Below are 56374 nucleotides of genomic sequence, written 5' to 3' on the forward strand. Positions count from 1 at the left end.
CCGAAGATGAAATTCGCGCGTTCTGCCAGGATCAGATTGCCCACTACAAAATCCCGCGCTACATCCGCTTCGTCAGCGAAATGCCCATGACCGTGACGGGCAAAGTGCAGAAATTCATCATGCGCGCATCGATGGTCGACGAGCTCGGCCTGACCGAGAGCAAAACCGCCTAGCGCTGACCCGCCGACGGCACCCGGCCCCGCGCCGAGCGGGCCGCCGGCAGGGCACCGCCACACATCAGACGCGAACCGGCGCCGGCCCAACTTGTAACCATCTGTAAAGATGCTGTTACTCGTTTGGCGGCGCCGGCATAGTACCCCCCATGTCTTAAGAAATTTTTTTCAGCCGCGCCTAAAGTTTCTCCAGCGCCGGCCGAAATACAGACATCGCTTCGCGCGGCGCGCGGACAAACCAGTCTACTGCGCGGTCGCTGCGCATCACGGGCAAAGCGGTTTTTGCCGCGACTCGCCCGCTCAGGCCCTCCCATCAAGGCTTTTCAGCCTGTCGGGAGATTTTTCCTATGCTTGTAGGAAAAATGCCTACACAAAATTTCCGAAAAACTTATAGCCCGAGCGGATGAATCTCTGATTTTTTTCCGCCGCGGATCGCTGCAAAATTGCAACCGAGATTGGGCCAGTGTCGCCAAAACCACAATCTACGGGGGTTACATGAGTAACAGCGAAACACTCAACGAGATTCGGGAAATTAACCTTTCCTATCTGGTGCTAGCGCAACGTCTGATTCGCGAGGATCGCGCTGCAGCAATGTTCCGTCTGGGTGTCAGCGAAGAGTTGGCCGATGTTCTGGGCCGCCTTACGCTCGCGCAACTGGTCAAACTCGCCTCATCCAATTTGCTGCTGTGCCGCTTCCGTTTCGACGATCACGCGATCCTCTCGAATCTGACGCATACCGCCAAGGACATCGCCGTGCAGCAGTCGCACGCATCGATCCTGCTGGCGAGCCAGCCGGTCGAAGCGATCGGTTGACACGGCCACAGTCAGTCAAGGCCGATCGAGTGCGGCGAAAGGAATATTGATTCGTTTGTTGCAGGAATAAGCACTATGCGCAGCAAAAGCGTGGTTCACGAAGCCAAGCAGATTCAACTGGCCATCGAACTGGTCGAGTTGGGGGCCCGTCTCCAGATGCTGGAGGCGGAGACCACGCTAAGCCGCGATCGGCTGATCAAGCTCTACAAAGAACTCAAGGGCGTCTCGCCGCCCAAGGGTATGCTGCCGTTCTCCACCGACTGGTTCGTCACCTGGTTGCCGAACATTCACTCGTCGCTGTTCTACAACATCCATCAATTCCTCACGCAACAGGCGCGTTGCGAAGGCATCGACGCGATCGTCAAAAGCTACCGCCTTTACCGCGAGCACGTCGAGCTGCACGCCTGGGAGCCGGTGCTGAGTTTCACCCGCGCGTGGACGCTGACGCGCTTCTTCGACAGCAAAATGCTGCAAATGACCCCCTGCACGCGTTGCGGCGGCCATTTCGTGGCGCATGCCCACGAACCTCGAAATCATTTTGTCTGCGGTTTGTGTCAGCCGCCGTCACGCGCCGGCAAGACGCGCAAGAGCAAGGCCGCCGCCGAACAGGCCGAAGCCCAGCAAGGATGCCTGGCGCTTTGAGCGCCGCAACGCATTTCGTCCTTCCGGTTCAACTTCCTCCCTTCAGTTTTTCCCTCGCACTGCCGTAATACCTCTGAGAGAAAAATATTGTCCGCATGGCTTTAGGCGTGTTTGGCGAGCGATTCCCTGAATGCCCTGAATTTGCAAGAGGAACCCGGAAGTGCTGGTTTTTATTGGATATGCGATCGTTCTGGGCGCGGTGTTCGGGGGATACGCCTTGGAAGGCGGGCACCTGGGTGCACTATTTCAGCCCACTGAATTGCTGATGATCGGCGGAGCCGGTATCGGCTCCTTCCTGGTCGGCAACAACGGCAAGGCGATTCGCGCCACGCTACGCGCGCTGCCGCCGCTCTTGCGCGGCTCCAAATACACCAAGGCGCTCTACATGGAGCTCATGGCGCTGCTCTATGTGCTGCTGGCCAAAGCACGCAAGGACGGCATGCTGGCCATCGAGGCCGACGTCGACGATCCCGCGGCCAGCCCCATCTTCAGCCAATACCCGCTGCTCGCGCGCGACGCCCGCATCATGGAGTTTCTCACCGACTACCTGCGCCTGATGGTCAGCGGCAACATGAACGCGTTCGAAATCGAGAACCTCATGGATCACGAAATCGAAACGTACAAGCATGAAGGCGAGATGCCCGCGCACTGCATCTCCAAAGTGGGCGACGCGATGCCGGCCTTCGGTATCGTGGCCGCGGTGATGGGCGTGGTGCACACCATGGCGTCGGCCGACAAGCCGGCGGCCGAACTCGGTGCGCTGATCGCCCAGGCGCTGGTCGGCACCTTCCTCGGCGTGCTGCTCTCATATGGCTTCATCGGCCCGCTGGCCTCGCTCATCGAGCATCGCGTGGCCGAGTCGAGCAAAGTGTTCCAGTGCATCAAGGTCACGCTGCTGGCCAGTCTCAATGGCTACGCGCCGGCGCTGGCGGTCGAATTCGGCCGGAAAGTGCTGTACTCCAGCGAGCGGCCGTCGTTCGCGGAACTCGAAGACCACGTGCGCCAGGTCAAGGCGCGTTAGGTCGGTGCCCAGGTGAATCATGAGCGACAAGGGCACCCACCCCATCATCGTCAAGCGCAGCATCAATGCGCCAGCCGCCCATCACGGCGGCGCCTGGAAGCTCGCCTACGCCGACTTCATGACGGCCATGATGGCGTTCTTTCTGTTGATGTGGCTGCTCGGCTCGGTCAATCACAACGAACTGGCGGGCATCGCGCAATACTTCCGCACGCCGCTCAAAGTCGCGATCATGGGCGGTAAGCGCGCTGCCGACAGCGCCGGCGTGATCGACGGCGGCGGGCCCGACATGACGCGCACCCAAGGTCAGATCGCCCATGGCGCCAATCCGCCGCCGCCCACCCGCAGCGCGGCCAGTGGCCAGCGCAACGAGGCCGAGCAGCTGCGCCGGCTCAAGGCACGCCTGCTGCAGGCCATCGAGTCGAATCCGGCGCTCAATCAATTCCGCAAACAGCTGCTGATCGACATCACCAAGGAAGGCTTGCGCATCCAGATCGTCGACACCCAGAACCGGCCAATGTTCGCCAACGGCAGCGCACGGGTCGAGCCCTACATGCGCGACATCCTGCACGAGATCGGCAAGGCGCTCAACGACGTGCCCAATCGCATCAGCCTGTCCGGGCACACCGATGCCACCCGTTACGCCACCGGCGACAAGGACTACAGCAACTGGGAGCTGTCGGCCGATCGCGCCAATGCCTCGCGACGCGAGCTGATTGCCGGCGGTATGGACGCCGACAAGGTCGTGCGCGTGCAGGGCCTGGCCTCGACGTTGAACCTCGACAAGGAAAACCCGGCCGATCCGATCAATCGGCGCATCAGCATCATCGTGCTGAACCATCAGGCGGAAGCCGCCCTGGAGCGCGAGAACGATGCGGCCACGGTCGATGCTCCGGATCAGAAGGGCGCCGCGCAGAGTGCGGTGCAAGCGGCGGCGCGCGCGGCTGACACCGCCGCTGTGCCAAAGCGATGACAAGGCAAGGAAATGACGCACATGACGCAATCCATTTTGTCGGTCGATGACTCCGCAGCCATGCGGCAGATCATCTCGGCCAGCCTGAGCGAGGCTGGCTACCGGGTGAACACCGCCTGCGACGGCGCCGCCGCGCTCGAGCTCGCGCGCGGTGAACGCTTCGATCTGGTGCTGACCGACCAGCATATGCCCGGCATGGACGGCCTGGCGCTGATCCGTGCGCTGCGCGCGTTGCCCGGCTACGGGAGCGCACCGATCCTGGTGCTGACCACCGAGGTCGATGGCGCCTACAAAGAGGCGGCGCGCGACGCCGGGGCCAGCGGCTGGCTGCTCAAGCCGGTCGATCCCGCGATGCTGATCGAAGTGGTCGGTGCGCTGCTGGGGGCGTCGGCCGCGTCAATTCAAGCCAATAACGAGCGGGGATAACGGTGGATATAACGCAGTTCTACCAAACCTTTTTCGACGAAGCCGAAGAGCTGCTCGCGGAGATGGAGCATTTGCTGCTCGCGCTCGACGTAAGCGCACCCGACGCGGAGCAGCTCAATGCGATCTTTCGCGCTGCACACTCGATCAAGGGCGGCGCGGCCACTTTCGGATTCGCGGCGCTGACCGAAACCACGCATTTATTGGAAAACCTTCTAGATCGGGCGCGGCGCGGCGAGTTGGCCTTGCGCACCGAAATGATCGACACTTTCCTGGAAACCAAAGACGTGCTGCACCAACAGTTGAATGCCTATCGCTCCTCGAGCGAACCGGATCCGGAGGCCATGGCGCGCATCTGCGCCGTGCTGCAGGCCCTGGCTCTCGAACAACAGACCGGTGCGCCCGCCGCAGCTGCTGCGCCGGTTGCGCCAGCCGTGCCGTCAACGCCTGTGGCGCCGGCCGCGGCGGGCCTGCCCGAGCCGTCCAGCGACCATCAGCGCCTGCAAGTCACGCTCAGCGGCGTGAGCACGAAAGATCAGGACTTGCTGGCCGAAGAGCTCGGCAATCTGGGCGAAATCGTCGCGCGCAGCGCCACCGACACCTCGCTCACGCTATGGCTGGATACCACCTGCGACGCCGACGACATCATCGCCGTGTGCTGCTTCGTGATCGAGCCAGGGCAGATCGACGTCAAGACCTCGGCATCGACACCGGAGGACGCCGACCACGCGCGCGCGGCACCGGCCGCGCCCGATGCCGCGCCTGCCGGCGAACCCGCCCAGGCTGTCGCCGAGCACGCCGAACTCGCCGGCGCGTTGCCGTCCGGCGCGGCCGGCCAGCGCCAGGCCGCGGCGGCTGCCCCCGGCCACGAAAACAGCTCGATCCGGGTCGGGGTCGAAAAAGTCGATCAATTGATCAACCTGGTGGGAGAGCTGGTGATCACGCAGGCCATGCTTGCGCAAACCGCCAGCTCGCTCGACCCGGTGCTGCACGACCGCCTCTTCAACGGCATGGGGCAGCTCGAGCGCAATGCGCGCGACCTGCAGGAAGCGGTCATGTCGATCCGCATGATGCCGATGGACTACGTGTTCAGCCGCTTCCCGCGCGTGGTGCGCGATCTGGCCAACAAGCTCGGCAAGCAGATCGAACTGGTCACCTTCGGGCAGGCCACCGAACTCGACAAAAGCCTGATCGAGCGCATCATCGACCCGCTCACCCACCTGGTGCGCAACAGCCTGGACCACGGCATCGAATTGCCGGCGGTGCGCGTCGCGGCGGGCAAGGAGCCGGTTGGGCAACTGGTCATGTCGGCCGCGCACCAGGGTGGCAACATCGTCATCGAAGTCAGCGACGACGGCGCCGGGCTGCAGCGCGACAAAATCCTCGCCAAGGCGATCCAGCAGGGCTTGCCGGCCAGCGAGTCGATGAGCGACAGCGAAGTCTGGCAACTGATCTTCGCGCCGGGCTTCTCCACGGCCGATGCGATCACCGACGTATCGGGCCGGGGCGTCGGCATGGACGTGGTCAAGAACAACATCCAGGACATGGGCGGCCACGTCGAAATCCAGTCCACGCGCGGGCGGGGCACCACCACGCGCATCGTGTTGCCGCTCACGCTGGCAATCCTCGACGGCATGTCGGTCAAGGTCGGCCAGGAGATTTTCATCCTGCCGCTGAACTTCGTCATGGAGTCGCTGCAGCCGGCGGCGGCCGATATTCGCCCGGTGGCCGGCGAAGGCCAGGTCGTATTGGTGCGCGGCGAATACCTGCCGCTGGTCGAGCTGCATCGCACCTTCCAGGTGCCCGCGGCGCGCGTCAACCCGACCGAGGGCATCGTCGTCATCCTGCAAGCCGAGGGCCGGCGCTTCGCGCTGCTGGTCGACGAGCTGGTCGGTCAGCATCAGGTGGTGGTGAAAAACCTCGAGACCAACTATCGAAGAGTGCACGGCATTTCCGCCGCCACCATTCTGGGCGACGGCAGCGTGGCGCTGATCGTCGACGTGGCGGCCCTGCAACGCAATAACCGCCAGCTGGCGGCGATTTCTTCTTGATCCACGGGAGCATGGCGAATATGGAAAATCTTCAGCAAGAAGCGGGAGCCTCCCGCCACCACATGGCGATGCAGAACGACGGCGACGGCCAGGAGTTTCTGGTGTTCACGCTGGGCGACGAGGAGTACGGCATCGACATCCTCAAGGTGCAGGAAATCCGCGGCTACGACGCGGTCACGCGCATCGCCAATGCGCCCGACTTCATCAAGGGCGTGATCAACCTGCGCGGCATCATCGTGCCGATCGTCGACATGCGCATCAAATTCAACCTCGGCCGCGTCGAGTACGACACGCAGACGGTGGTGATCATCCTGAACGTCGCCAATCGCGTGGTCGGCATGGTCGTCGACGGCGTCTCCGACGTGCTGACGCTGGCGCGCGGCGACATCAAGCCGCCGCCCGAGTTCGGCGCGACCCTGACCACCGAATACCTCACCGGGCTTGGCACCGTCGAGGGGCGCATGCTGATTCTGATGGACATCGAAAAGCTCATGACCAGCAACGACATGGCGCTGATCGATCGCGTCGCGAGCTAAGGCCGGGGTACGGGGGCGATACGGGTAACAGCACGGGCAACAGCACGGGCGACGCCGCGCGTCGCAGGTGAAAAGATCAGCCGGAAAGAGAGAGACCGATGAGAAACAACCAGCCGGTGACCGACAACGAATACGTTATCAGCGAGACGGACTATCTGATCTCGCGTACCGACCTCAAGGGGCGCATTACCTACGCCAACCCGTCATTCATCGAGGTCAGCGGATTTTCGAAAGAGGAATTGATCGGTGCGCCGCATAACATCGTGCGCCATCCGGACATGCCGTCCGAGGCATTCGACGACCTCTGGAAATCGCTCAAGGCGGGCCAGACCTGGACCGGCCTGGTGAAGAACCGCCGCAAGAACGGCGACTTCTATTGGGTGCTGGCCACCGTCAATCCGACGCTGGAGAACGGCAAGGTGGTCGGCTATACGTCCCTGCGGCTCAAGCCGCGTGCCGGCGAAGTCGAGGCGGCCACCGCCGCCTATGCCAAATTCCGTGCGGGCCGCGCGCGCGGCCTGCGAATCCGGCAGGGGCAGTTGCAGCGCACGGGCCCGCGCGGCTGGATCAGGCTGCTCAAATTGACAAGCATCAGCGCGCGCCTGACCGGCATGATCGTCACCGGTGCGCTGCTGCTGCTGGCCGTGGGCGGCCTCGGTCTGTTCGGCATGCAGGCCTCCAACCAAAAGTTGGCCAGCGTCTATCACGGGTCGATGGTGCCGGTCGGGCTGCTCAATACCATCGGTGCCAAGCTCGACCGCAACGCAGTGTTGATGTCCACCGCGATCAGCAATCCCAACTTCAATGTGCAAAAGGACAATGCCGACGAAATCGTCCAGAACAACAGCGACATCGACCAGCTGTGGGCGCAGTTCGCGCCCACCGTGTCGAGCGATCTGAAGCCGGAGGCCGATCGCTTCAACGTGATTCGCAAGCGCTTCAACCAGGACGGCGTGCTCAAGCTGGTGGCGGCGCTGCGCTCGGCCTCGCCGCAAAGCGAGCAGTTGTACACGCAGGCGGTGCAGCCGGCCTATGGGCCGTTGCGCGACGAGCTCAATTCGCTGGTGCGGCTCGAGCTGACCCAGGCCGACTATCTGGACGGTCAGGCGCAGCGGCAATTCCGCCTCACGCGCGCGATCATGCTCGGCGGCGTGCTGGCCGGCGTGGTGCTGCTGGTCCTGCTTGGCACGATCCTGCGCCGCTCGATCGTCAAGCCGCTGGCCCAGGCGCTCGATGCCAGCAAGCAGATCGCCACCGGTAATTTGCTGGTCTCGATCGCGTCACAGCGGCGCGACGAAGTCGGGCGGCTGCTGTTCGGCATGGGGGCAATGAAAAACAGTCTGCTGAATATCGTCAGCGACGTGCGCGGCGGCATCGACGCGATCGACACGGCGGCGCGGGAGATCTCGGCGGGCAACACGGACCTGTCGGCGCGCACGGAGCAGCAGGCGGCGTCGCTGGAGGAGACGGCCTCGAGCATGGAAGAGCTGACGGCGACGGTCAAGCAGAACGCGGACAACGCGAAGCAGGCGAGCCAGCTGGCGGTCAACGCGTCGGAGATAGCGGGGCGCGGCGGAGTGGTGGTGGGCGAGGTGGTGGACACGATGCACGGGATCTCGGGCAGCTCGAAGAAGATCGTGGACATCATCAGCGTGATCGAGAGCATCGCGTTCCAGACGAACATTCTGGCGCTGAACGCGGCGGTGGAGGCCGCGCGCGCCGGAGAGCAGGGTCGTGGCTTCGCGGTGGTCGCAGGCGAGGTACGCACGCTGGCGCAGCGCAGCGCGGCGGCGGCCAAGGAGATCAAGGAGCTGATCGAGGACTCGGTGGGCAAGGTGGAGAGCGGCTCGCAGCTGGTGGAGCGGGCGGGCCAGACGATGGAAGAGATCGTGCAGGCGGTCAAGCGGGTGACGGACATCATGGGGGAGATCTCGGCGGCGTCGGCCGAGCAAAGCAGCGGGATCGAGCAGGTGAACAAGGCGGTCACGCAGATGGACGAGGTGACGCAGCAGAATGCGGCGCTGGTGGAGCAGGCGGCGGCTGCGGCGGGCTCGCTCGAGGAGCAGGCCCATCGCCTCAAGGGCGCTGTCTCGGTGTTCATGATCGGAAGTGCCGGCGACATAGCCCAGGCCCATGCGATCAAGAAGGCCTCCGACGCACATCCGACCGAGCCGGCCAGCGCCGCCGTTGCAAACGAAGCGGCCGGGGCGGCCGACCCGCGCAAGGCGGTCGAGTACCCGGCCAGAGCGCGGGGGGCGAGGCCCGGGCGCGGCGCGGCGGCGAGCCCGGCAGCCAAGCCGGCGCGCGCCGAGGCTCAGCCGGCGCACGACGAAGCACGCGTGCTGCCGATGAGCGCGCATCGCGCCAATGCCCCGCGCATCGTCAAGAGCGCTGCCAGCGTACCGGCCGGCGACGAATGGGAAGAGTTTTGAGCTGCGCGGCGCGCGAGTCTCCAAACATACAAGCTAACTTTTTATCGATCACATTATGTTCAAGAACCTGACGATCCGCGCCCGCCTGACCATGGCGCTGGGGCTATTCATGGTGCTGCTGGTCGTGGGCGCCGTGCTCGGCATCTACTCGCTCAAGCAGAGCAACGATTCGCTGAACCAGACCTACTCCGTCGACGCCGGCTCGATAGCCAATCTGGGACAGACCTCGAATCAATTACTGCAAGCCCGGCTCACGCTTGCCCGCATCGAGTTCATTGCTGATCCGGGTGACGTCAAGCAGGCCATCGATCTGGTCCAGGACGACATCAAGGCGTCCGACCAGGCCTGGGCGCGCTACCAGGCGGCGCCCAAGGGCGCGGAAGAAAAGTCGCTTGCCGACAAGGTCGCGGTGGCGCGCCAGGCGGTCGTCGATCAAGGGCTGATGCCGGCGCTCAAGGCAATCGAAGCCAGTGACATCGCCGACTATCACTCGAAATCGGTGATGGACATACCGCGCCTGTTCCTGCCTTACGACAGCGCCATCGCCAAGCTCTCGGCGATGCAGTTCGCGCGCGCCAAGGCCCGCTTCGAGGCATCGCAAGCGCGCTACCGGACGCTGCTGTGGCTGGTGAGCATCGGCCTGCTGATCGGCCTGGCGCTGGGCCTGATCACGCGCGTGGCCCTGACCCGCGCGGTGGTCCGGCCGATCGACGACGCCATCGATCATTTCGAGCGCATCGCCGCAGGCGACCTGAGCGCGCGCATCGACGTGTGGAACGATACCGAGACCGGGCGTCTGTTCAAGAGCATCAAACATATGCAGGACAGCCTGAGCCGCACCATCCGCGATGTGCGTGAGGGTACCGACGCGATCGACACGGCGGCGCGGGAGATCTCGGCGGGCAACACGGACCTGTCGGCGCGCACGGAGCAGCAGGCGGCGTCGCTGGAGGAGACGGCCTCGAGCATGGAGGAGCTGACGGCGACGGTCAAGCAGAACGCGGACAACGCGAAGCAGGCGAGCCAGCTGGCGGTCAACGCGTCGGAGATAGCGGGGCGCGGCGGAGTGGTGGTGGGCGAGGTGGTGGACACGATGCACGGGATCTCGGGCAGCTCGAAGAAGATCGTGGACATCATCAGCGTGATCGAGAGCATCGCGTTCCAGACGAACATTCTGGCGCTGAACGCGGCGGTGGAGGCCGCGCGCGCCGGAGAGCAGGGTCGTGGCTTCGCGGTGGTCGCAGGCGAGGTACGCACGCTGGCGCAGCGCAGCGCGGCGGCGGCCAAGGAGATCAAGGAGCTGATCGAGGACTCGGTGGGCAAGGTGGAGAGCGGCTCGCAGCTGGTGGAGCGAGCGGGCCAGACGATGGAAGAGATCGTGCAGGCGGTCAAGCGGGTGACGGACATCATGGGGGAGATCTCGGCGGCGTCGGCCGAGCAAAGCAGCGGGATCGAGCAGGTGAACAAGGCGGTCACGCAGATGGACGAGGTGACGCAGCAGAATGCGGCGCTGGTGGAGCAGGCGGCGGCTGCGGCGGGCTCGCTCGAAGAGCAGGCTCATCGCCTCAAGGATGCCGTCTCGGTGTTCAAGGTCACTGCCGTCGACGAGTTCGCCGACGCGCGCATGACGGCGCCGGGCACGGCGGCCGTCGAGCCCTCGACAGTGCCCGAATCGGTTGCCGCGATCGAACCGGCGGTGATGCCGCTGCCGGCGGCGAAGAACCGCACGCGCAAGCCGGCGGTCGAGGCGGCGCGCGCGCCTGTGCGCACCGGCACCGATAACGGTGCCAGTGACTGGGAAACGTTTTGAAATGAAGCAAGCAAGCCACGCCGGAAATACAGGTCAACTACCCAACGAGGAGCCGAAAATGCAGCGGTTAAGTTTGAATGCGAAATTGTGGTCCGCTACGGTCGTCATGCTGGTGGGCATGTTGGTGCTGGTGGTCTGGGGGGCGCTGCAAACGCGCAACACCATGCTCGAGCAACGCAAGGCCGAGCTCAAGCACATCACTGAAGTTGCCGTGGATATCGCCAAGCTCTATGCGCAACAGGCGGCCGATCACAAACTCAGCGAGGCCGATGCGCAGCGCGAGGCGATGGAAAAAATCGGTGCCATGCGCTATGGCGCCGACGGCTATTTCTCGATCAACAATTCGCACAGCGTGATGCTGATGCATCCCATCAAGCCGCAGCTCGTGGGCAAGGATCTGACCGGCTTCAAGGACCCCAACGGCAAGCTGCTGTTTCCGGCCATCGCCCGCGCCGGCAAGGAGGGCGGAGGCTACGTCGGTTACCTTTGGTCCAAGCCCGGCAGCGAGCAGCCCGTGCCTAAGCTGAGTTATGTCGGCTATTACCAGCCGTGGGACTGGGACATCGTCACGGGCGCCTATATCGACGACATCAACACCGCGTTTTATGCCAACCTCGCGCGCTACATGGCCGTGCTGGTAGTGGTCGGCGCGCTCGCCTCGGCAGTCATGCTGCTGATCATTCGCACCATCAAGCGCAGCCTGGGCGGCGATCCCGAATATGCGGCCGGCATCGCCACCCAGATTGCCGACGGCAACCTGAATGTGAGCGTCAAGGTGCGTGCGGGCGACAACCACAGCCTGCTCCACGCGATGCAACGCATGCAGCAGCAACTGGCCGGCACGATCGGCCGGATCCGCAGCGGCACCGATGCGATGACCGTGGCGGCGCGCGAGATCTCGGCGGGCAACACGGACCTGTCGGCGCGCACGGAGCAGCAGGCGGCGTCGCTGGAGGAGACGGCCTCGAGCATGGAAGAGCTGACGGCGACGGTCAAGCAGAACGCGGACAACGCGAAGCAGGCGAGCCAGCTGGCGGTCAACGCGTCGGAGATAGCGGGGCGCGGCGGAGTGGTGGTGGGCGAGGTGGTGGACACGATGCACGGGATCTCGGGCAGCTCGAAGAAGATCGTGGACATCATCAGCGTGATCGAGAGCATCGCGTTCCAGACGAACATTCTGGCGCTGAACGCGGCGGTGGAGGCCGCGCGCGCCGGAGAGCAGGGTCGTGGCTTCGCGGTGGTCGCAGGCGAGGTACGCACGCTGGCGCAGCGCAGCGCGGCGGCGGCCAAGGAGATCAAGGAGCTGATCGAGGACTCGGTGGGCAAGGTGGAGAGCGGCTCGCAGCTGGTGGAGCGAGCGGGCCAGACGATGGAAGAGATCGTGCAGGCGGTCAAGCGGGTGACGGACATCATGGGGGAGATCTCGGCGGCGTCGGCCGAGCAAAGCAGCGGGATCGAGCAGGTGAACAAGGCGGTCACGCAGATGGACGAGGTGACGCAGCAGAACGCGGCGCTGGTGGAGCAGGCGGCGGCTGCGGCGGGCTCGCTCGAGGAGCAGGCTCATCGCCTCAAGGATGCCGTCTCGGTGTTCCGCATCGGCCAAGGTGCGGCCGACGTCGTTGCCTTGCGGCAGCCGGGAAAACCGGTCAGCGACGACCGCCGCGACCGCGAACCGCAGCATGCCCCGGCGCGCAAGCGCGCGCTGGGTTGATTGCGCGAGAAGCACATGAGCTCGCCGCGCAACCCGCCGCTTTCGTCGCCCCCGCCGGGCCTGCCGGCAAGCGCGCGCCCGGCCAGAACGGCCGGGGGCGACTCGGTGCCGGCGCTCGACAGCGGCCGCGACTTCGTTTTCACCGTCGCGGACTTCGCGCGCATTCGCGACATGATTTACCAACGGGCCGGCATCGCGCTGGCCGAGCACAAGCGGGAAATGGTCTACAGCCGTCTGGCGCGCCGCATGCGCGCGCTCGGGCTGATGCGTTTTAGCGATTATCTCGACCGGCTCGAGGCCGAGCGCGACTCCGGCGAGTGGGAAGCCTTCACCAATGCGCTGACCACCAACCTGACCTCGTTCTTTCGGGAGGCGCATCACTTCCCGCTGCTGGCCGAGTTCGCCCGCTCGCGCGCCAGGCCGCTGTCCATCTGGTGTTGCGCCAGTTCGACCGGCGAAGAGCCGTACTCGATCGCCATGACGCTGCTCGATGCGCTGGGCCCGCGCGCCCAGGCCAGCGTGCTGGCCACCGACGTCGACACGCAGGTGCTCGCGCGCGGCGCGGCCGGCACCTATGCCGCCGAGCAGGGCGGCAAACTGCCGCCCGAATACCTGCGCCGCTTCTTTCTGCGCGGCACCGGTGCGAACGCCGGCAAGATCAAGGTGCGGCCCGAAGTCGCCGCCCTGGTGTCGTTCGCGCAGCTCAACCTGCTCGCGCCGCAATGGCCGGCGCAGGGTCCCTACGATGCGATTTTTTGCCGCAATGTCATGATCTATTTCGACAAGACCACGCAGCGTCGCATCCTCGAGCGCTTTGCTCCGCTGCTCAAGCCCGGCGGCCTGCTGTTCGCCGGGCACTCCGAGAACTTCACCTACGTCACGCAGCAATTCCACCTGCGCGGCCAAACCGTCTACGAACTGGCTCGAGCCGAGGAGCGCGCACCATGAATGCCCCGGTGCTGGCCAAATCGCTGGCGACCAACCTCTATTTCGACCAGCAGTTCGGCTGCCAGGCAGTCAAGCTGCTGCCCAGCGAGTACTACGTTACCAATGCCGACATGATGCTGGTCACGGTGCTGGGCTCGTGCGTGGCGGCCTGCGTGCGCGATACCGTAAGCGGCATCGGCGGCATGAACCACTTCATGCTGCCCGACGAAAACGACAGCGACCGCCTGTTGTCGGCTTCGATGCGTTACGGCGCTTATGCGATGGAAATGCTGCTCAACGAGCTGATCAAGGCGGGCGCGCGCCGCGAGCGGCTCGAGGCCAAAGTGTTCGGCGGCGGCGCGGTGCTCGCCGGCATGACCACGCTCAACATTGGCGATCGCAACGCACAGTTCGTACTGCGCTATCTCGAAGTCGAGCAGATCAAGGTAACCGCTCAGGACCTGCTCGGCGCGCAACCGCGCAAGGTTTGCTTCATGCCGCGCAGCGGCAAGGTCATGGTCAAGAAATTGGGTCAGCGCGGCGACGACGCGATCGTCGTCAAGCGCGAGCAGGATTACGCCCGGCAGTTGCGCGGCAACCAGGTGCGCGGCGCGGTCGAGCTATTTTCCTCGCCGGCGCGCGCCGCGCGCCAGGCGAGTGTGGCGGAGGAAACTTGAAAGAGAAAATCAAAGTCCTGTGCGTGGACGACTCGGCGCTGGTGCGCAGCCTGATGACCGAGATCATCAATGAGCAGCCCGACATGACGGTGGTGGCGACCGCGCCCGATCCGCTGGTCGCGCGCGACCTGATCAAGCGCCACGACCCGGACGTGCTGACGCTGGACGTCGAGATGCCGCGCATGGACGGGCTCGACTTCCTGGAAAAACTCATGCGCCTGCGCCCGATGCCAGTGGTGATGGTGTCGTCGCTGACCGAGCGCAATTCCGAAATCACCCTGCGCGCGCTCGAGCTGGGCGCGGTCGATTTCGTCACCAAGCCGCGCCTGGGCATTCGCGACGGGCTGCTCGAATACGGCGAGATGATTGCCGACAAGATTCGTGCCGCGGCGGGCGCGCGCATCAAAAGCGCGGTGCCGCGTTATCTGAAGCCTGCCGCCAGCGAGGAAGTGCCGCTGCTGCGCAATCCGCTGGTCAGCACGGAAAAACTGATTATCATCGGCGCCTCGACCGGCGGCACCGAAGCGATCCGCGAAGTGCTGCTGCCGTTGCCGCCGGATTGCCCGGCGATCCTGATCACCCAGCATATGCCGGCCGGCTTCACGCGCTCGTTCGCGCAGCGCCTGAATTCGTTGTGCCGGATCACCGTCAAGGAAGCCGAGCACGGCGAGCGGGTCTTGCCGGGGCACGCCTACATCGCGCCGGGCGACACGCACTTGCGGCTCTCGCGCAGCGGCGCGAACTATGTCGCGCTGCTCGATCAGGGGCCGCCGGTGAACCGGCACCGGCCGTCGGTCGATGTATTGTTTCAATCGGCGGCCGAACATGCCGGGCGCAACGCGGTCGGGGTGATCCTCACCGGCATGGGGCGCGACGGCGCGGCCGGGCTGCTGAGCATGCGTCAGGCCGGCGCGCATACGCTGGCGCAGGACGAGGCCAGTTGCGTGGTGTTCGGCATGCCGCGCGAGGCGATCGCGCTGGGCGGCGCCGACGAGATCGTGCCGCTGAGCCAGATGGCGCGGCACGTGATGCAGCAAATCGCGAAATTCGGAGAGCGGGTGCAGCGCGTATAGTGTGCCAATGCGGGTGAGCCAAAACGGGTGAGCCAATACGGCGCTGCCGGGTAAGTTGGGCCAGTTAGCAATAGTGGAGTGATGATGGTGGACAAGAACATGAAGTTTCTCGTGGTCGACGATTTCCCGACGATGCGGCGCATCGTGCGAAATCTCCTCAAGGAACTGGGATTTTCGAATGTCGACGAAGCCGAAGACGGCGTCGTGGGGCTGGCCAAGCTGCGCGGGGGCTCGTTCGAGTTCGTCGTGTCGGACTGGAACATGCCGAACATGGACGGGCTGACCATGCTGCAGCAGATCCGCGCCGATCCGGCGCTGGCCAAGCTGCCGGTGCTGATGGTCACGGCCGAGGCGAAGAAGGAAAACATCATCGCCGCGGCGCAGGCCGGCGCCAGCGGCTACGTCGTCAAGCCGTTTACGGCCGCGACGCTGGACGAGAAGCTCAATAAGATCTTCGAAAAAATGGAAAAAGCGGGGGCCTGAACGTGAGCGAAGACGTCACTCTCCACCCGCCGGGCGAACCCGACGGCGGCCACGTCCCGAGCGACCACGAGCAGGCCGAGCGCATGCTCAACCGCATCGGGCAATTGACCCGCATGCTGCGCGACAACCTGCGTGAGCTAGGGCTCGACAAGCAGATCGAGCAGGCGGCCGAAGCCGTGCCGGACGCCCGCGACCGGCTCAACTACGTGGCCACCATGACCGAGCAGGCGGCCGAGCGCGCCCTCAATGCGATCGAGGCGGCCAAGCCGATCCAGCAGCGCCTGCAGCAGGAAGCCAGCGCGCTCGACGAGCGCTGGTCGCAGTGGTTCGGCGGCCCGCTCGACATGGACGACGCGCGCCGCCTGGTCAACGATACGCGTGCCTATTTGCGGGCGGTGCCGGACGAGACCCGCGCGACCAACGAACAGTTGATGGAAATCATGCTGGCCCAGGACTTTCAGGATCTGACCGGGCAGGTCATCAAGAAGATCATGGAGGTGGTGCGCACCATCGAGAGCCACCTGCTGCAGGTGTTGCTGGAAAACGTCGCCCTGGACAAGCGGCGCGAGAGCGGCGAGCCCCTGCTCAACGGTCCGCAGATCAACCCCGAGGGACGCTCCGACGTGGTCTCCGATCAAGCCCAGGTCGACGACCTGCTGGCCAGCCTCGGCTTTTGAGGCAGGCCTTGCGCGCGTTTTCGTGCGCTTAGTCCGCGGCCGGTGCCGGCACCACCACCGGCCGGTGATAAGCCTGCGGTTTGGACGCGACGCGCACTTGTCCATGAATGCGCGTCTGGTGCTCCGGCGCGAACATGTAGTACGGGAAGGCCGCGGCAGGCGCACTCACCGCATCGAGCCGGGCGAGCAGTGCCGGCTCGAGCGTGAAGTCGAGCGAAGCGAGCGACTGCTGTAGTTGCTCCGGCTTGGTTGCGCCGACGATGATGCTCGACACGCCGCGCTTGCTGGCCAGCCAGTTCAGCGCGACTTGCGCCATGGGTCGACCGACCGCGTCAGCGACCGCCTCGAGCTCGGCGACGATGCCGAAATTGCGTTCGGTCAGTTTATCGAAGCCCGGACCAGGGTTGGCGCTCACCGTTTGCAGGCGACCTTCGCCGAACGCCGCACGGCCGTCCCGCGCCGGCCGATATTTCCCCGAGAGCAGGCCCATGGCCAACGGACTCCACGGAATCAACCCCATGCCCAGCTCGGTGGCCAGATCGCTGAACTCGTGTTCGGCGTTGCGCTCGATCAGCGAGTATTCGATCTGCATTGCGGCAACCGGCTCGAATCCTCGCCAATCGGCCAGGGTCTGTGCCCGGCCGGCGAACCAGGCCGGCGTATCCGACAGACCCACGTAGCGAATCTTGCCTGCCCGCACTGCGTCGTCCATGGCGCGCATGACCTCGTCGACCGGCGTCATCCTGTCCCACGTGTGCAGGTAGTACAAATCGATATAGTCCGTCTTCAATCGTTTGAGCGAGCCGTCGAGCGCGCGCATCAAATTTTTCCGGTGATTGCCACCGGCGTTCGGGTTGCCGGTCTCGCTGTTGTAGCTGTACTTGGTTGCCACCACCATGCGATCGCGCAAGCCGCGCGCCGCAATGAATTGGCCCAACCACGCTTCGCTGGTGCCCGCCGTATACAGGTCGGCGGTGTCGACGAAGTTGCCGCCGGCGTCCACGTAAAGATCGAACAGGCGCTGCGCGGTCGTCTGGTCCGCGCCCCAGCCCCACTCGGTGCCGAAGGTCATGGTGCCCAGCGCAATCGGGCTAACGCGCAGGCCGGAGCGGCCCAGGGTGGTATAGGTTTGCATCATCGTCATGGGAGTCTCCTTCAGGGTGGTTTGCGACGGGTTTGCGCAACTGCATTGGTTGCCATATTGCCCCGACTTGTTTATGTAGAAAAATAGCGTTCTGCTAAAAGGAATATGAAGCTGAACTTCATAAAAGGAGGCGCCATGGATGCCGCTCAACTACCCGCTGTCAGCGCTTTTGCCCGCGTCGCCCAATGTGGCAGTTTCACGCGTGCGGCGGCGGCGCTCGGGGTCTCGCCGTCGGCGCTGTCGCAGACGATCCGGGGCCTTGAAACCCAGCTCGGCGTGCGGCTGCTGCAGCGCACGACCCGCCGCGTGGGGCTGACGGAGGCTGGCGCGCAGTTCCTGCGCAGCGTCATGCCGGCGCTCGAGTCGCTGGCGGTGGCGTTCGACGCCCTCAACGATTGGCGCGCACACCCTGCCGGTACGTTGCGCATCAACTTGTCGCGGGTGGCCAGCGAGTTGCTGGTGATGCCATATCTGGCCGAATTCAGCGCCGCGTATGCCGATATCACGCTTGAGCTGATACTGGACGACGGCATCAGCGATCTGGTGGCCGAAGGCTGCGACGCCGGCATCCGGCTCGGCGAGCGGCTGGCGCAGGACGTCGTCGCGGTGCGTCTGGGCGGCGAGCAGCGCACCATCGTGGCTGGCTCGCCAGCCTATTTCGCACGGCACGGCAAACCGAGCACGCCCGAGGATCTGTGCACGCACGATTGCCTGCGCTACCGTTTCGCCTCGAGTGGCGGCATTTATCGCTGGGAATTCACCCGCGATGGCCGCACTTTCGAGGTCGATCTCAACGGCCGTGTGGTGACCAACGACTTGCGCACCATGGTCGAGGCCGCACTGCAAGGCGTGGGTCTGGTGCATGTGATCGAGGACTACGTGCGTGCGCCGCTGGCCGACGGGCGGCTCGAACGTGTGCTCGACGAGTGGTGCCAGCCCTTTCCCGGGTTTTATCTCTACACGCCAAGCCGCGCGCATATGCCATTGAAATTGCGCGCCTTTATCGACTTCCTGCAGGCAAAGCTCCACCGTTGACGGGTCGCTGGCCTTGCCGCACCGGCGAACAAATTTTGAATAAGACCTTAATCCCGGCCCTGTTTCGCCGATCGCCGCTTGACGTCTTCAACGACAATCGGTCCTGATGGGGTGGGTCTCCCCGCCTACGGTACTGTGAAAAAAGGGCTTTGAAGGGCATGGCTGAAGAGAGCGATCTCGAGCGCACCGAACCTGCGTCCCCCCGGCGCCTCGAACAGGCGCGCGAGGAAGGGCAGGTTGCGCGCTCGCGCGAATTGGCGACGTTCATGTTGCTGGCCGCCGGCGTTGGCGGCCTGTGGGCGATGGCCGGCAGCCTCTCGCAGCATTTCGCCGGGCTGCTGCGGCACAGCCTGAGCTTCGATCAGGCCAGCGCGCTCAACACGCACGTGATGATGGCGCGCGCCGGCGCCTCCGGCCTGGAAACGGTGCGCGTCATGCTGCCGCTGCTGGGCCTGATGGCGCTGGCGGCGCTGGTTGCGCCGATGATGCTGGGCGGCTGGCTGTTTTCGACCAAACCCCTGATGCCGCAATTTTCCCGGCTCAATCCGCTCAAGGGCCTGGGGCGAATGTTTTCCATGCAGAGCCTGGCCGAACTGGTCAAGGCGATCGCCAAGACGATTCTGGTCGGGTGCGTCGCGCTGTGGGTGCTGCTGCGCGACCGCAACCAGGTGTTCGGGCTGATGGGGCAAGCGCCCGACGTGGCGCTGCGCCACGCCGTGCATCTGGTGGGCGAGTCGTGCGCGTTCATCGTCGGCTCGCTGCTGCTGATCGCCGCGCTCGACGTGCCGTTCCAGCTCTGGCAGCACTATCGCAGGCTGCGCATGACGCGCGAGGAACTGCGCAACGAGTACAAGGAAACCGAGGGCGATCCGCACGTCAAGGCGCATATTCGCCAAATGCAGCGCCAGGCGGCGCGGCGCCGCATGATGGCGGCGGTGCCCAAGGCGGACGTGATCGTCACCAACCCGACCCACTTCGCGGTGGCGCTGCAATACGTCGACGACACCATGCGCGCGCCGCGGGTGATCGCCAAGGGCGCCGACCTGGTCGCGCAGCGCATCCGCGAGCTCGGTCTCGAACACGGCGTACCGGTGCTCGAGGCGCCGCCGCTGGCGCGTGCGCTGTACCGCCACACCGACCTCAATCAGGAAATCCCTGCCACCCTCTACAACGCCGTGGCCGAAGTGCTGGCGTGGGTCTATCGGCTGCGCCGCTGGCGCGCCGAGGGCGGCGAGCGCCCGGTCGAGCCGGACGAACTGGCGGTGCCGCCTGAAATGGCGACCGGCGCGCCAGGCGCCGAAGGCGGTGCCGCATGAACGCGCGCGTGAACGACTGGCTGCGCCGCCCCGGCAATCTGCTGGGCGGCAATCTGCGCGCGCTGGCGCCGCCGATCCTGATCATGATGATCCTGGGCATGATGATTCTGCCCTTGCCGCCATTTCTGCTGGATCTGCTGTTTACGTTCAACATCGCGCTGTCGGTGATGGTGCTGCTGGTCAGCATGTACACCCAAAAGCCGCTCGACTTCGCCGCGTTCCCGAGCGTGCTGCTGTTCTCCACCTTGCTGCGGCTGTCGCTCAACGTCGCCTCGACCCGAGTGGTGCTGCTCAAGGGGCACACCGGGGCCGACGCCGCCGGACGCGTGATCGAGGCGTTCGGCCACTTCCTGGTCGGCGGCAACTACGCGGTCGGGATCGTGGTGTTCGTCATCCTGGTCGTCATCAACTTCATGGTGATCACCAAAGGGGCGGGGCGTATCGCAGAAGTGGGCGCTCGCTTTACGTTGGACGCCATGCCTGGCAAGCAGATGGCGATCGATGCCGATCTGAACGCCGGGCTGATCGGCGAGGACGAGGCGCGCCGCCGCCGCGCGGTGATTGCCCAGGAAGCCGATTTCTACGGATCGATGGACGGCGCCAGCAAGTTCGTGCGCGGCGATGCCGTGGCCGGCCTGCTGATCATGGTGATCAACATCGTCGGCGGGCTGATCGTCGGGGTGGTCCAGCACAATATGGATCTGGCCGATGCTGCCAAGACCTACACGCTGCTGACCATCGGCGACGGACTGGTGGCGCAGATCCCGGCACTGGTGATTTCCACCGCGGCCGGCGTGGTGGTCAGCCGCGTGGCCACCGACGAGGATATCGGCCAGCAGGTGATGGGGCAGTTGTTCTCCAATCCGCGCGTGCTGGTCCTGACCGCGGGCATTCTCGGCATGATGGGGCTGATCCCCGGCATGCCGAACCTGGCGTTCCTGCTGCTGGCCGCCGCGCTCGGCGCGCTGGCTCGCTGGCAGCTCAAGCGCGACGCGCTGGCCAAAAGCGGCGCGGCCACGCCGGCACCGGCCCCTGGCCCGGCGGTGGACGTGGCCGAAGCGAGCTGGGACGACGTCACGCTGGTCGACCCGCTCGGCCTGGAAGTCGGCTATCGCCTGATCCCGCTGGTCGATCGCGCGCGCGATGGCGAACTGCTCAAGCGCATCAAGGGCATCCGCAAGAAATTCGCGCAGGAAATCGGTTTCCTCGCGCCGGTGGTGCATATTCGCGACAACCTCGAACTGAAGCCGACCGCCTACCGCATCACCCTCAACGGCGTCGAGATCGGTCACGGCGAAGCGCATCCGGGGCAGTTGCTGGCGATCGATCCCGGCCAGGTCAGCGGCCCGCTGCCCGGCACCCAGACGCGCGATCCGGCGTTCGGCCTGCCGGCCGTGTGGGTCGACCCCAGCCTGCGCGAGCAGGCCAATATGCAGGGTTACACGGTGGTCGACGCCGGCACGGTGGTGGCCACTCACCTGAATCATCTGGTCTATGGCCACGCATCGGAACTGCTGGGCCGTCAGGAAGTGCAGCAGCTGCTCGACCGTATCGGCAAGGACTCGCCGAAGCTCACCGAAGATCTGGTGCCCAAGGCGCTGCCGCTGACCACCGTGCAGAAAGTGCTGCAAAACCTGCTGGACGAAGGTGTGCCGATTCGCGACATGCGCACCATTCTCGATGCGTTGGCCGAGCACGCGCCGCGCGTGACCGACCCGCACGAGCTGACCGCGCTGGTCCGCCTGGCCTTGGGCCGTGCCATTACGCAAGCGCTGTTCCCGGGGCAAGGAGAGCTCCAGGTCATGGGGCTCGATGCCAATCTCGAACGCATCCTCAGCCAGGCGCTGGCGGCCAGCGGCAACGGCGCGGGCGCGGGTCTCGAGCCCGGCCTGGCCGAGACCCTGCTGCGCGAGACGCAGGACGCAATGCGCCGTCAGGAACGGGCGGGCCTGCCGCCGGTGCTGCTGGTGCAACATCCGCTACGCGTGTTGCTGGCGCGCTTCCTGCGCCGCAGCCTGCCGCAACTCAAGGTGCTGTCGTCGGCCGAAGTGCCCGATACCCGCTCCATTAAAGTGACTGCCCTGATCGGAGGTCAAGCTTGAACATCCGTAAATTCGTCGCCGGTACGTGCCGGGACGCATTGCGCCAGATCCGCGAGGAAATCGGCCCCGATGCCGTGGTCCTGTCCAACCGCACGGTGGCCGGCGGCGTAGAAATCGTCGCACTGTGCGAGTCCGATCTGGCGTCGCTCGCAATGGGCTCGCCCGCGACGGCCGCGCCCGCGCCCACGGCGGCTCGCGCGACGACGCTCGACCCGGCATTGGCCGAAGCCATGATCGGCGAGATCCAGTCGATGCGCGGCCTGCTCGAGAACCAGGTGGCCGGCCTGTTGTGGAGCGAGCGCCAGCGCCGCACGCCCGCGCACGGCGAGATCCTGCGTACCCTGCTGGGCAGCGGCTTCAGTGCGCAGCTTGCCAAAACCCTGCTGGAGGCATTGCCGGCGGGGCACGGGCGCGAAGCCGGCCTGGCGTGGGTCAAACAGGCACTGATGCGCAACCTGCCGATCATCGAAAACGAAAACGCGTTGATGGAGCGCGGCGGCGTCTATGCGTTGATGGGCCCGACCGGCGTGGGCAAGACCACTACCACGGCCAAGCTCGCGGCGCGCTTCGTGATGCGCCACGGCGCCGACAAACTGGCGCTGCTGACCACCGACAGCTATCGGATCGGCGCGCACGAGCAGTTGCGCATCTACGCCAAGATCCTCGGCGTGACCGTGCATGCGGTCAAGGACGCGGCCGACTTGCGCCTGATGCTGGCTGAGTTGCGCAACAAGCACACGGTGCTGATCGACACCGTCGGCATGAGCCAGCGCGACCGCACCGTGCCGGAACAGGTCGCCATGCTGTGCGGCACCGATACGCCGGTGCGCCGCCTGTTGCTGCTCAACGCCACCAGTCATGGCGACACGCTCAACGAAGTGGTGCACGCCTATCAGTCGGCCGACGCGGCAAGCCTGGCCGGCTGCATTCTGACCAAGCTCGACGAAGCCACCAACCTGGGGGCGGCGCTCGATACCGTGATCCGCCATCGCCTGTCGGTGTATTACGTCTCGACCGGGCAGCGGGTGCCCGAGAACCTGCACGTGCCGGAGCGCCAGTTCCTGATCGACACGGCATTGAGCGCGACGCGCGAGAACTCGCCGTTCGTGCCTGGCGCGGACGACATGCCGGCGTTGCTCAGCCGCGCCGGCGGCAGCGCCGGCGCTTTTGCCACGGAGGCGCGCCTTGGATAAGCTCGTGCGGGATCAGGCCGAGGGCCTGCGCCGCCTGTTGCGGCGGCACGCGCCGCGCGTGGTGGCGATCGCCGGCGGCACCCCGCGCGGCGGGCAGACCAGTGTCGCCGTCGAGTTGGCGGCAGCGCTGGCGCACCAGGGGCGCGACGTGCTGCTGCTGGACGAAACCGGCCACGCGTGCGCGGCCCTCGGGCTCGCCTCGCATCACCATCTGGACGACGTGCTGGCCGGTGAAATGCCACTGTCGATGGCGCAAACGCGCCTGCGCGACGGCCTTGCCGTGCTGCCGGCCGAGGCGCACAAGATGACCGGCGAGCTCAGCGCGCAGTGGCCCGCGCTGCTTGGCGCGACCGCCCCCGATATCGTCCTGATCGACGCCGCCGCGAGTCCGGCCGCGCCGCTCTCGCCGTTGGCCTGTCACGCGCAGGACGTCATGGTGGTGCTCACCCCGAGCGCTGAATCGATTACCGGCGCCTACGCGTGGATCAAGCGTGCCCACCTGACCCATGCAATTCCGCGCTTTCGCCTGCTGGCCAATCGCGCGGGCGAATCGGAGGCGACCGTGATGTGCCGCAATCTGGCTGGCACCGCCAGCCGCTATCTGGCCGTCGCGCTGGAGCTGGCCGGCTGCGTGCCGGTCGATCGCCAGTTGCAGCAAGCCCGGCAACTGCATCGCTGCGTGGTCGATGCGTTCCCGGCCGCGCCCGCCGCCGTGCAGTTCCGGCAGCTCGCCACGGCGTTGATGCAATGGCCGGCCGCCACGCGCGCGCCACTGCCCCTGGCGCGCAATGGCGCGGCCGGCGGCAGCGGCAGTGTCGGTCTTGCCGCGCAGCCTTGCGCGCGTTGACCATGGGGGACAGCATGTATACGGCGCGCGGCACGGTTCAGACCAGCGATCTACTGGCGCAGTATGCGCCGCTGGTGCGTCGCCTGGCGCTGCAGTTGATGGCCAAGTTGCCGGCCAGCGTAGAACTCGACGATCTGGTGCAGGCCGGCATGCTCGGCCTGCTCGACGCCGAGAGCCGCTATCAGGAAACCCAGGGGGCGCAGTTCGAGACTTACGCGAGCCAGCGCATTCGCGGCGCGATGCTCGACGAGTTGCGCGAAATGGACTGGGCCTCGCGCGGCGTGCGCAAGATCGCGCGCCAGATCGAGCAGTCGGTGCAGCGCCTGCAGCAGCGCCTGGGCCGCTCGCCGGCCGAGAGCGAAATCGCCGCCGACATGCAGGTCTCGCTGGAGGCCTACCAGCAGATGCTGCAAGAGGCGCATGGCTGCCAACTGGTCTATTACGAGGATTTCGAGGGAGACGACGAGGAGCCGTTCCTCGATCGCCTGAGCGCCGACCATCACGCCGATCCGCTGGCCGCACTGCTCGACGACGATCTGCGTCATGTGCTGTCCGACGCCATCGAGCGCCTGCCCGAGCGCGAAAAGCTGCTCATGAGCCTGTACTACGAGCAGGGACTGAACTTGCGGGAAATCGGCGCGGTGCTCGAAGTCAGCGAGTCGCGTGTCTGCCAGTTGCACAGCCAGGCGATCTCGCGCCTGCGCGTGCGTTTGCGCGAGCAGGCCTGGACCACATCGAAGCAATAGATCGTGAGGGGATGGGCGCCGCGGGGGCGTCTGGGGTGGCGGGCAGGCAAAGCGCCGCCCGCGCGGCGCGTCTCAGGCCGTGACGCTGCCGCCGCCGAGCATTGCCTGCTGGCGGCCGTCGGGGCCGTAAAGCGGTTCGCCGGTGCCGAGGTTGAGGGCGGCCAGCGCGCGTTGAGTGTAATTCAGGCGCGTGCGGATCAGGCTGCCGTTGAGATCGTTGTTGCGTTTGGCGGCGGCGGCCAGCGTCAGCAGTTCGGCCCACGCCTGGCCGATCTCGGCGTCGCCTGCGGCGGCAGCCTCGCCACCGGCGCGTCCTGCGCCGAAACCCATTTCGTTCAATTGCCGGTCGCGGCAGCGGCCGTGTTCGGCCAGTTCGGCGACCAGCTGGGCTTTGCGTTCCGTCAATGCCGGCAGCGGCTCGAGCGAGCCGGCCACGAGGGCTCGCTGCTCCTCGTCGAGCACAGCCGCGAAGACCGCGACAGTGGCGTGTTCATTGGCAATGGCGGTCAACAAATCCTGTTTCATGATTTCTTCTGAGCACTCAGCAGATCGCGCACGGTATTGATCAGGCCGCTGGCGATCTTGTCGGGGTTGATGGCGAGCTTGCCCTCGCTGATGGCCTGTTTGAGCTCAGCGACCCGGGCGGTGTCGATATCGGCCGCGCCGGACTGCGCCAGCTGCGTCTGCAGGCTTTGCATCTGGCTGGCCAGCGGACTGAGACTGACGCCGTCGCCCTCCAGACCGCTGCCGGCGCTCGTGCTGGCAGCGCCCGGCCCGCTCGTGCCGGCGTTGTTCGTGGTGCGCGAGGCGCCGCCGCCGACGGCGGACGGTCCGGTCACCTTATTGGCGGATTGTTGGATTTTCATCGTCTTTTCCCAGAATCTTGCCTGTTTAACGGCAGCATCTTGCGGAACTTTAACAGCGTACCGCGGCCCGCGCACTACCCTCCGGCCAGGGGGCGCGTCCTTGGGCCGCCACGGCCTCGCGGCGCCTCACAACGAAACGATGACCTCCACCCCGCCGGAGCGGTCGTGGGCTACCACGCCGCTGACCACTTGCCCCGAGCGCATCCGCACCTGAACCATTTGGCCCACGCTGGCGCGCGTCAGAACCTGGCCCTCCGCGCTGACTTCGAAATGACTGCCCTTGGCGACCACGCGCAAATTCTGACCCTGCTGCACGACGATGGCACCGTGCAGTAAATCTTGCCGAATCGGCAGGCCGGCGGTAATCATGTTTTGCGCTACCTGACCGACCGCCTGACTCGGGTCGGTCACGATCGAGCGCGGCAATAGTGTCAGATCGCCTTGCCGCGCGATCAGGTCGCCGGCTTGAATCGTTTGTCCGGCACTGATCTGGCGCCCGGCCACGAAATAGGTCGCATCGACCGCGATGCGCGCCTGCAGATAAAGCGTCCAGGGCCGCGCGCCGCTGCAGCGCACACCCACGCTGGTGGTGCCCCACAGTCGGGCGCCCGGCGGCAGGAACGCCTCCATCGCGGTGCACGCCGCCATGCGGTTCGAGACCGCCTCGCCCAGCGTGATCTTGACGGTGCCGGGCATGCCGCCGGTCTGCGCCTGCAGGAACGACAGCGCCGTCTGGCGGATCGTCTGCGGATCCTGCCACGCAATCGACGGGGCCGCCGGCGCGGTTGCGGCAAGTGCCGGCGAGCCCGCGCACAGCAGCGTGAACAAGGCCGCGAGCAGGCATCGCGCGCGGCGCGCCAGGGCGGGATTGGGCAGCTTGGTCGTCATCGTTTCGGATCCACTGGTACGGCGCCGGCGCAGTTGCGCCGGGTCTTGCGCCGAGTCTTTTTCACGCTTGCATTCTAGCCACGCAAGGGCGCGGGGCATGGGTGGAATTGGACGGCAATTTGCGGCCTGTTCGAGCAATTGATCGTGGCGTGACGAATCTAGAATGCCTCACATGCCAAAAGGTCTCGAGGCGTTGGTGCGGACGTTGCCCGCATTGCCGCGACGAGTCCCGCGGCACCGCCAAACCATTGGAGCGCGCCGGGGCGCGCCACAGTCGAGGACAGCATGGTCGACAAACTGGATGCAGCTTTGCGTTTTAACCAGGACGCGCTGGATTTACGGGCCTACCGTCAGGAAGTCCTGTCGTCCAACATCGCCAACGCCGATACGCCGGGATACAAGGCGCGCGACTTTGCTTTCGGCAGCGCGCTGGCGCAGGCCGTCGAGCGTGGCGCGCAAAGTGCGCAAGCCGCCCCGGCGCAACCCGGCGGGCCTGTGCTGCTGCGCACTTCGGCGCGACAGTTCGCCGGCCAGGCGATGCCGTCGACCAATGCCGGTGCGCCGGCGGGCGTCGATCTCGCGTACCGGGTGCCCTATCAGCCGAGCGTGGACGGCAATACCGTCGACCTGGACAACGAGCGGGTCAGGTTCGCCGATAACGTCGTGCACTACGAGACGGGCCTGACGGTCATTTCCAACCAGATCAAGCAAATGCTGGCGGCGATCCAGCAATAGGGGTGAATCCATGGCAATGATGAGCATTTTCGACGTGGCCGGTTCGGCCATGACCGCACAGTCCGAGCGCATGAACGTGGCCGCCAGCAACATGGCCAACGCCGACAGCGTGACGGGTCCGGACGGCCAGCCCTATCGCGCGCGGCAGGTGGTGTTTCAGGTCGATCCGGCCGGCCAGGGCGTGGGTGGCGTGCGCGTGGCGGGCGTGATCCAGGACCCGTCGCCGATGAAACAGGTCTACGACCCGAAAAACCCGGCGGCCGACGCCAAAGGCTACGTGACCATGCCCAACGTCGACATGACCGACGAAATGGTCAACATGATTTCGGCCTCGCGTTCGTACCAGGCCAACGTCGAAGTGCTCAACACGGCCAAGACGTTGATGCTCAAGACACTCACGATCGGCCAATAACGGAGCGCCGCCATGACCACCATTACCGGCTCGAACGGCCAGTTTTCCAGCAGTTTTCTGGATGCCGTCAACGGCACCGGCGGCAGCAGCGGCGCCTCGGGCTCGAGCAGCGCCTCCGGCAGCAGCGCGACCAGCCTGCAGAACAACTTTCTGCAACTGCTGGTGGCGCAGATGAACAATCAGGACCCGCTCAACCCGATGGACAACTCGCAGGTGACCTCGCAACTGGCGCAGATCAGCACCGTCAGCGGCCTGAACCAGCTCAACACGACGCTCTCGTCGATCACCGGCCAGATCAACTCGTCGCAGAACCTGCAGGCCGCCGGCCTGGTCGGCAAGGGCGTGCTGGTGCCGGGCAGCACGGTGGGCGTGAGCGGCGGACAGGCGACGCCGTTCGGCGTTCAGCTGCCGGCCGCAGCCGACACCGTCACGGTCGATATCGTCAGCCCAAGCGGCGCGACGGTGCGCACCCTGCACGAGGGCGCGCTGGCCGCCGGGCCCCAGGTGCTGACGTGGGACGGCAAGGACAACAACGGCGTCACGGTCGCCGACGGCAGCTACACCGTGAAAGTCACCGCCACCGCCAATGGCCAGAACGTCGGGCCGACGGCATTGAACTATCAGGTGGTCAGCAGCGTGGTGACCGGCGCCAACGGCGCGCCGTCACTCAATCTCGGCACAGGCGGCGTGGTCAGCCTGAGCAGTGTCCAGGAAATTTTGTAGGCGCGGCCTGACGCATGTGCGTCAGCTGCATTCGCTTCCAAGGGGTTTGATATGAGTTTTTCCACAGCTTTGAGCGGCCTCGATGCGGCGTCCCAGAATCTGGACGTGATCGGCAACAACGTGGCCAATGCCAGCACCGTCGGCTTCAAGGAGGGCGAGGCGCTGTTCTCCGACATCTACGCCAACTCGATGTCGGGCTCCGGCAATAATCAGATCGGCATGGGCACGCGCGTGACCGGCGTCGAGCAGCAGTTCACGCAGGGCGACCCGACCGTGACCAACCAGTCGCTCGACCTGGCGATCAACGGCAATGGCCTGTTCCGGCTCAACGACAACGGCACCACGGTGTATTCGCGCAACGGTCAGTTCCAGCTCGACAAGAACGGCTACATCGTCAACGCCAATGGCGATCGCCTGACCGGCTATGGCGCCAACACGACCGGCGTGATCAACAGCGTCAGCCCGCAGGACCTGCAGATTCCGACCGGCTACATCGCGCCGATGGCCACCTCGACGATCGCCGGGCAATTCAACCTGGATTCACGCACCGCGGCGATTCCCTCGACCACGGCGTTCAATCCGGCCGACACAACGACCTACACCAACGGCACCTCGGTCAATGTCTACGACTCGCTGGGCAACCAGCATTCGGTCAACCTGTATTTCGTCAATCGCGGCCCGGACCCGGTCACCGGCCTGGGCACCTGGAACGTGTATGGCACGATCGACGGCAGCACGCCGATCGGCACCGCGCCGGGCTTGATCGACACGCTGCAGTTCAATACCGCCGGCGGGCTGGCCAGCGGCGGCGGGCCGATCACGCTGCCCACCATCAGTTACGGCAACGGCTCGTCGAGCGTGAGCAACATGACGCTGACCCTGAACGGCACCACGCAATACGGCAGCACCTATGCGGTCAACGCGCTGCAGCCCAACGGCTACGCCACCGGCCAGTTGAGCGGGTTCACGATCGGCACCGACGGCATCATCACCGGGACCTATTCGAACGGGCAGTCGGCCACCCTGGGCCAGGTCGCGCTGGCCAACTTCAATAACCCGCAGGGGCTGGTGCCTACCGGCAACAACGCGTGGGTGGAGTCGGCCACTTCGGGCGCACCCAAGGTCGGCGTGCCGGGCAGCTCCAACCTCGGCAGCCTGCAGTCGGGCGCGGTCGAGAGCTCGAACGTCAACCTCACGGCCGAACTGGTCAACATGATCACCGCGCAGCGTAACTACCAGGCCAATGCGCAGACCATCAAGACGGAGAACCAGCTGGTGCAGACGCTGGTGAACCTGTAATGCACGCCGCTCGCTTGCCGCGGAGGACCCCATGGATCGCGTGATTTATCTGGCGCTCAGCGGTGCGCAACAGGCCTTCGAACAGCAGGCCGTGACCGAAAACAATGTGGCGAACGTCTCCACGCCGGGTTTTCGGGCGCAGCTCAGCGCCTATCGGCAAGTGCCGGTGGTCGGCGGCAGCGGCGATCCGACCCGCGTGTTCGTCACCGCCTCGACCCCGGGGGCCGATTTCACGCCGGGTCCGATCATGCAGACCGGCCGCCCGCTGGACGTCGCGGTGCAGGGCGACGGCTGGCTGGCCGTCAATACCGCCAACGGCGGCGAGGCCTACACGCGCGCCGGCGATATCCAGATCAATCCGGACGGCGGCCAGCTGACCATCAACGGCTTGCCGGTGATGGGCTCCAGCGGGCCGCTGGCAGTGCCGCCCGGCGCGGCCATCACGATTGCCAAGGACGGCACCATCTCGGCGCTCGGGCAGGGCGACCCGCCCAACTCGGTGGCGGTGATCGGCCAGCTCAAGCTGGTCAACCCGCCGACGTCCTCGCTGGTGCGCGGCGACGACGGGCTGTTTCGCCTGGTCAGCGGCCAGCCGGCGCCGGCCGATCCGAACGTCACGGTGCTCTCGGGCGCGCTGGAGGGCAGCAATGTCAATCCGGTCACCGGAATGGTCGACATGATCGCCCAGGCACGCGATTTTCAGATGCACATGAAGGTGCTGCAAAACGCCGACACCAACGACCAAAGCGCCAACCAGTTATTGAGCTTCAACTGACGCGCCGCCAGCGCACCCGCCCCCGATTCCCGCAGGAGAACGCCGCATGATTCGCTCGCTATACATCGCCAAGACCGGCATGGATGCCCAGCAAACCGAAATGGACGTGATTTCGAACAACCTGGCCAACGTCAGCACCACCGGCTTCAAGAAAAGCCGCGCGGTGTTCGAAGACCTGATGTACCAGACCATCCGCCAGCCGGGCGCGCAGTCCTCGCAGCAGACCCAGTTGCCGTCCGGGCTGCAGCTGGGCACCGGGGTCGAGCCGGTATCGACCGAGAAGATTTTCACCCAGGGCAACCCGCAGCAGACCGGCAATCCGAACGACGTGGCGATCCAGGGCGACGGCTTTTTTCAGGTCCTGTTGCCCGATGGCACCACCGGCTACACGCGCGACGGCTCGTTTACGAAAGACAGCAATGGCCAGCTGGTGACCGCCAGCGGCTATCCGCTGCAGCCGGCCATCACCATCCCGGCCAACGCCCTGACCATGACCATCGGCACCGACGGCGTGGTGTCGGTCACGCAGCCCGGCTCGGCCGCCAACGTGCAGGTCGGCACGATTCAGCTGGCCACCTTCGTGAATAACGCGGGGCTGCAAAGCAAGGGGCAGAACCTGTATCTCGAGACCGCGGCCTCGGGCGCGCCGAACGTGACCGCGCCGGGCACCAATGGCTCGGGCACGCTGGCCCAGAATTACGTGGAGTCGTCCAACGTCAACGTGGTGGAGGAGCTGGTCAACATGATCCAGGCGCAGCGGGCCTATCAGATCAACAGTAAGGCGGTCACGGCATCGGACCAGATGCTGCAGACCCTGACGCAGCTTTGAGCCCGGCGGGGCAGGTTTTCGGGCAGAACTGGATATGAAATTTCGTTGGGCCGCTTGGTGGGTCGTGCTTGGGCTGCTGTGCCTGGGCGGCTGCGCCTATTTTCCGCAGGAACCCGTGGTGGAGGGGCCGACGACCGCGCGGCCGCCGCCCGAGCCGGTCAAACCCGATCCGGACGGCGCGATCTACCGGCCGGAATTCGCCAACCGGCCTTTGTTCGAGGATTTGCGCCCGCGCAATGTCGGCGACATCCTGACCATCGTGATCAACGAAAAGACCGCGGCCAGCAAGAACTCGGCCACCGACACCAGCCGCTCGGGCAGCGCGGGATTCTCTTTCCCGTCGATTCCCGGGATGGTGGGCGGTCTGTTCAACAACCAGACCACCTCGGTCAACGGCGCGAACCAGTTCGCCGCCAAGGGCGACGCCGATGCCAACAACGTTTTCACCGGCACCATCACCGTGACGGTATTGCAGGTGTTGTCCAACGGCAATCTGGTGGTCGCCGGCGAGAAGCAGATCGCGATCAACCAGGGCACCGAAGACATCCGCTTTTCCGGCGTGGTGAATCCGGCGAGCATTTCCGGCACCAACACTGTGTCGTCCACCCAAGTGGCCGACGCGCGCATCGTCTATCGCGGCAAGGGCGCGATCAACGAAGCACAGACCATGGGTTGGCTGCAGCGCTTTTTCCTTAACGTTTTACCTTTCTGATGATGTTGCCGACCTTATTCCAACGTTTGCGCCTGGCCCGCTGGGGACTGGCACTGCTGGCCGCGGCCGGGCTGGCGGCCGTTGCCGCCGCGCCGGCGCACGCCGAGCGCCTCAAGGATCTGGCCTCGATTCAGGGGGTGCGCGACAACCCGCTGATCGGTTACGGCCTGGTGGTCGGTCTGGACAACAGCGGCGACCAGACCATGCAGACGCCGTTTACCACCCAAAGCCTGACCAATATGCTGTCGCAGCTGGGCATCACGGTGGCGCCCGGCACCAATATGCAGCTCAAGAACGTCGCCGCGGTGATGGTTACCGCGACCTTGCCGCCGTTTGCCCAGCCAGGCCAGCAGATCGACGTGGTGGTGTCCTCGATGGGCAATGCCAAGAGCCTGCGCGGCGGCACGCTGCTGATGACCCCGCTCAAGGGGGCCGACGGCCGCGTCTATGCGATCGCCCAGGGCAATCTGCTGGTCGGCGGGGCCGGCGCCTCGTCCAATGGCAGCAGCGTGCAGGTCAATCAACTGGCCGGCGGCCGCATCAACGGCGGCGCCATTGTCGAGCGCGGCGTGCCGACCACGATGGGCGGCCAGCCCGGCGTGGTGCGCCTGGAGCTGAACACGACCGACTTCGGCACTGCCGAGCGGGTCACCAATGCGATCAACCAGCGCTTTGGATCGAATACCGCCAATGCGCTCGACGGGCGCGTCATCATGCTGCATTCGCCGCTCGATCCGTCGGCCCGCGTGGATTTTCTGGCGCAGGTCGAAAATATCGACGTGCGGCCGTCGCTGGCGCGCGCCAAGGTGATCCTCAATGCACGCACCGGCTCGGTGGTGATGAACCAGACCGTCACCATCGATAGCTGCGCGGTGGCGCACGGCAATCTGTCGGTGGTGATCAACACCACCCAGACCGCCAGCCAGCCGGCGCCGTTCTCCAACGGCCAGACCGTGGTGGTGCCGAATTCGCAGGTCTCGCTGCAGCAGGATGCGGGCGGCCTGCACCTGCTCAGCTCGGGCGCCTCGCTGGCCGACGTGGTCAAGGCACTCAATACGCTGGGCGCCACGCCGGGCGACCTGATGTCGATCCTGCAAGCCATGAAAGCGGCCGGCGCCCTGCACGCCGACCTGGAAATCATCTGAGGAAGCGGTATGAGCGATTCCCCTCTCATCGGACAGCCGGGCGATCTGAGCCAGCGCCTGGCGCTCGACGTGCAAAGCGTCAACGCGCTGCGCCAGGCGGTGCGCACCGACCCGCGCGCCGGCGTGCAGTCGGCCGCGCGCCAGTTCGAGGCGGTATTTACGCAGATGCTGCTGCAGAGCATGCGCGATGCCTCCAGCGTGCCCGGCGCGTTGTTCGAAGGCGACAACCAGACGCAGACATATACCGAGATGCTCGACCAGCAGCTCTCGCAAGAGACCTCCACCAAGGGCATCGGCCTGGCCGACATGATGCTGCGTCAGTTGGATCGTGCCGCCGGCCTGCAGCCCGGCACTACGCCGCTGCGCGCCGCTCCCGCGCCGGTGCCGCTGACCGGCCGCCCATTCGAGGAGGCCGGCGCGGTCGGCGTGCCGGCGCCGCGCCATGACGGTACGGTGGCGGGCAACTTCGTCGACCGTCTGGCCGGCGCCGCGCAAGGCGCCAGCGCGAAAACCGGGATTCCGGCCAACTTCATGCTGGGCCAGGCCGCACTCGAGTCAGGCTGGGGCAAGCACGAAATCCGGCGCGCCGACGGCAGTGCCAGCCACAACCTGTTCGGCATCAAGGCGGGCAAGGACTGGCACGGCCCGGTGGTCGAAGCGATGACCACTGAATATATCCACGGCGTGGCCACGCGCGTGAAGGCCAAATTCCGCGCCTACGGGTCGTACCAGGAGGCGTTTACCGACTACGCCAATCTGTTGCGCGGCAATCCCCGCTATGCGCAGGTCGTGGCCTCGGCGGGCGACGCCCGCTCGTTCGCGCAGGGCTTGCAGCGCGCCGGTTATGCGACCGATCCGCATTACGCCAGCAAATTGATGAGCGTCATCCGCCAGATGACGTGATCGCGGTACCGGAGCGGCCGCGCCGGCGGGCTCAATTTTTCGCGCGCGCGGCCGTTAACACGAGACAAGGACAGGCCGCGCGAGCGAGCGCGGCCGCAACCAACGGATCGCCAGGGACACCATGAGCATTGCAGGCCTGACAAGTATCGGGGTGAGTGGGCTGGATGCCGCGCAGTTCGGACTGACCACCACCGGCAACAACATCGCCAATTCCGGCACCGCCGGCTATAACCGCGAGACCGTCGGTTACCAGGAAGGGGTCGGCTCGTTCGCCGGCGTCGGCTACCTGGGGACCGGCGTGCAGGTCAGCGGCGTCAATCGCGTCTACAGCCAGTTCCTCGCGGCGCAGGTCAACCAGTCGCAGACCCAGTACAGCCAGCTCAATACCTATTACCAGCAGGTGCAGCAGATCGACAACATGCTGGGCTCGCCCACCGCGGGGCTGTCGTCGTCGCTGAGCAACCTGTTCGCGCAGCTGCAGACGGCGAGTTCCGCGCCGGGTGACGCGGCCACGCGCCAGACCGTGCTGGGCGCGGCCCAGTCGCTGGCCACCACGTTCCAGTCGCTCAGCGGCAGCCTGTCGCAGCTGAGCACCAGCGTGAATGGTCAGATCGGCGACGACGTCACGCAAGTCAACAGCTACGCCAAGCAGATCGCCTCGCTCAACCAGGCGATCCTGACGGCCCAGACCAGCAGCAACGGCGCCGCGCCCAATGCGCTGCTCGACCAGCGCGACCAGGCCGTGGCGAGCCTGAATCAGTTGGTGCAGGCCAACGTCGTCAAGGCCAGCGACGGCAGCTACAACGTATTCATCGGCACCGGCCAGACGCTGGTGATGGGGCAGCAGAATTTCTCGCTCAAGGCGGTCCCGTCGGCGTCCGATCCGACCCAGACGACGATCGGTTACCAAGGGCCCTCGGGCACCACCGTGGCGGTGCCCGAGGGCAGCATCGCCGGCGGCGCGCTCGCCGGGCTGCTGAGCTTCCGCGCGCAAACGCTGAACCCGACCCAGAATGCACTGGGCGCCATGGCGCTCACGCTGGCCGACAGCTTCAACGGCCAGAACCAGCTGGGCATCGATCTGAACGGACAGCCCGGCGGCAACATCTTTTCGGTCGCGCCGCCGACGGTGCTGGCCAATGCCGCCAACTCGGCCACCGGCGGCGTGAGCGCGACCGTGGCCAACGCCGCGCAGCTCACCACCAGCGATTACACGCTGGCTTACGACGGCACCAACTACACGCTTACGCGCACCTCCGACGGCACGACCTGGAGCGGCACCTCGCTGCCGCTGAAAAATACCAACGGCACTTATCCGGACGGCTTGCAGTTGAGCGTGACCAACCCGCTTGCCGCCGGCGACAAGTTCACCATCTTGCCGACTCGCGACGCCGCCTCCAGCCTCGCCGTGACCATGACCGACCCGTCCAAGCTCGCGCTGGCCGGGGCGGTGGCCACTGCCAAGGGCAGCGCGAATACCGGCAGCGGCGCAATCGACGCCGGCTCGGTCGACGCGACTTATCTGGCCGCGCCGCTGAGTTCGCCCGTGACGCTGACCTACAACGGCGGGCCGCCCAGCACGCTGAGCTTTTCGCCGGCCGGCGCGGCGGTGACGGCCACCGTCAACGGCACTGCCACCACCTATGCGGCCGGCACCCCCGTGCCGTACACGCCGGGCACGCCGACCCAATTGTCGTTCGGCGGCATCACGGTCAATTTGAGCGGCGCGCCGGCCAACGGCGACACGTTCACCGTGTCGCCCAACACGTCGGGCGTGTCGGACAGCCGCAACGGCCAATTGCTGTCTGCGTTGCAAACGGCCAAAACCATGGCCGGCGGCACCGCCAGCTTTACCGATGTCTACGCCAAGCTGGTGTCCGACATCGGCTCGACGACCTCGCAATATCAGACCACCAGCACCGCGCAGTCCAATCTGCTCAAGCAGGCGACCAACGCGCAATCCTCGGTGTCGGGGGTGAACATGGACGAAGAGGCGGCCAATTTGCTCAACTACCAGCAGATGTACCAGGCCAACAGCAAAGTGATTCAGATCGCGTCGACGCTGTTCGATACGATCCTGAATCTCAATCCCTGAGCCCTCGCCACGCGGAGCAAAGCACCATGCGCATCAGCACCAGCATGATCTACCAGCAGGGCCTGCAGGCGATGCAGGACCAGACCAGCCAGCTGCTGACGATCCAGCAGCAATTGAGCAGCGGCTCGCGCGTGCTCACGCCGAGCGACGATCCGAGCGCGGCGGCCGAAGCCGTGAGCGTGTCGCAGGCCAGTGCCATCAATACCCAGTACGGCGCCAACGACGGCGCCGTGAAGACCGCGCTGTCGCAGGAAGACAGCATCCTGGGCAACGTCACCAACGTGATGCAAAGCGTCATGTCGCAAATCGTCGCGGCGGGCGACCCGACACTGAGCACGGGCGGGCGCAACGCCATTGCCAGCCAGTTGCAGGCCAGCTACAGCCAATTGCTGTCGCTGGCCAATAGCCAGGACGGCAACGGCAAGTACCTGTTCTCAGGCTATCAGGGCAATACCGCGCCATTCGTCGATCAGCCGGGCGGCGCGGTCTACGTGGGCGACCAGGGGCAGCGCATGGTGCAGGTCAGCGCCAATCTGCAGCTGGCCACCAGCGATATCGGCAGCGACATCTTCGCGCGCGTGCAGGGCGGCGCGGCCAGCGACGTGATCAGCGCCAGCCCGAACAACACCGGCACGGCCACCTTCAGCCAGGTGTCGGTGACCAATGCCGCGGACCCGGCCGCCAACGATAAATTCCAACTGTCGTTCACGGTCGACAACACCACCACGCCGCCGACCACCCATTACACCGTGCAGGATCTCACCAACACGGCGAACGCGCCGGTCACCGGGGTATACGCAGCGGGCCAGGCGATTTCGTTCGGCGGCAAGCAGGTGAGCATCTCCGGTGCGCCGGCCAACGCCGACAGTTTCACCATCGCGCCGGCCGCCGGCGCGGGCGGCGGTTCCAGCGCGGTGACCGCGAACAGCGCCAACACCGGCAGCGCGACCTACGGCCCGCTCTCGGTGACCAACCCGGCCGACCCGGCCATCGGCGACAAATTCCAGATTTCCTTCGCGGTCGATCCGCTCACCTCGGCCACCACTTACACGGTGCAGGACTTGACCAACACGGCGGCCACGCCGGTCACCGGCACCTACACGGCGGGCCAGCCGATCGCCTTCGGCGGCCAGCAGCTGAGTTTTTCCGGCAGCCCTGCCAACGGCGACAGTTTCAACGTGACGCCCAGCACGCCGGTCAGCACGAACGTGTTTGTCGCGCTCAGCGGCCTGATCCAGACGCTCAAGAATGCCGGTGACGGCCCCGGCGCGCAGGCCAGCCTGACCAATGCGCTGGCAACCTACAACCAGCAGTTCAGCAATGCGTTGAACAACGTGCTGACCGTGCGCGCCAGCGTCGGCGCGCGCATCGATCAGGTCACCACGCTGAGCTCGCAAAGCAGCAGCAACAATCTGCAATACCAGACGCAGCTGTCGAATCTCATGGATGTCGACTGGAACAGCGCGGTCACCAAATTTTCACAGACGCAGGCGGCGCTGCAGGGCGCGCAGAAAACCTTTCTGCAGATCCAGCAGCTGTCGCTGTTCAGCCTGATCCAGTAGGTCCGGCCGGCGCGCACAGTGCGCGCCGCGGCTCACGGGCCCTTGAGTGCGGCGCTGATCTGATTCATCAGATCGATGCCGGTGGTGAACATATGCTGGAACATCGGCGCGAAGCGCGGCATCAGCAGCTCCAGCACCAGCAGCCCGGTCAGCAGGGTCAACGGGAAGCCGACCGCGAAGATATTCAGTTGCGGCGCGGCGCGGTTGAGAATGCCGAGCGCCAGATTCGCCAGCAACAGCGCGGCGATCAGCGGCAGCGCCAGCAACAGGCCGATCATGAAAATGTCGGCCCCCTTGAGCGCCAGCAGGTGCCAGCCGGCGGCGGCCAGCGGCGCGCCGCCGATCGGCAGCAGCTGGAAGCTGTCGACCAGCGCCGCGAGCATGGTCAGATGGCCGTTGAACGCCAGAAACGCCAGAATGGCGATCATATTGAACAGCTTGCTCAGCACGTCGGTGCTGCCGTCGCTGCCGGGGTTGATCAGCACCGCGAAACTCAGGCCCATTTGCAGTCCGACATAATCGGCGGCGGTTTGCGCGGCGGCGAAGATCACTTGCATGACGAAGCCCAGCGCCACGCCGATCAGCACCTGCTGCCCGAGAATCCATAACCCGGCCAGGGAGAATGGCGTGAGTGCCGGCAAGGCCGGCAGCGTGGGGGCGACGATCAGGGCGATCACGGCGGCCAGGCCGACTTTCACCAGCGTCGGAATATTGCTCTCGTTGAATGGCGGCGCGGTGCTCATCAGCCCCAGGATGCGCACGAACGGCCACAGGAAGCTGACCACCACCGCGCTGAGCTGCGCTTCGCTAAAGGTGATCACGTCACACCGGCGCGGCCTAGCTCACCATGCCGGGAATGGCATCGAGGATCTGGCGCATATAGTCGGTCATCAGGTTGAGCATCCACGGACCGGCGATCACCAGCGTGGCGAACACCGCCAGCAGCTTGGGGATGAACGACAACGTCATTTCGTTGATTTGCGTGGCGGCCTGGAACAGGCTGACCAGCAGGCCGGCGGCCAGCGCCACCAGCAGCGGCGGCGCGGCCAGCAGCAGGGTGATGACCATGGCCTGGTGGGCCAGGCCCATGACGGTTTCGGGAGTCATGATGAACGGCCCTCAGAAAACGAAGCTTTTCGCCAGCGAGCCCAGCAGGAGCTGCCAGCCGTTGACCAGCACGAACAGCATCAGCTTGAACGGCAGCGAGACCGTGGCCGGCGACACCATCATCATGCCCATCGACATCAGCACGCTGGCGACCACCAGATCGATGATCAGGAACGGGATGAAAATCGTGAAGCCGATCTGGAATGCGGTTTTCAGCTCGCTGGTGGCGAACGCCGGCACGAGAATGCGCATCGGCACATCTTCGGGTCCCTGCATCGGCGGGGTCTTGGCGATTTTGGCGAACAGCGCCAGATCGGCCTCGCGGGTCTGCTTGAGCATGAATGTGCGAAACGGCTGCGCGCCGCGCTGCACGGCCTGCTCGAAGCTCAGCTGATTGGCCTCGAACGGCTTGTAGGCGTTGTTGTAGGCCTGGTCGAGCACCGGCGACATGACGAAAAAGGTCAGGAACAGCGCCAGTCCGATGAGCACCTGATTGGGCGGCGTCGACTGCGTGCCGAGCGCCTGACGCAGCAGCGAGAGCACGATGATGATGCGGGTGAAGCCGGTCATCATCAGCAATATTGCCGGCAGGAAGCTCAGCGAGGTCAGCAGCAGCATGGTCTGCACGCTGAGCGAGTAGGTCTGGCCGCCGCCAGGCGCTGGCGAGGTGGTCAGCGCGGGCAGCGCGGCCTGCGCGAACGACAGCGCCGGCAGACCCAGCAGCACCATGGCCAGGCAAGCGGCCGGCAGCCAGCGGCGGCGCGATGGCGCGAGGTTCGACGACGCGTCCATCAGCGGTCCTTGCGCAGCTTTTGTTGCAGGCGTTGCGCGAACTGCATGGCACTGGCGGCAGCCGCGCCGGGCGCCGGCGCGGGCAGGTCGGGCGGCACCTGATCGGCCGCGATGGTGTGCAGCGTGCGCACCTGGCCGGGGGCCACGCCCAGCACCAGCCAGTCGCCGGCCACCGATACCACCACGACGCGTTCGCGCTGGCCCACCGAGGCGCCGCCGATGACCTTGACCGGGCCGCCGGCGAGCGGGCGCTGCAGCCCGAAGCGCTTGGCCAGCCACGCGCAGCCGAAGACCAGCGCGAGCACCAGCACCAGCCCGAAGGCGGCCTGCATGAAACCGGCCGCGCCCAGGCTCGGGACGTCGACCGCATGGGCGGCGGCCTGGCCGGCCGCATGCGCCGGCAGCGCCACGCCGGCGCCGAGCGCGAGCAGGGCGATCCGGGTGCTCAGCGCCGCCCGGGCGGTGGAGTAATGCGGGGATTTCATCGATTCAGTTTGCGAATGCGTTCGGAGGGCGTGATGATGTCGGTCAGCCGCACGCCGAATTTGTCGTTGACCACCACCACTTCGCCTTGCGCGATCAGGTAGCCGTTGACCAGTACGTCCATCGGCTCGCCGGCCAGGCCGTCGAGTTCCACCACCGAGCCTTGCGCGAGTTGCAGCAGGCTCTTGATGGCGATCTTGGTGCGTCCCAGTTCCACCGTCAGCTGCACGGGAATATCGAGAATCATGTCGATATCGTTGTGCAGCGCGGGCGCACCGCTGCCCACCAGCGGTTGAAATGCGGCCGGCGTGGCGGTGGCCGTGGCGGTATTTTGCTCGGCCATTGCGCTGGCCCAGTCGTCCAGCGCGGTATCGGGCGTGTCACTCATGATCCGGTTCCTTGAATGATTCGTTTTGCGCGTGATTGATCATTTGGTTCACGCGCAATGCATACTGGCCGTTGAAAATGCCATAGCCGCACTCCATGACCGGCACGCCGCCGACCTTGGCCGTCAGGGTCTCCGGCATTTCCACCGGGATCACGTCGCCGGCGCGCATATTGACGATCTGCGCGAGCGTGACGTCGACTTCGGTCAGGTTGACCACCAGTTCGACCTCGGCGCTTTGCACCTGTTGCGAAAGCAGGCGCACCCAGCGCTTGTCGACTTCCAGCGCCTCGCCCTGCAACGGGCTGGACAGATGATCGCGCAGCGGCTCGATCATCGAATACGGCATGCAGATATGCAGCTCGCCGCCGGTCGAGCCGAACTCGATGTCGAACGTCGTGGTAACCACCACTTCGTTGGGGGTTGCCACGTTGGCGAATTGCGTGTGCATTTCGGCACGCACGTATTCGAATTCAACGGGGTGCACCGGCCGCCACGACTCGCCGTAGCTGTCGAATACCAGTTGCAGCATCCGCTGGATGATGCGCTGCTCGGTCTGCGTGAAGTCGCGACCCTCGACACGGGTATGGAAGCGACCGTCGCCGCCGAACAGATTGTCGACCACCAGGAAAACCAGGTTCGGATCGAACACGAACAGCGCGGTGCCGCGCAACGGCTTGATATGAACCAGGTTCAGGTTGGTCGGCACCGGCAGGTTGCGGATGAACTCGCTGTACTTCTGCACGCGCACCGGGCCGACCGAGATTTCGGAGCTGCGGCGCATGAAATTGAACAGCGCGATGCGCAGCAGGCGGGAGAAACGGTCGTTGATGATTTCCAGCGTGGGCATGCGCCCGCGCACGATGCGTTCCTGGGTCGCCAGGTTGTACGGGCGCACGCCCGCCAGGTCGATGGCCGCGGAGTTGTCCTCTGGCTCGCCGGTGACGCCCTTCAGAAGGGCATCGACTTCTTCCTGCGACAGAAACTCCTCGTGTGCCATGAGCGACTCACTGAATCACGAAATCGGTGAACAGGACGTTGGTGACCTGCTGCGCGGGCAGCCCGGCGCCGAACGGCTGATCGACCAGGGTGCGGATCTCGCTGGCCAGCTTGTGCTTGTCGGCGATCGTGCCGAGGTCGCTGACCTGCTTGCTGGCCAGCAGCAGCAGGATGCGGCTGCGCACTTCCGGCATGTGTTCGACGATGCGCTGTTGGTTGGTGGTGTCGCTCACTTTCAGTGCCAGCCCGATATGCAGGTAACGGTCGCTGTCGGTATCCGCCAGATTGACCGTAAAGGGTTCCATCGATACAAAAACCGGGGGTGCCGGCGGCTTGACTCGATGCGCATCGGACTTGTTCCGGTGCATCAAATAGACCGCGGCGGCCGTACCGGTCACGCTCATCAGTAGCAATACGATGCCAATCAGGAGCCAGGGACGCCGCTTGGCGGCGGCGGGTTGCGGGGTTGCGGGATTTGCCATCGTAATTACCTGAATCTGGGAAGTATTGTCGGTCACGAATCGATCTTGCGATCGGCCGAATAGAAAGGACAAAGACGTCCTACTCGTGTCTTAACGGCAAAAACCGAAGCGGACTTTAGGCGTATTCGCGCAGGCCAGGGCGAATCAAAGGCAAGCCAGGCGCGGCAAGACGCATCAAGACGATTTTGCCGGCGCGGCGGCCGGCATGCGGGGCCGCGCGGTGAGGCGGGATGAGGTCGGGTGAGTGAATCGGTGCGCCCGGGGGGCGCCGGCTCGCTGACCGACCTCAGGCGAAGGTGTCGACCAGCCCTCGCGCGATGCGCGCGGCGGCCGTGGCGGCGGCTGTGCCGGTGACTGAGCCGACACCGCCGAGGCTGGCCGGGCCGCTCTGGCGCGAGCCGTTTTGCCGCGCCTGGGCGTTGAACTGCTGGAACGCCTGCTGCTGTTGCGACGAATCGGCGCTGACCATGGTGTTGCCCAGCGCGATACCGTTGTCGGCCAGCGACGCGCGCAACTGCGGCAAGGCCGCCTGCACGGCGTCGCGTACCGCCGCGTGGGCCGAGACGAACAGCGCCTGGGCCTGGTTGTCGGCCACGTTGAGCACCACGTGCAGCGGCCCGAGATCGGGCGGATTCAACTGCAGCGCCGCGCTTTGCTGGTGCGCGCTGCTCAGCCACACCACCTGCTGGCTGAACGCCTGGCCCCAATGGGCGCTGTCGTCCAGGTGCGGGGTGAGCGTCATCACCAGGGGTGCGGCGGCCTGCAGCGGGACGGCGGGCTGCGCGGCGGCCGCAGTGTTGGTGCCGGCCTGGGCGGCCTGGATTTGCGCGGCCGCCTGCGCGGTTTGCGTGGCTTGATTCGCCTGGCTTGCCTGCACCGCTTGCGCGAGCTGATCGAGCAGCGCATTTTGTGTCGCGCCGTGCCCGTCGGCGGCTGCGCCGGCCTGCCGCGAGTTGCCCGGCGAAGTCGCGGCAGCCGCGCTCTTGCCCGATTTCGCGCCGTCTTGCCCGAGCATTTTCCCGGCTGCCGCATCGGCCCGAATCTGAGTGCCCGGGGCGGCGTCGCCCTGGGCGTCTGCGCTTGCGCCGGCGAGCAGCGCGGCGCCAACCGGCCCCGCCGGGCGCTTGGCGGCGCCATTCGTGCCGGTGGCGGCCAGCGCCGCCGGAGCCGTGGCCGGCGTGCCGGTGCCGGTCGCCGTCGAGGCGTTGCCTGCGCCGGCCTGCACCGGCAGATGACCTGCCATGGCCGCCAGCGCGCAGGCCAGCGCCGCATCGGGCGTGCCTGGGGCCGGGGTGGCGTGGTGCGCGTCGTGCTGGTCGGTTTGATCGGCATCCTGAGCGGTTTTGCCGGTCGACCCATCGGCGCCCTTGGTGCCGTTGGTGCCACTCGACGAGGTACTCGTCGAGGCATGGGGCGATGGGCTCGGCGAGGCGCCGGCCTGGTCGGCCGAGCCGTTGCCGGACGGTGCCGCGTTGACGGCAGGCTCGGCATTGACCTGCTGATCGAGCAGCGCGCCGAAAGTGCCGTCGGCGCTGCCGCTGGCCGGGCTGGCGCTGGTGCTCGCGCTGGCGGCGGCGCCGCCCTGGTTGACGGGCGAGACGTTCAACATGCGCGTTCCTTTGTATCGTGCAGAGTTTGACGCGACCGGCTTAGCTTGGCCGCGTATTCGTCGTTGTCTTTTTGCTCGCGCCTGGCTGTGCGCACGTCCTCACGGGCCTGCGCACGGCTGGCCAGGGTTTCGAACGAATTCAGACGCTGTTTGTGCTGTTGCCAGTCGTGCTGGGCCGCGGCGACTTTCTGCTCGGCCAGGACGAGCAAGTCGCGCTGGCGGCCGATCGCCACGTCGAGCGTGTCGATGAATTGCTGGAAATTGCGCCAGCCGGCGGCGGCCATGCCGTCTTGCGTGGCCGTTTGCAGCCGGTTGCGATATTCGTGCCGGTAGGCCACCAGTGCCTGCAGCTGCCGCTCGGCTTCGGTACGCTGAGCCTGCTGGGCGCCGAGCTTGCGGGCGGCGTCGTCGAGATCCTGCTGCGCCAGTTCGGTCAGTAAATTCAGCGGTAGGTGCTCTGCCATGTCGTTTCCTCAAAAAGGGGCGGCCGCTCAGCTCAGCAGCGCGTGAAGCTGCGTCGCGCTGTCCTGGTAGCCGGCGCGCTCGCGCATGCCCTGCTGCAAAAAGGCCTCGAGCTGCGGGTATAGCGCGATGGCTTGATCGAGCTGCGGATCGCGCCCGGCCGCGTAGGCACCCACGCTGATCAGGTCGCGGTTGCGCTGGTAGCGCGAGAGCATCTGCTTGAAGCGGCGCACGTCGTCGAACTGCCGGTCGTCGACCAGCGCGACCATGGCGCGGCTGATCGAGGCTTCGATGTCGATGGCCGGGTAGTGGCCGGCCTCGGCCAGATCGCGCGAGAGCACGATGTGGCCGTCGAGAATTGCGCGCGCGGCATCGGCGATCGGATCCTGCTGGTCGTCGCCTTCGGTCAGCACGGTGTAGAAGGCGGTGATCGAGCCGCCGCCCTGGGCGCCGTTGCCGGCACGCTCGACCAGCGCCGGCAGCTTGGCGAACACCGACGGCGGATAGCCCTTGGTAGCCGGCGGCTCGCCGATGGCCAGTGCGATTTCGCGCTGGGCCATCGCATAGCGCGTGAGCGAATCCATGATCAGCAGCACGTCCTTGCCCTGGTCGCGAAAATGTTCGGCCAGTGTGGTGGCGTAGGCCGCGCCCTGCATGCGCACCAGCGGCGAGACGTCGGCCGGCGCGGCCACCACCACGGCGCGGGCCAGGCCCTCGGCACCCAGAATGTTTTCGATGAAATCCTTGACTTCGCGGCCGCGCTCGCCGATCAGTCCGACCACGATCACGTCGGCGCTGGTGTAGCGGGCCATCATGCCGAGCAGCACGCTCTTGCCCACGCCGCTGCCGGCGAACAGGCCCATGCGCTGCCCGCGCCCGACGGTGAGCAGGGCGTTGATGGCGCGCACGCCGACGTCCAGCGGGGTGTCGATCGGCGCGCGGCTCAGCGGGTTGATCGGCGTCGTGCTCAGCGATGCGCTGTCGGCATGGCCCAACGGGCCGAGGTCGTCGAGCGGGCGGCCGGCGCCGTCGACCACGCGCCCGAGCAGCGCGTCGCCTACCGGCAGGCGCTTGCCGCCGGTGGCGGGTGCGGCCGGGGCACCGGCCTCGGCTTCGAGTGGAAATACGCGGGCGCCGGGCAGCAGGCCGGCGGCCTCGGTTTGCGGCATCAGGAACAGGCGCTCGCCGGCGAAGCCCACCACCTCGGCCTCGGCCGTGGCCGGATCGCGCTGCGGGTCGTGCACCGGCAATTCGATCAGGCATCCGCTGCCCACCGGCAGCCGCAGGCCGACGGCTTCGAGCACCAGTCCGGCGGCACGCGTCAGGCGTCCGCAGGTCCGTGACGGTTCGCAGGCCCGCAGGCGCGGCAGCACCGCCTGCATCCGGTTGCGCCAGCGCAGTAAGTGGGCATCGCGCAGGTCGTGACGCGGGTTCGATGCGTGCTGATCCGGCTCCGCGATGGCAGGTGTTGCGGCGGCCGGCGTCTCGTCCCACAGGCGAACGCGCGGCCGGGTCTGGTCGTTGTTGTCAGGCGCCGGCTCCAGCAGGTCCGGCGCGTCATCGGGGTTGTCCGCGCTGTGGGCGTCAGGCTGAACGGCGAGATTGGCGCGGCGCGGCGCGTCGGGTGCCGCCGGGATCGGATCGAGATTCACCATGTCTGCTGTTTCCCGAGAGCGGCCGCCACCCGTGCCCACCGGGTCGGCAGGCTCGCGTCGATTTCGCCGCTGGCCGATTGGGCTCGGCAGCCGCCGCGCGCGATCGTCGGATCGGCGCGCACGGTCCAGCCGCCGGCCTCGAGTTCGTCCTGCAGATGTGACTGCACCAGCCCGATATCTTCCGGGTTGAGCAGCAGACGTGGAGCGTCGCCGATGGTCTCGCTGGCCAGCACTTCGCGCACTGCCGGCAGCAGCGCCTCCGGGCGCACCGCGAGGGTTTGCCGCAACGCCTGGTGGGCGATGTCGAGCGCCAGGCTGACCAGCGTGTCGGCGATTTCACGGTCGAGCGCGTCCAGCGCGTCTGTGAAGGCGGCCGCCAGCGTGCGCAGGTGCTCGGCCTGGGCTTGCACTTGTGCCTGCCCGGCCGCCGTGCCGGCTTCGAGGCCGGCCTGGTAACCCGCCTGATAGCCCGCGGCGTGTCCTTCGTTGCGCGCGGCTTCGCGTCGTTGCGCGAGCTCGGCCGCGGCGGCCGGGTCTTCGCGCACCGGCGGTGCGGCGTCGAACGAAGCCATTTCCCAGCGCTGGTAGGCGCTCAGGCGCTCCTTGGGGATCACGCTGGAGCTCATGGGCGACCCCCGCTGGGGCGGATCGCTTTACCGCCGGTCGTCTCGCGTGCGTCACACATAAGCGTCGTCTCCACGGCCGCCGATCACGATTTCGCCGGTGTCCGACAGGCGGCGCGCGGTCTGCAGGATCTTCTTCTGTTCCGCTTCGACCTCCGAGACACGCACCGGGCCGCGCGATTCGAGGTCGTCGCGCAGCAATTCGGCCGCGCGTTGCGACATGTTCTTGAGGAATTTCTCGCGCAATTCGGGCGGCGCGCCCTTGAGGGCGATGATCAGCGATTCCGACTCGACTTCCTTGAGCAGTACCTGGATGCCGCGGTCCTCGACGTCGAGCAGGTTCTCGAAGACGAACATTTCGTCGACGATCTTTTGCGCGAGGTCGGCGTCGTAGGTGCGCACGCTCTCGATCACGGTTTCTTCCTGCGTGCCGCTCATGTAATTGAGGATCTCGGCGGCGGTGCGGATCCCGCCCATCGGGCTGCGGCGCAGGTTTTCGCTGCCCGAGAGCAGTTTGGTCAGCACGTCGTTCAGTTCCCGCAGCGCCGCCGGCTGGATGCCGTCGAGCGTGGCGATGCGCAGCACCACGTCGTTGCGCAGGCGCTCGGTAAACAGGCCGAGGATTTCAGAAGCCTGGTCGCGGTCCAGGTGCACCAGGATGGTGGCGATGATCTGCGGGTGCTCGTGGCGGATCAATTCGGCCACCGCGCTCGAGTCCATCCATTTCAGGCCTTCGATGCCGCTGGTGTTGCCGCCTTGCAGGATGCGCTCGATCAGGCCGGCCGCCTTGTCGTTGCCGAGCGCCTTGGTCAGCACGGTACGGATGTACTCGGTGGAGTCGAGATTGAGCGCGGAGTGCTGCTCGACCTCCATGGAGAAATCTTCCAGCACCGCGAGGATCTGCTCGCGCGAGACCTGCTTGAGCGAAGCCATTGCCGCGCCGAGCTTTTGCACCTCGCGTGGCGCCAGGTATTTGAAGACCTCGGCGGCTTCATCCTCGCCCAGCGCCATCAGCAGGATGGCACTGCGTTGTAGTCCGTCAGCGCTCATCGCCGCTCACCCATGATTTGACCACGGTCGCCATGACCTTGGGGTCCTGCCGCGCCACTTGGCGCGCGAATTCCAGATTGCGCTCGTAATCGCCCGCCTCGGGCCCGGCCCGCCTGACTTCGGTCGTTGTCTCGGCGGCCGCGACGGCTTGCGGCTCGGGCGCCGGCGGGGCCGCCAGCAGGCGGCGCAGCGCCGGGCGCAGCACGCCGAACCACAGATACAGGCCGACCAGGATCACCAGCGCGTATTTGCCGATGTATTTGGCCAGCTCGATATTGCGCGAGCGTTGCCACCAGGGTTGCGTATCGACCGGCGCCTTGGTGAGCTCGAACGGGCTGTTGACGACGTTGACGGTGTCGCCGCGGGTGCCGCTGAAGCCGATCGCGTCCTTGACCAGACCCTGGATCTGCTGCAACTGCGCGCTCGTGAGCGGCACCAGCGCCGGCTTGCCGGCGGCATTGACGCCGGGCCGATAGTTCACCACCACCGCTGCCGAGATCCGCTTGACGCCGCCGCTGGCTTCCTGGGTATGACGAATGGTGCGATCGACCTGATAGTTGACGGTCGAATCCTTGCGGTCGCTGCGCGGACCCTGCGGCGCCTGCGCGGCACTGGCGCCGCCCGGCGGCTGGCCGGTGCCGGCCGCGTTGGCCTGGCGTTGCGATTGGGCCGGCGCGAGGTTGTTGGCCGGCGAGGCGGTCGGCGTGGCTGGCGGCTGATTCGACAGCGCGCCCGGCACGCCGCCCACGGACTGGCCGCCGACCTGTTGGGACTCGCTGGTCTGCTGGCTGAGGATAGCCTGATCGCCCTGATTCGGCTTGTAGGTCTCGGCGGTCTGTTCGACCCGGGAAAAATCGATATCGGCCGAGACTTGCGCGTGCACGTTGCCCTGACCGACCAGCGGCGTGAGGATCGCCTCGATGCGGCGCTGGTAGGACTGCTCGAGTGCGCGCACGTATTTGAGCTGATTGGCGTCCAGGCCGAGCGCGTCGCTCGCCGGCGCCGAGAGCAGATTGCCGTTCTGGTCGAGCACGGTGACGTTGCTCGCGGGCATGTCGGGCACGCTGCTGGCGACCATGTGGACGATCGCGTTGACCTGGCCGTCGTCGAGCACGCGGCCGGGATACAGTGTGAGCATGACCGAGGCGGTGGGCTTTTGCTGGTCGCGCACGAATACAGATGGCTTGGGAATGGCCAGCAGCACGCGCGCCCCCTGCACCGATGAAATGGCCTCGACCGTGCGTGCCAGCTCGCCTTCGAGGGCGCGCTGGTAATTGACCTGTTCGGCAAACTGGCTGATGCCGAACGGCTGGTGGTCCATCAGTTCGAAGCCGACCGAACCGCCCTTGGGCAGTCCCTGGGTGGCCAGCCGCAGGCGAGCCTCGTGCACCTGATCGGAGGGCACCAGGATCGCGCCGCCATGCTCGGCGAACTTGTACGGCACGTTCATCTGCTGCAGCGCGGTGATGATGGCGCCGCCGTCGCGATCCGACAGGTTGCTGTACAGCACTTGATAGTCGGGGGTGCGCGCCCACAGCAGCAACGCCACGAAAACAGCCACCAGGGCGGCCACGCCGAGCATCAGCGGCAAGCGCTCCCGGGCGCGCAGTTGCACCAGGAACGGCAGCTTGTCGGCCGGCACCACGGGCGTAGTCGTGCTCATGCGAACTCTCGCGAGCGCGGGGGCTGCCGCACGACGGTGAAAACTGCGACTGGCATGGTGTCGAACTCTCCAAAAAACGCAAATTCCGGCCCAGGCGCGCACGGACCGGATTGTGCCGATTATTGGCCAGGGCAAGCCATTCCAATTGCTTGAAAAGCGGGGCCTTTTCCCGTTACTTGCACCGCTGGGGCCGGGCGGGCCGGTGCTAAGCTGCGTTTTGTCTGGAAATGGGCCTGATGGGCCCGGGTAAAACGGGCTTCCCGGAGAAAAGCATGGCGATTTCAGGTATCGAATCGATGTTGCAACAACTGCGTGCGCTGGCGACCGGCGCGGCCGATCCGGCTGCCTCGGCCAGCTCGGCCGCGCCTGCCGGCGGTGCCTCGCCCGGCGGCTTTGCGTCGGCGCTGCAGGCATCGCTGCGCGACGTCAGCGCAGCCCAGAACCACGCCAACCAGCAGGCGCAGGCGTTCGAGCTCGGCGTGCCGGGCGTCGGGCTCAACGACGTCATGATCGACATGCAAAAGGCCAATATCGGCTTTCAGATGAGCCTGCAGGTGCGCAACAAACTGGTGTCCGCCTACACCACCATCAGCAATATGCCGGTCTGATGCGATCAGGTGCGCTGTCCACGTCCCGGGGCGCGCCGCAACGGCGCCAGGGGCGGAGGCTTTGGCTTGGGCGGTGCCGGCTTGTCGGTCTTGCCGGCTTCCAGCCGGTACAGCCAGGCCAGCAGTTCCGCGACCGCCTGATACAGCTGCGGCGGGATGCGGGCATCGAGATCGACCTGCATCAAAAGGCCCACCAGCTCGGGCGACTCATGCACGTACAGGCCATGCTCGCGAGCGGTGCGCACGATGGTGTCGGCCAGCAGCCCGTACCCCTTGGCGACCACGCGGGGCGCTTTTTCCTTGCCGGCGTAACTCAGCGCGATGGCGCTGCGCCGAGGGTCGTGCTTGCTCATGGGACGGCACCCGCGTCGGCGGCCTCCGGTTTGTCATCGGGGATCGGCGCCGCAGCCGCTGGCGAGGCGCCCAACTGGCCGATGACCAATTGGCTGGTGCTCAGCCCGTTGGCGGAAAAGCGCTGACGCAAGTCGGCGCCGCCGCCGGCCAGCAATTCGGCGGTGCCCGCGTCGGCGGCCTCGATTTTGGCCTGCAGCTGATTGCCGACCAGCGCGAGACTCACTTCCACCGTACCGAGCTGGGCTAGCGACAGACGCAAATGCGTATGCCAGCTGCTGGGCGCCGGGCGCACGCCGGGCGGCGTGTCCGGCCGCCTTTCCTCGGCGTGCCATTGCAACGGCGCGCCCGGCCACGCCTCGCCTTGCCACTGGAAGCGTGGCACCACCAGCATCTCGAGCTGCTGGCGCACCAGATTCAGATTGCCGCTGACCCCCGCCTGAGCGGTTGTGCCGGCCGCCGCCAGGCCGCCTGGCGCGGCACTCGGCGTCGAGAGCTGCTGCGGGGCGGGCGCGGTGCCCTGTGCGGTGTTCGACGTCGTGCCTGACGGCGTCATGCCCTGGGCCAGCGCCGATGCCGCCGGCGTCGGCGCTGCCGTAGGCGGGCCGGCCGGGTTGGCCGAGTAGAGTGCGTGGGTCTGGCCGGACAAGGTCTCGCCCGATCCGGTGTCCGGATTGGCCGCCGATGCCGGCAGCCCGGCCAGCAGGCGGGTGTCGGGCGGCCACTGCGTTTGCGGCTCGGTTTGCAGTTGCTCGAGCGAGCGGCCGCCGCTGGCCCATTGCGCCAGGTGCGATTCGTAGAACAAGCCGCTGCTGTCCATCGCCTGATGCAGGGCCGCGACGATGACCGGCGCCAGCGCGTGCGTGGCATCGCCCGGCGGCAACGGCCACAAAGGTTCGGTGCCGGTGACCGGGCCGGGCGCGTCCGGGGCCAGGCTCAGCAACGTATCGATGGTGCGTGCCGCGCTGCTGAGCACCGCCGGCGGGCGGGGCGGCGCGGCGCCGGTATTCAATTGGTGTGCGTCGGCGCCGTCGGTGGTGCTGCTCGGTGTGTCGGCGGCGACGGCGACGTTGGTCGAGGCGGACTCCCCGACGGCATTGGCCGGGGCACTGTCGAGCGCCTCCATCAGCACGTCGAGGCGGCGGGCGAGCGAGGAAGCCAGCAGGGAATCGAGGCCGACCATCTTGCTCCCCTTTCATCTTGTGGTGTCGAGCCGCGGCAACGCTGATGGTGAGCGCCGGCCGCGCGTGATCTCAACGGCTGTTGCCGTAAGCCTCTTGCAGGGCGCGCCGCTGATGCGAGCTGCGCAGCAGGCGGTCGAGATGCATCAGATGAGGCGTGGCCAGATCGCGAATGCGCGCGTCGTCATCCAGAATGCGGCGGATAACGGCATGCTTGCGCGCGCGCTGGCTGTCGTCGAGCGGCACCTGTGCGTCGACCGGCTTGAGTTCGTCGACGCGGGCGCGGTACTGCTTCTCGAGCTCGATCAGGCCGTCCCAGTCGCCGTCACGCGCGGCGCGCAGCATGTTTTGCGTCAGGCCGGCGATAAGCTCGTAATGCGACAGAAGCTCGGTGGCCGAATTCATGCGGGTACTCCCTGCGCGGCCACCTGGGCGGCAGCGGCCGCCGGATCGATCGCGCGCCAGGCCGAGCCGATGGTCTCGAGCAGAGCGTCGACGATTTGCAGCTGGTCGGCGTCGTTGTGGAGGTTGGCCAGCAGCAGTCGCTGATTCATATGGTCGTAGAGCTCGGCGAGCTGCTCGGCCAGCGCGCCGCCGGCCTCCATGTTCAGCGCGCCGCGCAGCCCGCCGATGATCGCAATGGCATGCGAGATCGCTTTGCCCTTGCCGGGTATGTCGCCTTGCTGCAGCAGGCGACGCGCATTGGCCAGGGCGGTGCGCGCGCCGTCGAACAGCATCACGATCAGTTGATGCGGGTTGGCCGCGATGACGCCGGTCTCCAGGCCGACTTTGCGGTACGCGTTGGCCGCGTTCATGCCGTACATGAGTGATTCTCCCCGAGCGTTGTCATGGCTTAGCCTTTGGTGGACGAACCCGACGACGAGCCTGAGGAGCCCGACGAACCGGAGGACGATCCCGTTGAAGTGCCAAGCACTTGCTGCAAATAGTTGCTGGTGCTGTTGAGCTGCGAGATGGTCGCGTCCAGCGCGGTGAATTGCGCCAGATACGTGTTCTGCATCTGAGTCATTTGCGCCTGCCAGTCGGTCTGCGCCTTGGTCAGGCTGGTGATCGTCTGGTTCAGGCTGTTGGTCGCCGAGGTCAGCGCGCCCGAGCTGCCGAGAAACCCGGTGATCTGGCTCGACAGCAGGCTGGCGTAGCCCTGCGAAAAATTGAGCGTGCCCCGGCTGCCGGTGGTCGTGCCCTGCACGCTGATCTGCAGGCCGGCGACCGCCGTGCCGGGCGCGCCGGTGAGCGTCTGGCCGCTGCCGGTGGTGGCATATCCGCCGATCGTGCCGGCGATGTCCAGGCCGGTGGTGTTGGTGGTCGTGCCGATCAATGAGGCGTAGCCGTTGCCGCCGGTAAACGACACGTTCGAAGCGCTGCCATAGCGGTTCGAGGTGAATTTCAGCACGCCGCCGCTTTGCGTGACGGCGACCGTCGAGCCGGCGTTGGCGAAGGTGGTGTTGCCGTTGACGGCCGACTGGATTGCCGTGGCGAGCGCGCTGGCGGTGTAGGTGCCGGCCGGAATCGTGATGCTGGACGAAACATTGTCGAGCGTGAGATTCAGTGTGTTGTTGCCGCTGCCGATGACGGTGCTCGCGCCGAGCGTCACCGAGCCTGTCGCGCTGCCCTGCGTGGCCGCCTGCGTGACGTTGACGGCGTATTGCCCGGCTTGCGTGCTGGCGCTCGAGCCGAGATAGCTGACCAGACTGTCGGTGGCCGTGCCGTTGGTGGCAAACAGCGACGCCAGTTGGCTGAAATTGTTGTTGACCGCGTTTTGCAGCTTGGTCGAGTCGACCGATAGCGAGCCGTCGGCCTGGAACTGCACGCCGACCTGGGTGAGCGTGGACAGCGCCGACTGGCCGACTCCGGGCAGCGGGTTGTCCAGCACCGAGCGAATCTGGTTTTGAATCAGCTGCACGGTCGGGTCGCCGAGTAGCGCGCCGGTGTTCTGGCCAGTGCTGTCATAGGCGGTGAGCGAGCTGATCGCGCTGTTGAGCGTGTTGTAGGCCGAGACGAAACCGTTGACCGCGGACGTGACGCCGGCGGTGTTGTTGGCGGTCGTGACGGTGGCGGTGCCTGCCTTGAGCAGGTTCAGGCTCACGCCCTGAATCGCGCCGGCGACGGTATTGGTGCTGCTGGATACGGCCAGGCCGTTGACCGTGAGCTGGGCATTTTGCGCCGCCGCCGTCTGGGTCATGTCCTGCGTGCCGGTCGGGTCGTAGCTGAGCAGGCCGGCGATGGCGCTGTCGGGCGAGCCGCTGCCGGTGGCGCTGCTCGCGCTGATGCGCATGCTCATGTTCTGGCCGGTCGAGGTCGACGTCAGCACCAGGCGATAGGGGTTGCTGCTGCCGTCATTGACGATGGTCGCCTGCACGCCGCCGTTGGCGGCGTTGATCGCGTTGGCGATGCCCTGCAGCGTGTTGTTGCTGCTGTCGATGGTGACCGACAGCGATTGTTGTGCGGCATTCTGGGCGAACGAGGCGCCGCTGTAGGTGCCATTGCTCAGCGTGCCGCCGCTGATGGTGCCGAAATCGATCGTCAGCTTGGTCGGCGTGCCGCTGCCGATGGTGCTGGTGGTGCTGGCCACGCCGGCCGCGCTCAGGCTCTGGGCCTGGGCCAATTGCGAAACGTTGACGCTGAAGTTGCCGGCCTGTGCACCGCTGGCGGCAGTGGCCGTGACGATGGTTTTGTCGCTGCTGTCGGCCGACAACTGCAAAAATTGAGACGGGTCGGACAGGCTGCTGAGCGACGACTGGAACGAGCTCAGCGCGCTTTTCAAGGCGCCGAAGGCCGACAGGGTGGTCTGGTAGCTTTGCTGCTGCGATTTGAGCAGCGTGAGCTTGTTTTGCGCGGGCTGCATCAAGCTCGTCACCAGGGCGTTGACGTCCAGTCCCGAGCCGATGCCGGGGGAAGAAACAAGGCCTGATGAGCTCGACATGATTGATGCGACTCCGAAAATTCAATTAGGCGACTGATCGCGGCATCGATTAAAACGGATGCCCCGTTTGCCGCGCGAACCAACCCGAAAAAGGGGCCGGCCCGCGCGGTGACTACGTTACTGCAGCAGCTTCAGAACCTGTTGCGGCATGGCATTGGCTTGGGCGAGCATGGAGATGCCGGCCTGTTGCAGAATGTTGGAGCGCGTGAGGTTGGCGGTTTCCGACGCATAGTTGGTGTCTTCCACGCCGGAGCGGGCGGAGGTCAGGTTTTGCGCCGAAGTGCTCAAGCTGGAGATGGCCGACTGGAAGCGGTTTTGCATGGCCCCCATGGTCGACTGCAGTGCATCCACCGAGCTGATGGCCGCGTCGATGCGGGCGATGGTGGTTTGCGCGCCGCTGGTGGTCAACACGTCGGCGCTGACCAGGCTGCCGCTGACGGCGGAAGTGCCGGCCAGGCCGAGCGTGGTGGCTTGCGCACCGCTGACGGTCAGGGTGCCCTGGGCGGTCATCGACAGGCTGTTGCCGTCGCTGCTGACGGTGGCGTTCAGGCCGTCGACGCTGGCGCTGTTGATGGCGTCGGCCAGGGACTGCACGGAGGTGAAGGTGCCGGTGATGCTCAGGGGGCTGTTGCTGCCGACCTGAATCGACAGATCGCCGGTGGCCAGCGTGAGCGACTTGGCGGCCACGGCGGCGGCCACACCGGTCGACGTCAGCGTGCCGGGTGTCGTCGGCGGCGTCGCGGCAGCTACGCTCAAAGTGCCGGCATTGATGTCGGAACCGACCACCGAGTAGGCCGTGGTGCTGGTGTTGGAGAAGGCGATGTTGCTGCCGCTGGCCGATGCGGTCAGCCCAGTCAAGCCGGCGGCGGTGATCCCAGCCTGGATTTGCGAGGCCAGGTTGGCGGCGCTGGTCCAGGCCGTGCCGGCGGCCAGCACGGTCGTGCCGTTGACGGTGATGGCGGCGGCGGTGGTGCCGGTGGCGGCGAGGGCAACGCTGCCGGTGGCGGTACCGGTGGTGCCGCCGGTGCCTGCTGCGACCGAGGCACCGCCGAACAGCGTGGTGCCGCTAGTGCCGCCAATCGCGATGGCGCTGGAGGTGGCGTTGGACAGCGAGATCTGGCCGCCGCTGACGGTGGCGGTCAGGCCAGACACGCCGGCGGTATTGATGGCTGCGGCCAGGCCGTTGGCGTCGGCGAAGCTGCCGGTGATCGATTTGCCGCCGATCGACAGCTGGCCGGCGGTCAAGGTGATGCCCGTCGGCTTGATGTAGGCGCTCAGGTCAACCGGGCCGGACTGCGCGATGCCGCCGATTTGCGACGACTGCACGCCGGTGGACAGATTCACCGAGATCGATTGGCCGGCGTTGGCGCCAACCTGGAACGAGGTCACGCCCAGCGAGCCGTCGAGCACGTGCAGGCCGTTGAAGGTGGTTTGCGTGGCCAGGCGGTTGACTTCGGCGATGTCCTGCTGGACTTGCTGGTTCAACGCGGCGCGGTCGGAGCTGGAATTGGTCGCATTGGTGGCTTCGACGGCCAGCGTGCGGATATTCTGCAGGTTGTTGGTGATCTGCTGGAGCGCGCCGCCAGCGGTCTGCACCAGCGAGATGGCGTCGCTGGCGTTGCTTTGCGCTTGCGTGGTGCCGTTGATCTGCGCGGTCATGCGGTCGGCGATGGCCAGGCCCGCGGGATCGTCTGCGGCGCTGTTGATGCGCAGGCCCGAGGACAGGCGCGTGATCGAGGTCTGCAGGCTCGATTGCGAGTTGTTCAAATTATTCTGCGCGATCAGCGAGAATATATTTGTATTGATGACTGATGACATTTAGCCACTCCTTTTCCCGTAAATAGGCATTCGGCGAACCCGCCGTAACTTTGGCCCTGCGGCGCATGCCGCGGAAAAAAGCCGCCGTTGTTTGGGTTATCGGACGCTTGCCGGAAAAATTTAGGGTATGCGCGATGTTTCGCCGCAATGAATGCGACAGGCATGCGCTTCCCTGCCCACTGTTCGGGAGTCCTGACAGGCCTCATGACAGTGTAGTGGCGGGGCGGGAAGCCGATCGGTCGAGCAGAGGCGAGAACCGGGCTTTAATCAGGGATTGCCCGGGGATATGGGGTCGGGGCGGTACCGGCACGCAGTGGCGCCGCCGCCGTGTTTGAGCCGTTCAGGCGAACGCGGCCATGCCGGCCATTTCGGGATCGGCCAGACCGTGCTGCATGACGTAGAAGGTGAGTTCGGCGTTG

Annotated in this window: 58 protein-coding genes (2 of these 58 only partly in view); 34 read left to right on the forward strand and 24 right to left on the reverse strand. The window is 66.1% G+C overall.

Annotation, left to right across the window (positions count from 1 at the left end; genetic code table 11):
- The 16 genes from PATSB16_RS19185 to cheZ all read left to right on the forward strand — a co-directional run.
- Positions 1–173: the 3' end of an AMP-binding protein gene (locus tag PATSB16_RS19185; protein ID WP_047215603.1), read on the forward strand. 1543 nt of this gene lie to the left of the window's left edge; only the last 173 of its 1716 coding nucleotides appear in the window; the start codon falls outside the window, past its left edge; the stop codon is at positions 171–173.
- A 495-nt stretch (positions 174–668) separates the two neighbouring features.
- Complete coding sequence (gene flhD, locus PATSB16_RS19190) at positions 669–986, forward strand: flagellar transcriptional regulator FlhD (RefSeq protein ID WP_047215604.1); 318 nt, start codon at positions 669–671, stop codon at positions 984–986.
- A gap of 75 nt (positions 987–1061) precedes the next feature.
- On the forward strand, positions 1062–1628 hold the full coding sequence (flhC, locus tag PATSB16_RS19195) for a flagellar transcriptional regulator FlhC (RefSeq protein WP_047215605.1): 567 nt from the start codon (positions 1062–1064) through the stop codon (positions 1626–1628).
- A gap of 160 nt (positions 1629–1788) precedes the next feature.
- Positions 1789–2649 carry a flagellar motor stator protein MotA gene (gene motA / locus PATSB16_RS19200; RefSeq protein WP_047215606.1) on the forward strand — a complete coding sequence of 287 codons (861 nt, stop codon included), beginning with the start codon at positions 1789–1791 and terminating at the stop codon, positions 2647–2649.
- Between the two features lie 19 nt (positions 2650–2668).
- Positions 2669–3619: a flagellar motor protein MotB gene (gene motB, locus PATSB16_RS19205; RefSeq protein WP_047215607.1), complete on the forward strand. Its 951-nt coding sequence runs from the start codon at positions 2669–2671 to the stop codon at positions 3617–3619.
- A gap of 21 nt (positions 3620–3640) precedes the next feature.
- Entirely contained in the window at positions 3641–4045 is a 405-nt protein-coding gene (locus PATSB16_RS19210; protein WP_047216763.1) for a response regulator, read from the forward strand.
- Complete coding sequence (gene cheA / locus PATSB16_RS19215; protein WP_047215608.1) at positions 4042–6093, forward strand: chemotaxis protein CheA; 2052 nt, start codon at positions 4042–4044, stop codon at positions 6091–6093. Before PATSB16_RS19210 ends, cheA begins: the two co-directional genes overlap by 4 nt.
- A gap of 20 nt (positions 6094–6113) precedes the next feature.
- The gene (locus PATSB16_RS19220) at positions 6114–6629 is read left to right on the forward strand and encodes a chemotaxis protein CheW (protein ID WP_418303872.1); all 516 of its coding nucleotides are present in this window, start codon (positions 6114–6116) and stop codon (positions 6627–6629) included.
- Between the two features lie 98 nt (positions 6630–6727).
- Positions 6728–9061, forward strand: coding sequence for a methyl-accepting chemotaxis protein (locus PATSB16_RS21245; RefSeq protein ID WP_052892754.1), 2334 nt, complete (start codon positions 6728–6730; stop codon positions 9059–9061).
- A gap of 55 nt (positions 9062–9116) precedes the next feature.
- Complete coding sequence (locus tag PATSB16_RS21250) at positions 9117–10871, forward strand: methyl-accepting chemotaxis protein (protein WP_047215610.1); 1755 nt, start codon at positions 9117–9119, stop codon at positions 10869–10871.
- A gap of 58 nt (positions 10872–10929) precedes the next feature.
- On the forward strand, positions 10930–12582 hold the full coding sequence (locus PATSB16_RS19235) for a methyl-accepting chemotaxis protein (RefSeq protein ID WP_083566608.1): 1653 nt from the start codon (positions 10930–10932) through the stop codon (positions 12580–12582).
- A gap of 15 nt (positions 12583–12597) precedes the next feature.
- The gene (locus tag PATSB16_RS19240; protein ID WP_083566609.1) at positions 12598–13530 is read left to right on the forward strand and encodes a CheR family methyltransferase; all 933 of its coding nucleotides are present in this window, start codon (positions 12598–12600) and stop codon (positions 13528–13530) included.
- On the forward strand, positions 13527–14186 hold the full coding sequence (cheD, locus tag PATSB16_RS19245) for a chemoreceptor glutamine deamidase CheD (RefSeq protein WP_047215611.1): 660 nt from the start codon (positions 13527–13529) through the stop codon (positions 14184–14186). Before PATSB16_RS19240 ends, cheD begins: the two co-directional genes overlap by 4 nt.
- A 53-nt stretch (positions 14187–14239) precedes the next feature.
- On the forward strand, positions 14240–15259 hold the full coding sequence (locus PATSB16_RS19250; RefSeq protein WP_047216767.1) for a protein-glutamate methylesterase/protein-glutamine glutaminase: 1020 nt from the start codon (positions 14240–14242) through the stop codon (positions 15257–15259).
- 87 nt (positions 15260–15346) lie between these two features.
- A complete protein-coding gene (gene cheY / locus PATSB16_RS19255; RefSeq protein WP_206093720.1) occupies positions 15347–15742 on the forward strand; it encodes a chemotaxis response regulator CheY in 396 nt (131 codons plus the stop codon).
- Positions 15739–16419 (forward strand): protein phosphatase CheZ, encoded by a 681-nt coding sequence (cheZ, locus tag PATSB16_RS19260; protein WP_072628572.1) that lies wholly within the window; start codon positions 15739–15741, stop codon positions 16417–16419. The genes cheY and cheZ overlap by 4 nt, the downstream gene beginning before the upstream one ends.
- 28 nt (positions 16420–16447) lie before the next feature.
- On the opposite strand, the gene PATSB16_RS19265 is transcribed toward cheZ, so the two are convergent.
- The gene (locus PATSB16_RS19265; RefSeq protein WP_083566610.1) at positions 16448–17563 is read right to left on the reverse strand and encodes an aldo/keto reductase; all 1116 of its coding nucleotides are present in this window, start codon (positions 17561–17563) and stop codon (positions 16448–16450) included.
- A gap of 135 nt (positions 17564–17698) precedes the next feature.
- On the opposite strand from PATSB16_RS19265, the gene PATSB16_RS19270 reads away from it, so the two are divergent.
- From PATSB16_RS19270 to PATSB16_RS19295, 6 genes are all read left to right on the forward strand, one after another.
- Positions 17699–18598, forward strand: coding sequence for a LysR family transcriptional regulator (locus PATSB16_RS19270; protein ID WP_047215612.1), 900 nt, complete (start codon positions 17699–17701; stop codon positions 18596–18598).
- Positions 18599–18756: 158 nt separating this feature from the next.
- A complete protein-coding gene (gene flhB, locus PATSB16_RS19275; protein ID WP_047215613.1) occupies positions 18757–19914 on the forward strand; it encodes a flagellar biosynthesis protein FlhB in 1158 nt (385 codons plus the stop codon).
- Positions 19911–22016 (forward strand): flagellar biosynthesis protein FlhA, encoded by a 2106-nt coding sequence (gene flhA / locus PATSB16_RS19280; RefSeq protein ID WP_047215614.1) that lies wholly within the window; start codon positions 19911–19913, stop codon positions 22014–22016. The genes flhB and flhA overlap by 4 nt, the downstream gene beginning before the upstream one ends.
- Positions 22013–23209 carry a flagellar biosynthesis protein FlhF gene (gene flhF, locus PATSB16_RS19285; RefSeq protein WP_047215615.1) on the forward strand — a complete coding sequence of 399 codons (1197 nt, stop codon included), beginning with the start codon at positions 22013–22015 and terminating at the stop codon, positions 23207–23209. The genes flhA and flhF overlap by 4 nt, the downstream gene beginning before the upstream one ends.
- Positions 23202–24056 carry a MinD/ParA family ATP-binding protein gene (locus PATSB16_RS19290; RefSeq protein WP_052892756.1) on the forward strand — a complete coding sequence of 285 codons (855 nt, stop codon included), beginning with the start codon at positions 23202–23204 and terminating at the stop codon, positions 24054–24056. The genes flhF and PATSB16_RS19290 overlap by 8 nt, the downstream gene beginning before the upstream one ends.
- 14 nt (positions 24057–24070) lie before the next feature.
- Positions 24071–24802 carry an RNA polymerase sigma factor FliA gene (locus tag PATSB16_RS19295; protein WP_047216771.1) on the forward strand — a complete coding sequence of 244 codons (732 nt, stop codon included), beginning with the start codon at positions 24071–24073 and terminating at the stop codon, positions 24800–24802.
- A gap of 72 nt (positions 24803–24874) precedes the next feature.
- Here PATSB16_RS19295 and PATSB16_RS19300 read toward each other — a convergent pair whose 3' ends face one another.
- The 3 genes from PATSB16_RS19300 to flgA all read right to left on the reverse strand — a co-directional run bounded on the left by PATSB16_RS19300 (position 24875) and on the right by flgA (position 26556).
- On the reverse strand, positions 24875–25327 hold the full coding sequence (locus PATSB16_RS19300) for a flagella synthesis protein FlgN (RefSeq protein ID WP_047215616.1): 453 nt from the start codon (positions 25325–25327) through the stop codon (positions 24875–24877).
- On the reverse strand, positions 25324–25668 hold the full coding sequence (gene flgM / locus PATSB16_RS19305) for a flagellar biosynthesis anti-sigma factor FlgM (RefSeq protein WP_047215617.1): 345 nt from the start codon (positions 25666–25668) through the stop codon (positions 25324–25326). Before flgM ends, PATSB16_RS19300 begins: the two co-directional genes overlap by 4 nt.
- 126 nt (positions 25669–25794) lie before the next feature.
- The gene (gene flgA / locus PATSB16_RS19310) at positions 25795–26556 is read right to left on the reverse strand and encodes a flagellar basal body P-ring formation chaperone FlgA (RefSeq protein WP_072628573.1); all 762 of its coding nucleotides are present in this window, start codon (positions 26554–26556) and stop codon (positions 25795–25797) included.
- 285 nt (positions 26557–26841) lie between these two features.
- Here flgA and flgB point away from each other — a divergent pair, with 285 nt between their 5' ends.
- From flgB to flgL, 11 genes are all read left to right on the forward strand, one after another.
- Positions 26842–27291 (forward strand): flagellar basal body rod protein FlgB, encoded by a 450-nt coding sequence (gene flgB, locus PATSB16_RS19315; protein WP_047215618.1) that lies wholly within the window; start codon positions 26842–26844, stop codon positions 27289–27291.
- A gap of 10 nt (positions 27292–27301) precedes the next feature.
- Entirely contained in the window at positions 27302–27703 is a 402-nt protein-coding gene (gene flgC, locus PATSB16_RS19320) for a flagellar basal body rod protein FlgC (protein WP_047215619.1), read from the forward strand.
- A 12-nt stretch (positions 27704–27715) separates the two neighbouring features.
- Positions 27716–28426, forward strand: coding sequence for a flagellar hook assembly protein FlgD (locus PATSB16_RS19325; RefSeq protein WP_047215620.1), 711 nt, complete (start codon positions 27716–27718; stop codon positions 28424–28426).
- Between the two features lie 51 nt (positions 28427–28477).
- Complete coding sequence (gene flgE, locus PATSB16_RS19330) at positions 28478–29725, forward strand: flagellar hook protein FlgE (RefSeq protein ID WP_047215621.1); 1248 nt, start codon at positions 28478–28480, stop codon at positions 29723–29725.
- 31 nt (positions 29726–29756) lie between these two features.
- Entirely contained in the window at positions 29757–30500 is a 744-nt protein-coding gene (locus PATSB16_RS19335) for a flagellar basal body rod protein FlgF (RefSeq protein WP_047215622.1), read from the forward strand.
- Positions 30501–30546: 46 nt separating this feature from the next.
- Positions 30547–31329 carry a flagellar basal-body rod protein FlgG gene (gene flgG / locus PATSB16_RS19340; protein WP_047215623.1) on the forward strand — a complete coding sequence of 261 codons (783 nt, stop codon included), beginning with the start codon at positions 30547–30549 and terminating at the stop codon, positions 31327–31329.
- A 34-nt stretch (positions 31330–31363) separates the two neighbouring features.
- Positions 31364–32041, forward strand: a complete 678-nt coding sequence (locus tag PATSB16_RS19345; RefSeq protein WP_047215624.1) for a flagellar basal body L-ring protein FlgH — start codon at positions 31364–31366, stop codon at positions 32039–32041.
- Positions 32041–33186, forward strand: a complete 1146-nt coding sequence (locus PATSB16_RS19350) for a flagellar basal body P-ring protein FlgI (RefSeq protein WP_047215625.1) — start codon at positions 32041–32043, stop codon at positions 33184–33186. Before PATSB16_RS19345 ends, PATSB16_RS19350 begins: the two co-directional genes overlap by 1 nt.
- 9 nt (positions 33187–33195) lie before the next feature.
- Complete coding sequence (gene flgJ, locus PATSB16_RS19355) at positions 33196–34089, forward strand: flagellar assembly peptidoglycan hydrolase FlgJ (RefSeq protein WP_047215626.1); 894 nt, start codon at positions 33196–33198, stop codon at positions 34087–34089.
- A 121-nt stretch (positions 34090–34210) separates the two neighbouring features.
- Entirely contained in the window at positions 34211–36184 is a 1974-nt protein-coding gene (gene flgK / locus PATSB16_RS19360) for a flagellar hook-associated protein FlgK (RefSeq protein ID WP_047215627.1), read from the forward strand.
- Between the two features lie 26 nt (positions 36185–36210).
- Positions 36211–37746 (forward strand): flagellar hook-associated protein FlgL, encoded by a 1536-nt coding sequence (gene flgL, locus PATSB16_RS19365; RefSeq protein WP_047215628.1) that lies wholly within the window; start codon positions 36211–36213, stop codon positions 37744–37746.
- A gap of 32 nt (positions 37747–37778) precedes the next feature.
- On the opposite strand, the gene fliR is transcribed toward flgL, so the two are convergent.
- The 13 genes from fliR to fliF all read right to left on the reverse strand — a co-directional run bounded on the left by fliR (position 37779) and on the right by fliF (position 49056).
- Positions 37779–38567 carry a flagellar biosynthetic protein FliR gene (fliR, locus tag PATSB16_RS19370; RefSeq protein ID WP_047215629.1) on the reverse strand — a complete coding sequence of 263 codons (789 nt, stop codon included), beginning with the start codon at positions 38565–38567 and terminating at the stop codon, positions 37779–37781.
- Between the two features lie 16 nt (positions 38568–38583).
- Positions 38584–38853, reverse strand: a complete 270-nt coding sequence (gene fliQ, locus PATSB16_RS19375) for a flagellar biosynthesis protein FliQ (protein WP_047215630.1) — start codon at positions 38851–38853, stop codon at positions 38584–38586.
- Between the two features lie 12 nt (positions 38854–38865).
- Positions 38866–39645, reverse strand: coding sequence for a flagellar type III secretion system pore protein FliP (gene fliP, locus PATSB16_RS19380; RefSeq protein WP_047215631.1), 780 nt, complete (start codon positions 39643–39645; stop codon positions 38866–38868).
- Positions 39645–40130, reverse strand: coding sequence for a flagellar biosynthetic protein FliO (gene fliO, locus PATSB16_RS19385; protein ID WP_083566612.1), 486 nt, complete (start codon positions 40128–40130; stop codon positions 39645–39647). The genes fliP and fliO overlap by 1 nt, the downstream gene beginning before the upstream one ends.
- Positions 40127–40516, reverse strand: coding sequence for a flagellar motor switch protein FliN (fliN, locus tag PATSB16_RS19390; RefSeq protein WP_047215632.1), 390 nt, complete (start codon positions 40514–40516; stop codon positions 40127–40129). The genes fliO and fliN overlap by 4 nt, the downstream gene beginning before the upstream one ends.
- On the reverse strand, positions 40509–41513 hold the full coding sequence (fliM, locus tag PATSB16_RS19395; RefSeq protein ID WP_047215633.1) for a flagellar motor switch protein FliM: 1005 nt from the start codon (positions 41511–41513) through the stop codon (positions 40509–40511). The genes fliN and fliM overlap by 8 nt, the downstream gene beginning before the upstream one ends.
- A 7-nt stretch (positions 41514–41520) precedes the next feature.
- Positions 41521–41994: a flagellar basal body-associated protein FliL gene (fliL, locus tag PATSB16_RS19400; RefSeq protein WP_047216774.1), complete on the reverse strand. Its 474-nt coding sequence runs from the start codon at positions 41992–41994 to the stop codon at positions 41521–41523.
- Positions 41995–42280: 286 nt separating this feature from the next.
- Positions 42281–43603 (reverse strand): flagellar hook-length control protein FliK, encoded by a 1323-nt coding sequence (locus PATSB16_RS19405; protein WP_052892757.1) that lies wholly within the window; start codon positions 43601–43603, stop codon positions 42281–42283.
- Positions 43597–44067: a flagellar export protein FliJ gene (gene fliJ / locus PATSB16_RS19410; RefSeq protein ID WP_047215634.1), complete on the reverse strand. Its 471-nt coding sequence runs from the start codon at positions 44065–44067 to the stop codon at positions 43597–43599. The genes PATSB16_RS19405 and fliJ overlap by 7 nt, the downstream gene beginning before the upstream one ends.
- 27 nt (positions 44068–44094) lie before the next feature.
- Positions 44095–45720 carry a flagellar protein export ATPase FliI gene (gene fliI, locus PATSB16_RS19415; RefSeq protein WP_083566613.1) on the reverse strand — a complete coding sequence of 542 codons (1626 nt, stop codon included), beginning with the start codon at positions 45718–45720 and terminating at the stop codon, positions 44095–44097.
- Positions 45714–46346, reverse strand: coding sequence for a flagellar assembly protein FliH (fliH, locus tag PATSB16_RS19420; RefSeq protein ID WP_047215635.1), 633 nt, complete (start codon positions 46344–46346; stop codon positions 45714–45716). The genes fliI and fliH overlap by 7 nt, the downstream gene beginning before the upstream one ends.
- Before the next feature lie 51 nt (positions 46347–46397).
- Positions 46398–47393 (reverse strand): flagellar motor switch protein FliG, encoded by a 996-nt coding sequence (fliG, locus tag PATSB16_RS19425; RefSeq protein ID WP_047215636.1) that lies wholly within the window; start codon positions 47391–47393, stop codon positions 46398–46400.
- The gene (gene fliF, locus PATSB16_RS19430; RefSeq protein WP_047215637.1) at positions 47383–49056 is read right to left on the reverse strand and encodes a flagellar basal-body MS-ring/collar protein FliF; all 1674 of its coding nucleotides are present in this window, start codon (positions 49054–49056) and stop codon (positions 47383–47385) included. The genes fliG and fliF overlap by 11 nt, the downstream gene beginning before the upstream one ends.
- Positions 49057–49328: 272 nt before the next feature.
- Here fliF and fliE point away from each other — a divergent pair, with 272 nt between their 5' ends.
- Positions 49329–49664, forward strand: a complete 336-nt coding sequence (fliE, locus tag PATSB16_RS19435) for a flagellar hook-basal body complex protein FliE (RefSeq protein WP_047215638.1) — start codon at positions 49329–49331, stop codon at positions 49662–49664.
- A gap of 5 nt (positions 49665–49669) precedes the next feature.
- Here fliE and PATSB16_RS19440 read toward each other — a convergent pair whose 3' ends face one another.
- The 7 genes from PATSB16_RS19440 to PATSB16_RS19470 all read right to left on the reverse strand — a co-directional run.
- Complete coding sequence (locus PATSB16_RS19440) at positions 49670–50017, reverse strand: EscU/YscU/HrcU family type III secretion system export apparatus switch protein (protein ID WP_047215639.1); 348 nt, start codon at positions 50015–50017, stop codon at positions 49670–49672.
- Complete coding sequence (gene fliK, locus PATSB16_RS19445; protein ID WP_047215640.1) at positions 50014–51198, reverse strand: flagellar hook-length control protein FliK; 1185 nt, start codon at positions 51196–51198, stop codon at positions 50014–50016. The genes PATSB16_RS19440 and fliK overlap by 4 nt, the downstream gene beginning before the upstream one ends.
- Positions 51199–51268: 70 nt before the next feature.
- The gene (locus PATSB16_RS19450; protein WP_047215641.1) at positions 51269–51601 is read right to left on the reverse strand and encodes a flagellar protein FliT; all 333 of its coding nucleotides are present in this window, start codon (positions 51599–51601) and stop codon (positions 51269–51271) included.
- Entirely contained in the window at positions 51598–52020 is a 423-nt protein-coding gene (gene fliS, locus PATSB16_RS19455) for a flagellar export chaperone FliS (RefSeq protein ID WP_047215642.1), read from the reverse strand. Before fliS ends, PATSB16_RS19450 begins: the two co-directional genes overlap by 4 nt.
- A gap of 29 nt (positions 52021–52049) precedes the next feature.
- On the reverse strand, positions 52050–54137 hold the full coding sequence (gene fliD / locus PATSB16_RS19460) for a flagellar filament capping protein FliD (RefSeq protein WP_047215643.1): 2088 nt from the start codon (positions 54135–54137) through the stop codon (positions 52050–52052).
- A 117-nt stretch (positions 54138–54254) separates the two neighbouring features.
- A complete protein-coding gene (locus PATSB16_RS19465; RefSeq protein WP_047215644.1) occupies positions 54255–55955 on the reverse strand; it encodes a flagellin N-terminal helical domain-containing protein in 1701 nt (566 codons plus the stop codon).
- 340 nt (positions 55956–56295) lie between these two features.
- Positions 56296–56374, reverse strand: the 3' end of a protein-coding gene (locus PATSB16_RS19470; RefSeq protein ID WP_047215645.1) for a response regulator. The gene runs 587 nt beyond the window's last position; the window shows 79 of its 666 coding nt (coding positions 588–666); the start codon falls outside the window, past its right edge; the stop codon is at positions 56296–56298.

Origin of the sequence: Pandoraea thiooxydans (genome assembly GCF_001931675.1) — a bacterium.
GTDB lineage: Bacteria > Pseudomonadota > Gammaproteobacteria > Burkholderiales > Burkholderiaceae > Pandoraea > Pandoraea thiooxydans.

Bases quoted from the DNA above. Each gene is read 5' to 3' on its own strand.
- flhD (WP_047215604.1), top strand. From the start codon at position 669: ATGAGTAACAGCGAAACACTCAACGAGATTCGGGAAATTAACCTTTCC.
- flhC (WP_047215605.1), top strand. From the start codon at position 1,062: ATGCGCAGCAAAAGCGTGGTTCACGAAGCCAAGCAGATTCAACTGGCC.
- motB (WP_047215607.1), top strand. From the start codon at position 2,669: ATGAGCGACAAGGGCACCCACCCCATCATCGTCAAGCGCAGCATCAAT.
- PATSB16_RS19210 (WP_047216763.1), top strand. From the start codon at position 3,641: ATGACGCAATCCATTTTGTCGGTCGATGACTCCGCAGCCATGCGGCAG.
- PATSB16_RS19220 (WP_418303872.1), top strand. From the start codon at position 6,114: ATGGAAAATCTTCAGCAAGAAGCGGGAGCCTCCCGCCACCACATGGCG.
- PATSB16_RS21245 (WP_052892754.1), top strand. From the start codon at position 6,728: ATGAGAAACAACCAGCCGGTGACCGACAACGAATACGTTATCAGCGAG.
- PATSB16_RS21250 (WP_047215610.1), top strand. From the start codon at position 9,117: ATGTTCAAGAACCTGACGATCCGCGCCCGCCTGACCATGGCGCTGGGG.
- PATSB16_RS19235 (WP_083566608.1), top strand. From the start codon at position 10,930: ATGCAGCGGTTAAGTTTGAATGCGAAATTGTGGTCCGCTACGGTCGTC.
- PATSB16_RS19240 (WP_083566609.1), top strand. From the start codon at position 12,598: ATGAGCTCGCCGCGCAACCCGCCGCTTTCGTCGCCCCCGCCGGGCCTG.
- cheD (WP_047215611.1), top strand. From the start codon at position 13,527: ATGAATGCCCCGGTGCTGGCCAAATCGCTGGCGACCAACCTCTATTTC.
- PATSB16_RS19250 (WP_047216767.1), top strand. From the start codon at position 14,240: ATGACCGAGATCATCAATGAGCAGCCCGACATGACGGTGGTGGCGACC.
- PATSB16_RS19265 (WP_083566610.1), bottom strand. From the start codon at position 17,563: ATGACGATGATGCAAACCTATACCACCCTGGGCCGCTCCGGCCTGCGC.
- PATSB16_RS19270 (WP_047215612.1), top strand. From the start codon at position 17,699: ATGGATGCCGCTCAACTACCCGCTGTCAGCGCTTTTGCCCGCGTCGCC.
- flhB (WP_047215613.1), top strand. From the start codon at position 18,757: ATGGCTGAAGAGAGCGATCTCGAGCGCACCGAACCTGCGTCCCCCCGG.
- flhA (WP_047215614.1), top strand. From the start codon at position 19,911: ATGAACGCGCGCGTGAACGACTGGCTGCGCCGCCCCGGCAATCTGCTG.
- PATSB16_RS19295 (WP_047216771.1), top strand. From the start codon at position 24,071: ATGTATACGGCGCGCGGCACGGTTCAGACCAGCGATCTACTGGCGCAG.
- PATSB16_RS19300 (WP_047215616.1), bottom strand. From the start codon at position 25,327: ATGAAACAGGATTTGTTGACCGCCATTGCCAATGAACACGCCACTGTC.
- flgM (WP_047215617.1), bottom strand. From the start codon at position 25,668: ATGAAAATCCAACAATCCGCCAATAAGGTGACCGGACCGTCCGCCGTC.
- flgA (WP_072628573.1), bottom strand. From the start codon at position 26,556: ATGACGACCAAGCTGCCCAATCCCGCCCTGGCGCGCCGCGCGCGATGC.
- flgB (WP_047215618.1), top strand. From the start codon at position 26,842: ATGGTCGACAAACTGGATGCAGCTTTGCGTTTTAACCAGGACGCGCTG.
- flgC (WP_047215619.1), top strand. From the start codon at position 27,302: ATGGCAATGATGAGCATTTTCGACGTGGCCGGTTCGGCCATGACCGCA.
- PATSB16_RS19325 (WP_047215620.1), top strand. From the start codon at position 27,716: ATGACCACCATTACCGGCTCGAACGGCCAGTTTTCCAGCAGTTTTCTG.
- flgE (WP_047215621.1), top strand. From the start codon at position 28,478: ATGAGTTTTTCCACAGCTTTGAGCGGCCTCGATGCGGCGTCCCAGAAT.
- PATSB16_RS19335 (WP_047215622.1), top strand. From the start codon at position 29,757: ATGGATCGCGTGATTTATCTGGCGCTCAGCGGTGCGCAACAGGCCTTC.
- flgG (WP_047215623.1), top strand. From the start codon at position 30,547: ATGATTCGCTCGCTATACATCGCCAAGACCGGCATGGATGCCCAGCAA.
- PATSB16_RS19345 (WP_047215624.1), top strand. From the start codon at position 31,364: ATGAAATTTCGTTGGGCCGCTTGGTGGGTCGTGCTTGGGCTGCTGTGC.
- PATSB16_RS19350 (WP_047215625.1), top strand. From the start codon at position 32,041: ATGATGTTGCCGACCTTATTCCAACGTTTGCGCCTGGCCCGCTGGGGA.
- flgJ (WP_047215626.1), top strand. From the start codon at position 33,196: ATGAGCGATTCCCCTCTCATCGGACAGCCGGGCGATCTGAGCCAGCGC.
- flgK (WP_047215627.1), top strand. From the start codon at position 34,211: ATGAGCATTGCAGGCCTGACAAGTATCGGGGTGAGTGGGCTGGATGCC.
- flgL (WP_047215628.1), top strand. From the start codon at position 36,211: ATGCGCATCAGCACCAGCATGATCTACCAGCAGGGCCTGCAGGCGATG.
- fliQ (WP_047215630.1), bottom strand. From the start codon at position 38,853: ATGACTCCCGAAACCGTCATGGGCCTGGCCCACCAGGCCATGGTCATC.
- fliP (WP_047215631.1), bottom strand. From the start codon at position 39,645: ATGGACGCGTCGTCGAACCTCGCGCCATCGCGCCGCCGCTGGCTGCCG.
- fliO (WP_083566612.1), bottom strand. From the start codon at position 40,130: ATGAAATCCCCGCATTACTCCACCGCCCGGGCGGCGCTGAGCACCCGG.
- fliN (WP_047215632.1), bottom strand. From the start codon at position 40,516: ATGAGTGACACGCCCGATACCGCGCTGGACGACTGGGCCAGCGCAATG.
- fliM (WP_047215633.1), bottom strand. From the start codon at position 41,513: ATGGCACACGAGGAGTTTCTGTCGCAGGAAGAAGTCGATGCCCTTCTG.
- fliL (WP_047216774.1), bottom strand. From the start codon at position 41,994: ATGGCAAATCCCGCAACCCCGCAACCCGCCGCCGCCAAGCGGCGTCCC.
- PATSB16_RS19405 (WP_052892757.1), bottom strand. From the start codon at position 43,603: ATGTTGAACGTCTCGCCCGTCAACCAGGGCGGCGCCGCCGCCAGCGCG.
- fliJ (WP_047215634.1), bottom strand. From the start codon at position 44,067: ATGGCAGAGCACCTACCGCTGAATTTACTGACCGAACTGGCGCAGCAG.
- fliI (WP_083566613.1), bottom strand. From the start codon at position 45,720: ATGGTGAATCTCGATCCGATCCCGGCGGCACCCGACGCGCCGCGCCGC.
- fliH (WP_047215635.1), bottom strand. From the start codon at position 46,346: ATGAGCTCCAGCGTGATCCCCAAGGAGCGCCTGAGCGCCTACCAGCGC.
- fliG (WP_047215636.1), bottom strand. From the start codon at position 47,393: ATGAGCGCTGACGGACTACAACGCAGTGCCATCCTGCTGATGGCGCTG.
- fliF (WP_047215637.1), bottom strand. From the start codon at position 49,056: ATGAGCACGACTACGCCCGTGGTGCCGGCCGACAAGCTGCCGTTCCTG.
- fliE (WP_047215638.1), top strand. From the start codon at position 49,329: ATGGCGATTTCAGGTATCGAATCGATGTTGCAACAACTGCGTGCGCTG.
- PATSB16_RS19440 (WP_047215639.1), bottom strand. From the start codon at position 50,017: ATGAGCAAGCACGACCCTCGGCGCAGCGCCATCGCGCTGAGTTACGCC.
- fliK (WP_047215640.1), bottom strand. From the start codon at position 51,198: ATGGTCGGCCTCGATTCCCTGCTGGCTTCCTCGCTCGCCCGCCGCCTC.
- PATSB16_RS19450 (WP_047215641.1), bottom strand. From the start codon at position 51,601: ATGAATTCGGCCACCGAGCTTCTGTCGCATTACGAGCTTATCGCCGGC.
- fliS (WP_047215642.1), bottom strand. From the start codon at position 52,020: ATGTACGGCATGAACGCGGCCAACGCGTACCGCAAAGTCGGCCTGGAG.
- fliD (WP_047215643.1), bottom strand. From the start codon at position 54,137: ATGTCGAGCTCATCAGGCCTTGTTTCTTCCCCCGGCATCGGCTCGGGA.
- PATSB16_RS19465 (WP_047215644.1), bottom strand. From the start codon at position 55,955: ATGTCATCAGTCATCAATACAAATATATTCTCGCTGATCGCGCAGAAT.